The sequence below is a fragment of the Bradyrhizobium sp. CW1 genome, assembly GCF_023100665.1.
GTDB lineage: Bacteria > Pseudomonadota > Alphaproteobacteria > Rhizobiales > Xanthobacteraceae > Bradyrhizobium > Bradyrhizobium canariense_D.
On sequence record NZ_CP064684.1, the window covers coordinates 4,310,373 to 4,367,718 of the forward strand.

At 63.9% G+C, this 57,346-nt stretch carries 51 protein-coding genes and 1 pseudogene (1 of these 52 running past the window's edge); 30 read left to right on the forward strand and 22 right to left on the reverse strand.

Annotation, left to right across the window (positions count from 1 at the left end):
• Positions 1–134 precede the first annotated feature (134 nt).
• The 3 genes from IVB54_RS21210 (at position 135) to IVB54_RS21220 (ending at position 2,881) form a co-directional block, all read left to right on the forward strand.
• Entirely contained in the window at positions 135–827 is a 693-nt protein-coding gene (locus tag IVB54_RS21210) for a peroxiredoxin (protein ID WP_083926366.1), read from the forward strand.
• A gap of 110 nt (positions 828–937) precedes the next feature.
• Entirely contained in the window at positions 938–2,296 is a 1,359-nt protein-coding gene (locus tag IVB54_RS21215; protein ID WP_198957644.1) for a M23 family metallopeptidase, read from the forward strand.
• 99 nt (positions 2,297–2,395) lie between these two features.
• A complete protein-coding gene (locus IVB54_RS21220) occupies positions 2,396–2,881 on the forward strand; it encodes a low affinity iron permease family protein (RefSeq protein ID WP_026232740.1) in 486 nt (161 codons plus the stop codon).
• 117 nt (positions 2,882–2,998) lie between these two features.
• Here IVB54_RS21220 and IVB54_RS21225 read toward each other — a convergent pair whose 3' ends face one another.
• The 8 genes from IVB54_RS21225 to IVB54_RS41680 form a co-directional block, all read right to left on the reverse strand.
• On the reverse strand, positions 2,999–4,234 hold the full coding sequence (locus IVB54_RS21225; RefSeq protein ID WP_018454467.1) for an ABC transporter substrate-binding protein: 1,236 nt from the start codon (positions 4,232–4,234) through the stop codon (positions 2,999–3,001).
• 106 nt (positions 4,235–4,340) lie between these two features.
• Positions 4,341–5,252 (reverse strand): DMT family transporter, encoded by a 912-nt coding sequence (locus tag IVB54_RS21230; protein WP_018454468.1) that lies wholly within the window; start codon positions 5,250–5,252, stop codon positions 4,341–4,343.
• Positions 5,253–5,332: 80 nt separating this feature from the next.
• Complete coding sequence (locus tag IVB54_RS21235) at positions 5,333–6,208, reverse strand: DMT family transporter (protein WP_247338035.1); 876 nt, start codon at positions 6,206–6,208, stop codon at positions 5,333–5,335.
• A 13-nt stretch (positions 6,209–6,221) separates the two neighbouring features.
• Complete coding sequence (locus IVB54_RS21240) at positions 6,222–7,103, reverse strand: NAD(P)-dependent oxidoreductase (protein WP_247338036.1); 882 nt, start codon at positions 7,101–7,103, stop codon at positions 6,222–6,224.
• Positions 7,103–8,234, reverse strand: a protein-coding gene (prfB, locus tag IVB54_RS21245; protein ID WP_157642912.1) for a peptide chain release factor 2 whose coding sequence is annotated in 2 segments (ribosomal slippage) — positions 7,103–8,164 and positions 8,166–8,234 — 1,131 coding nt in all. Because the reading frame shifts where the segments join, the coding sequence is not laid out codon by codon here. The genes IVB54_RS21240 and prfB overlap by 1 nt, the downstream gene beginning before the upstream one ends.
• Before the next feature lie 111 nt (positions 8,235–8,345).
• The gene (locus IVB54_RS21250; RefSeq protein ID WP_018454472.1) at positions 8,346–10,853 is read right to left on the reverse strand and encodes a penicillin-binding protein 1A; all 2,508 of its coding nucleotides are present in this window, start codon (positions 10,851–10,853) and stop codon (positions 8,346–8,348) included.
• Between the two features lie 273 nt (positions 10,854–11,126).
• Positions 11,127–12,419, reverse strand: coding sequence for an N-acetylmuramoyl-L-alanine amidase (locus tag IVB54_RS21255; protein ID WP_204511084.1), 1,293 nt, complete (start codon positions 12,417–12,419; stop codon positions 11,127–11,129).
• Positions 12,420–13,035: 616 nt separating this feature from the next.
• A complete protein-coding gene (locus IVB54_RS41680) occupies positions 13,036–13,884 on the reverse strand; it encodes a hypothetical protein (RefSeq protein ID WP_345947065.1) in 849 nt (282 codons plus the stop codon).
• A 15-nt stretch (positions 13,885–13,899) separates the two neighbouring features.
• Between IVB54_RS41680 and IVB54_RS21260 the strand changes: the two genes are divergently transcribed.
• Both IVB54_RS21260 and IVB54_RS21265 read left to right on the forward strand, forming a co-directional pair.
• Positions 13,900–16,197: a ribonuclease E/G gene (locus tag IVB54_RS21260; protein WP_345947064.1), complete on the forward strand. Its 2,298-nt coding sequence runs from the start codon at positions 13,900–13,902 to the stop codon at positions 16,195–16,197.
• Positions 16,198–16,261: 64 nt separating this feature from the next.
• Positions 16,262–17,494 carry an FAD-binding oxidoreductase gene (locus IVB54_RS21265; protein WP_018454475.1) on the forward strand — a complete coding sequence of 411 codons (1,233 nt, stop codon included), beginning with the start codon at positions 16,262–16,264 and terminating at the stop codon, positions 17,492–17,494.
• Positions 17,495–17,586: 92 nt separating this feature from the next.
• Here IVB54_RS21265 and IVB54_RS21270 read toward each other — a convergent pair whose 3' ends face one another.
• The 3 genes from IVB54_RS21270 to IVB54_RS21280 all read right to left on the reverse strand — a co-directional run bounded on the left by IVB54_RS21270 (position 17,587) and on the right by IVB54_RS21280 (position 20,835).
• Complete coding sequence (locus IVB54_RS21270; protein ID WP_018454476.1) at positions 17,587–18,921, reverse strand: dicarboxylate/amino acid:cation symporter; 1,335 nt, start codon at positions 18,919–18,921, stop codon at positions 17,587–17,589.
• An 84-nt stretch (positions 18,922–19,005) separates the two neighbouring features.
• Positions 19,006–19,560: a biotin transporter BioY gene (locus tag IVB54_RS21275; RefSeq protein ID WP_018454477.1), complete on the reverse strand. Its 555-nt coding sequence runs from the start codon at positions 19,558–19,560 to the stop codon at positions 19,006–19,008.
• Between the two features lie 87 nt (positions 19,561–19,647).
• A complete protein-coding gene (locus tag IVB54_RS21280; protein WP_018454478.1) occupies positions 19,648–20,835 on the reverse strand; it encodes an aminotransferase class I/II-fold pyridoxal phosphate-dependent enzyme in 1,188 nt (395 codons plus the stop codon).
• Between the two features lie 234 nt (positions 20,836–21,069).
• Here IVB54_RS21280 and IVB54_RS21285 point away from each other — a divergent pair, with 234 nt between their 5' ends.
• The 10 genes from IVB54_RS21285 (at position 21,070) to aat (ending at position 31,027) form a co-directional block, all read left to right on the forward strand.
• The gene (locus IVB54_RS21285; RefSeq protein ID WP_018454479.1) at positions 21,070–22,473 is read left to right on the forward strand and encodes a M48 family metalloprotease; all 1,404 of its coding nucleotides are present in this window, start codon (positions 21,070–21,072) and stop codon (positions 22,471–22,473) included.
• Between the two features lie 126 nt (positions 22,474–22,599).
• Positions 22,600–23,367, forward strand: a complete 768-nt coding sequence (locus IVB54_RS21290) for a DsbA family protein (protein ID WP_018454480.1) — start codon at positions 22,600–22,602, stop codon at positions 23,365–23,367.
• Positions 23,368–23,632: 265 nt separating this feature from the next.
• The gene (locus IVB54_RS21295; protein WP_026232742.1) at positions 23,633–24,496 is read left to right on the forward strand and encodes a DUF1236 domain-containing protein; all 864 of its coding nucleotides are present in this window, start codon (positions 23,633–23,635) and stop codon (positions 24,494–24,496) included.
• A gap of 228 nt (positions 24,497–24,724) precedes the next feature.
• A complete protein-coding gene (gene aroQ / locus IVB54_RS21300; RefSeq protein WP_018454482.1) occupies positions 24,725–25,192 on the forward strand; it encodes a type II 3-dehydroquinate dehydratase in 468 nt (155 codons plus the stop codon).
• 36 nt (positions 25,193–25,228) lie between these two features.
• Entirely contained in the window at positions 25,229–25,717 is a 489-nt protein-coding gene (gene accB / locus IVB54_RS21305) for an acetyl-CoA carboxylase biotin carboxyl carrier protein (protein ID WP_007591611.1), read from the forward strand.
• A 60-nt stretch (positions 25,718–25,777) separates the two neighbouring features.
• Entirely contained in the window at positions 25,778–27,136 is a 1,359-nt protein-coding gene (gene accC / locus IVB54_RS21310; RefSeq protein ID WP_018454483.1) for an acetyl-CoA carboxylase biotin carboxylase subunit, read from the forward strand.
• A 105-nt stretch (positions 27,137–27,241) separates the two neighbouring features.
• Positions 27,242–28,759, forward strand: a complete 1,518-nt coding sequence (locus tag IVB54_RS21315) for a CHASE3 domain-containing protein (RefSeq protein WP_018454484.1) — start codon at positions 27,242–27,244, stop codon at positions 28,757–28,759.
• Entirely contained in the window at positions 28,756–29,196 is a 441-nt protein-coding gene (locus tag IVB54_RS21320) for a response regulator (protein ID WP_018454485.1), read from the forward strand. Before IVB54_RS21315 ends, IVB54_RS21320 begins: the two co-directional genes overlap by 4 nt.
• The gene (locus IVB54_RS21325; protein WP_018454486.1) at positions 29,193–30,296 is read left to right on the forward strand and encodes a histidine kinase dimerization/phosphoacceptor domain -containing protein; all 1,104 of its coding nucleotides are present in this window, start codon (positions 29,193–29,195) and stop codon (positions 30,294–30,296) included. Before IVB54_RS21320 ends, IVB54_RS21325 begins: the two co-directional genes overlap by 4 nt.
• Positions 30,297–30,346: 50 nt before the next feature.
• Entirely contained in the window at positions 30,347–31,027 is a 681-nt protein-coding gene (aat, locus tag IVB54_RS21330; protein WP_026232743.1) for a leucyl/phenylalanyl-tRNA--protein transferase, read from the forward strand.
• Between the two features lie 7 nt (positions 31,028–31,034).
• Here aat and IVB54_RS41560 read toward each other — a convergent pair.
• Positions 31,035–32,083 (reverse strand): annotated as a pseudogene (locus tag IVB54_RS41560) (DUF2155 domain-containing protein).
• Positions 32,084–32,285: 202 nt separating this feature from the next.
• Here IVB54_RS41560 and IVB54_RS21345 point away from each other — a divergent pair.
• The gene (locus tag IVB54_RS21345; RefSeq protein WP_018454489.1) at positions 32,286–33,233 is read left to right on the forward strand and encodes an alpha/beta hydrolase; all 948 of its coding nucleotides are present in this window, start codon (positions 32,286–32,288) and stop codon (positions 33,231–33,233) included.
• 12 nt (positions 33,234–33,245) lie between these two features.
• A complete protein-coding gene (locus IVB54_RS21350) occupies positions 33,246–34,262 on the forward strand; it encodes a hypothetical protein (RefSeq protein WP_018454490.1) in 1,017 nt (338 codons plus the stop codon).
• A 79-nt stretch (positions 34,263–34,341) separates the two neighbouring features.
• Here the strand turns inward: IVB54_RS21350 and IVB54_RS21355 are convergent, their stop codons facing one another.
• Both IVB54_RS21355 and IVB54_RS21360 read right to left on the reverse strand, forming a co-directional pair.
• The gene (locus IVB54_RS21355) at positions 34,342–34,518 is read right to left on the reverse strand and encodes a hypothetical protein (RefSeq protein WP_018454491.1); all 177 of its coding nucleotides are present in this window, start codon (positions 34,516–34,518) and stop codon (positions 34,342–34,344) included.
• Between the two features lie 182 nt (positions 34,519–34,700).
• On the reverse strand, positions 34,701–35,642 hold the full coding sequence (locus IVB54_RS21360) for a GlxA family transcriptional regulator (RefSeq protein ID WP_026232745.1): 942 nt from the start codon (positions 35,640–35,642) through the stop codon (positions 34,701–34,703).
• 91 nt (positions 35,643–35,733) lie between these two features.
• On the opposite strand from IVB54_RS21360, the gene IVB54_RS21365 reads away from it, so the two are divergent.
• Positions 35,734–36,420 carry a DJ-1/PfpI family protein gene (locus IVB54_RS21365; protein WP_018454493.1) on the forward strand — a complete coding sequence of 229 codons (687 nt, stop codon included), beginning with the start codon at positions 35,734–35,736 and terminating at the stop codon, positions 36,418–36,420.
• Positions 36,421–36,840: 420 nt separating this feature from the next.
• Here IVB54_RS21365 and IVB54_RS21370 read toward each other — a convergent pair whose 3' ends face one another.
• Positions 36,841–37,248, reverse strand: coding sequence for an NADH:ubiquinone oxidoreductase subunit NDUFA12 (locus tag IVB54_RS21370; protein ID WP_026232746.1), 408 nt, complete (start codon positions 37,246–37,248; stop codon positions 36,841–36,843).
• A gap of 246 nt (positions 37,249–37,494) precedes the next feature.
• On the opposite strand from IVB54_RS21370, the gene IVB54_RS21375 reads away from it, so the two are divergent.
• From IVB54_RS21375 to IVB54_RS21385, 3 genes are all read left to right on the forward strand, one after another.
• A complete protein-coding gene (locus IVB54_RS21375; protein ID WP_039799071.1) occupies positions 37,495–38,196 on the forward strand; it encodes a BA14K family protein in 702 nt (233 codons plus the stop codon).
• 240 nt (positions 38,197–38,436) lie between these two features.
• Positions 38,437–38,859: a response regulator gene (locus IVB54_RS21380; RefSeq protein WP_085353532.1), complete on the forward strand. Its 423-nt coding sequence runs from the start codon at positions 38,437–38,439 to the stop codon at positions 38,857–38,859.
• Positions 38,856–41,108: a CHASE3 domain-containing protein gene (locus IVB54_RS21385; protein ID WP_247776436.1), complete on the forward strand. Its 2,253-nt coding sequence runs from the start codon at positions 38,856–38,858 to the stop codon at positions 41,106–41,108. The genes IVB54_RS21380 and IVB54_RS21385 overlap by 4 nt, the downstream gene beginning before the upstream one ends.
• Here the strand turns inward: IVB54_RS21385 and IVB54_RS21390 are convergent.
• Positions 41,105–42,028 carry an arginase family protein gene (locus IVB54_RS21390; protein ID WP_018454498.1) on the reverse strand — a complete coding sequence of 308 codons (924 nt, stop codon included), beginning with the start codon at positions 42,026–42,028 and terminating at the stop codon, positions 41,105–41,107. The genes IVB54_RS21385 and IVB54_RS21390 overlap by 4 nt on opposite strands.
• Positions 42,029–42,352: 324 nt before the next feature.
• Between IVB54_RS21390 and IVB54_RS21395 the strand changes: the two genes are divergently transcribed.
• On the forward strand, positions 42,353–42,580 hold the full coding sequence (locus IVB54_RS21395) for a hypothetical protein (RefSeq protein WP_039799060.1): 228 nt from the start codon (positions 42,353–42,355) through the stop codon (positions 42,578–42,580).
• A 436-nt stretch (positions 42,581–43,016) separates the two neighbouring features.
• Complete coding sequence (locus IVB54_RS21400; RefSeq protein ID WP_018454499.1) at positions 43,017–43,211, forward strand: hypothetical protein; 195 nt, start codon at positions 43,017–43,019, stop codon at positions 43,209–43,211.
• Between the two features lie 178 nt (positions 43,212–43,389).
• Here IVB54_RS21400 and IVB54_RS21405 read toward each other — a convergent pair whose 3' ends face one another.
• Entirely contained in the window at positions 43,390–43,854 is a 465-nt protein-coding gene (locus tag IVB54_RS21405) for a GrpB family protein (protein ID WP_245288385.1), read from the reverse strand.
• Between the two features lie 301 nt (positions 43,855–44,155).
• Between IVB54_RS21405 and IVB54_RS21410 the strand changes: the two genes are divergently transcribed.
• Together IVB54_RS21410 and IVB54_RS21415 are read left to right on the forward strand one after the other, a co-directional pair.
• On the forward strand, positions 44,156–44,614 hold the full coding sequence (locus IVB54_RS21410; RefSeq protein ID WP_157642913.1) for a hypothetical protein: 459 nt from the start codon (positions 44,156–44,158) through the stop codon (positions 44,612–44,614).
• Positions 44,615–45,416: 802 nt separating this feature from the next.
• A complete protein-coding gene (locus tag IVB54_RS21415; protein ID WP_157642914.1) occupies positions 45,417–45,968 on the forward strand; it encodes a hypothetical protein in 552 nt (183 codons plus the stop codon).
• Positions 45,969–45,977: 9 nt separating this feature from the next.
• Here IVB54_RS21415 and IVB54_RS21420 read toward each other — a convergent pair whose 3' ends face one another.
• Complete coding sequence (locus IVB54_RS21420) at positions 45,978–46,874, reverse strand: DMT family transporter (RefSeq protein ID WP_018454504.1); 897 nt, start codon at positions 46,872–46,874, stop codon at positions 45,978–45,980.
• 504 nt (positions 46,875–47,378) lie between these two features.
• Here IVB54_RS21420 and IVB54_RS21425 point away from each other — a divergent pair.
• From IVB54_RS21425 to IVB54_RS21440, 4 genes are all read left to right on the forward strand, one after another.
• Positions 47,379–47,573, forward strand: coding sequence for a hypothetical protein (locus IVB54_RS21425; protein ID WP_026232747.1), 195 nt, complete (start codon positions 47,379–47,381; stop codon positions 47,571–47,573).
• 61 nt (positions 47,574–47,634) lie between these two features.
• Positions 47,635–51,399 carry a vitamin B12-dependent ribonucleotide reductase gene (locus tag IVB54_RS21430; RefSeq protein WP_018454506.1) on the forward strand — a complete coding sequence of 1,255 codons (3,765 nt, stop codon included), beginning with the start codon at positions 47,635–47,637 and terminating at the stop codon, positions 51,397–51,399.
• Between the two features lie 194 nt (positions 51,400–51,593).
• Complete coding sequence (locus IVB54_RS21435; RefSeq protein WP_157642915.1) at positions 51,594–52,376, forward strand: NYN domain-containing protein; 783 nt, start codon at positions 51,594–51,596, stop codon at positions 52,374–52,376.
• 228 nt (positions 52,377–52,604) lie between these two features.
• On the forward strand, positions 52,605–53,120 hold the full coding sequence (locus IVB54_RS21440; RefSeq protein ID WP_018454508.1) for a ParB N-terminal domain-containing protein: 516 nt from the start codon (positions 52,605–52,607) through the stop codon (positions 53,118–53,120).
• A gap of 142 nt (positions 53,121–53,262) precedes the next feature.
• Here the strand turns inward: IVB54_RS21440 and IVB54_RS21445 are convergent, their stop codons facing one another.
• Together IVB54_RS21445 and IVB54_RS21450 are read right to left on the reverse strand one after the other, a co-directional pair.
• Positions 53,263–53,769, reverse strand: coding sequence for a hypothetical protein (locus IVB54_RS21445; RefSeq protein WP_026232748.1), 507 nt, complete (start codon positions 53,767–53,769; stop codon positions 53,263–53,265).
• A 1,001-nt stretch (positions 53,770–54,770) separates the two neighbouring features.
• The gene (locus tag IVB54_RS21450) at positions 54,771–55,067 is read right to left on the reverse strand and encodes an HdeA/HdeB family chaperone (RefSeq protein WP_245313402.1); all 297 of its coding nucleotides are present in this window, start codon (positions 55,065–55,067) and stop codon (positions 54,771–54,773) included.
• Between the two features lie 219 nt (positions 55,068–55,286).
• On the opposite strand from IVB54_RS21450, the gene IVB54_RS21455 reads away from it, so the two are divergent.
• On the forward strand, positions 55,287–56,315 hold the full coding sequence (locus IVB54_RS21455; RefSeq protein ID WP_026232749.1) for a hypothetical protein: 1,029 nt from the start codon (positions 55,287–55,289) through the stop codon (positions 56,313–56,315).
• A 428-nt stretch (positions 56,316–56,743) separates the two neighbouring features.
• On the opposite strand, the gene IVB54_RS21460 is transcribed toward IVB54_RS21455, so the two are convergent.
• Entirely contained in the window at positions 56,744–56,962 is a 219-nt protein-coding gene (locus tag IVB54_RS21460; protein ID WP_007609614.1) for a hypothetical protein, read from the reverse strand.
• 82 nt (positions 56,963–57,044) lie between these two features.
• Positions 57,045–57,346, reverse strand: partial view of a GlsB/YeaQ/YmgE family stress response membrane protein gene (locus tag IVB54_RS21465; RefSeq protein ID WP_026232750.1) — the 3' portion only. 4 nt of this gene lie beyond the right edge of the window; 302 of the gene's 306 nt are visible here — the last part of the coding sequence; the start codon falls outside the window, past its right edge; its stop codon occupies positions 57,045–57,047.

The following is a 57,346-nucleotide window of genomic DNA, read 5'->3' on the forward strand; positions in this document are numbered from 1 at the left end:
TGGTGCGTGGAATTCCTTGTAACCAGACTCCGGCGTCGTCAGACTCGCCCCGCCGAGGGCACGATTCCGGCATAGCGGAAAAGGGCTGCAATACCGCTTTGGTTGACCCGCCGAAAGCGACGAAAGGAAGGCGTATGTCCAAGAAATCCCGAAAGAAATCGTCCAAAACGCCCTCCGTCACTCCGACGGCTAAAAAGACGCCCGTGAAAGCGCGGGCTGCGACTCAAACCAAGCTCGCGAAAACACAGCGGACACCGGCGAGCAAATCAACTGGGACCATAGCAAAGACAACATCGCATAAGGCCGCATCGAAACGGTTAAATTCTTCCAAATCGGCATCCGCGCCTGAAACGGCGGCGAAGGCCGGCTTGGCTGAGGGGCAGAAGGCTCCCGCCTTCCGCCTGCCCCGCGACGGCGGCGGCGTCGTCGCGCTGTCGGATTATGCCGGCCAGAAGCTGGTCCTGTTCTTCTATCCCCGCGCCGACACGCCAGGCTGCACCAGGGAGGCCATCGATTTCACCCGGCTCACCGGCGCCTTCGCCAAGGCTGGCACCGCCGCGCTCGGCATTTCCGCCGATCCGGTCAAGGCTCAGGACAAGTTCCGGGACAAGCACGGTCTCGGCGTGCCCCTCGTCTCGGATGAGACGCACGAGATGCTGGAGGCCTACGGCGCCTGGGGCGAAAAGTCCATGTATGGCAAGAGCTTCCTGGGAATTCTTCGCACCACGATGCTGCTTGGCGCCGACGGCAAGATCGCCCGGATCTGGCGCAATGTCCGGGTCGACGGCCACGCCGACGAGGTGCTGGAAGCCGCAAGGAGCCTTTAACCAATCATTTAAATTCAAGGGGTTCCGTTTCCGGAAAATTAACCATGACCGGCCCAGATTGCCGCGGCAATTAGGCCGCACGGACTCATCCGATCGGCGCGGGAGTGCCGATGTCGAAAAGTTCTGCCCAACTCTCGCAGTACCCCCAACATCACCCGCACGACCATGGACGGGCCTTTCATCGCCGTGCCGCCGCAGTGGCAACCGCGCTTCCCCTTCCCGACACCGACGACGCCTACACCATCGTGCATCACGGCAAGCAGGTTCGCCTGGGACCTGTGGTGTTCTGGATCGTGGTCGGCACTGTCGTGTTGCTCGGGCTCTGGTCGGCCGCAACCGCGACCTATTTCGCCTTCCGCGACGACGTCCTCACCCGGCTGATCGCCCGGCAGGCCGAGATGCAATACGCCTATGAGGACCGCATCGCCGAGCTCCGCGCCAAGGTCGACCGCACCACCAGCCGGCAGCTGCTCGACCAGGAGCAGTTCGACCAGAAGCTCGACCAGATCATGAAGCGCCAGACGGCGCTGGAGTCCCGTGCCACGGCGCTCGGGTCCATGCCGGACGTGACCGGATCGATTCCACGTTCCACCCCGCAGCGTGGCGATGCCAGCCAGACGACGCAGGGCACGCCAAAGCCCTCGCCGATCAGCGACACCGTGATCTTCGTGGCGCCGCCGGATCGCGAAGCGCGGCTCGAATCGCGCGCGCCGACCCTCGCAGCTCCGCCCGTCAATCAATTCGCCAAGAACCAGGGGTTCGACAACGTCGTCGTTCGGCTCACGACCTCGCTGGACCAGGTCGAGCGTCGCCAGATGGCGGCGCTCAACGCCGTCGAGGAAGGCATGGATTCGCGCATGCGCCGGATGCGCGGCGTCGTCAGCGATCTCGGCCTGAACCTCGCAAATCTCGAAGCCGCCGTGCCGCGCACCGCGATGGGCGGGCCGTTCGTGCCTGTTAAAATCACCGCCAGTTCGGGGCCGTTCGAGAAGCAGCTCTATCGCATCAACAACACCCGAGCCGAGATGGACCGGCTCAATCGCACGCTCGCGCTCGTGCCCTATCGCAAGCCCGTCATCGGCGAGGTCGAGTTCACCTCCGGCTTCGGCGTGCGCAGCGATCCGTTCCTCGGCCGGCCTGCGATGCATACCGGGCTCGACTTCCGCGCCGCGAGCGGCGATCCCGTTCGCGTCACCGCCAACGGCAAGGTCGTCTCGGCCGGCTGGTCCGGCGGCTACGGCCGCATGATCGAGGTCGATCACGGCAATGGCCTTGCGACGCGCTATGGCCATCTCTCCGAGATCAATGTCCGGGTCGGCGAGATCGTGAGAATCGGCCAGGTCGTTGGTCTCGTCGGGTCGACCGGCCGTTCCACCGGGCCGCATCTGCACTATGAAACCCGGATCGACGGCGAAGCGGTCGATCCGCAGAAGTTCTTGCGCGCCGGCGTGCGACTCAGCGCGGGCTAGGCTCGTTGAGAGCGCGCTCGTCTCGTCCCAGGTTTACATGGCGGAACTTCGGAGTTCCCTTCGCGTTAGGTCGCAGGTCCTCAATGGCGCGATCTTCTGATGCAACAGATCCATACGAAAGCTCGTCCGGCCAAGGGCAAAGCGGACCAGCCACGTAACAACGCGGCTCAACTCTTCAGCGATATTGCTAACCGAACATCTCAAGCGGCCGGGCGAGCGCTGACATTCATGATTGCAGCCGGCATCATCCTGGTTTGGGCGGTCACCGGTCCCATCTTCCATTACTCCGACACATGGCAGTTGGTGATCAACACCGGCACCACCATCGTGACATTCCTGATGGTCTTCCTGATTCAGAATTCCCAGAATCGCGATAGCGCGGCCATTCAGGTGAAGCTCGACGAACTGATCCGGGTGAGCGCGGTGCAAAATTCCTTCGTGGGAATTGAGCATTTGACCGACGACGAGCTCGACGAGATCCGCACCAAATGTGAGCTTCGCGCCAAGGCCGAAAAGGTCGGAGACGAGACAGTCAAGAATACCGGCAAGAAGGCGAAACGCGCCGCCGATCTCGTCACCGAATAAGCGGACGGATGCCGGGAACGACGAGGTGCGCAGCTTCGTTCGCAATCGCAACGCTTCGGCAGGCTCGCCCCGTCTTCATCACACCAGGCAACTGGCCCGCCGCGGAGCCAGCCCTGACTATTGGCCGCGCTCGTGGCCGACCTCACCGGTGATGACGTCGCCGAACAACTCCCAAGCCTGGCCGTTGAAGCGCATCAGCTGCATCTGCTCGATCGGAAAATAATCGTCGGCCGAAGTGTTGACCATGATCCCGGGCAGCATCAGGTCGGTGTGAAAATCCTTCAGGCTGGTGGCCTGCTTCATCACGTTGTCACGGGTGAGATTGTCGCCGCACTGCCTCAGCACCTGCGCCATCGCCTCCGCCTGGACGTAGCCATAAAGGTTGTTGGCGTTGGTCTTGTCCCCTTCGGGATAGTACTTATCCATGAAGGTGCGCCACGCGACGACCGCCGGATCCTTGTCCCAGGTCGGGTCGGTCGGATCCTTCAAATATGCTGTCGAGATGATATCCTTGGCATAGTCGAGCCCGGCGGGCTTGAGCACCGAGGCGATCGAGGTAGCCGTATTGGCGAGGAAGAATTTTGGCTTCCAGCCGAGCTCGCCGACCTTCCGGATCGCCTGTGCCGAGCCTTTCGGCGCGGCCCATGAGAAGAAGATGTCGGCGCCGGAATCGTGAAGCGCAACGATCTGCGAGTCGATCGAGGGATCGCTGACCTCATAGGATTTGTCGGCGATGATCATATCGGCCTTGTCACCGAGTCCGTCCTTCAGGCCCTTGAACTGGTCCTTGCCAGCATCGTCGTTTTGCCAAAGAACTGCGATCTTGCTGTTGGGGAAGTTGTCGCGGATATACTTCGCGTAGATCCGCCCCTCGCTCTGGTAGTTCGGCTGGAAGCCCATGGTCCAAGGGAAATTCTTGGGGTCGCCGAATTTGGTGCCGCCGGAGGCGACGAAGAGCTGCGGCACCTTCTTGGCGTTCATGTATTTCATGATGGCGGAGTTCGAAGGCGTGCCGAGCGGCTGGAAGATCAGCAACACCTCGTCGCTCTCGACCAGCTTGCGCGCCTGCTCGATCGCCTTTGGCGGCGAATAGGCGTCGTCATAGCTGATGAAATTGATCTTGCGACCGTTGATGCCGCCCTGGTCGTTGATCATCTTGAAGAACGCGGCCTCGGTCTTGCCGATCACGCCATAGGACGACGCCGGCCCGCTATAGGGCATGATGTTGCCGAGCTTGATTTCGGTGTCGGTGGCGCCGGGATCGTATTTCTTCTGCGCCAGGGCCGGCGTCGTGACGAGCACGCCGGCAGCAAGAATGGCGAGGGCAGCAAGGTTATTGCGACGACCCAGCATCGTTCTCTCCCCTGTTTTGTAGTCTTGTTTTGCCGAGAGTGTCGCAAGCTCGCTTACGGCTGGCAAGCGCCGCGATTTTCCGTGAGATGAAACGAGCGCTCCAGAACTATGTGCCGCGCCGCAGCAGCTCCAGAACGCGCCCGTCGATCACCAGCAATGCGCTGCCGATCACGATCGCGCCCGCGATCTCTCGCATCCAGATCGGCTCGCCCAGCACAAGCCATCCCAGAAGAATGGCGGTGACGGGAATGAGCAGTGTCACCAGCATCACATTGGTCGCGCCCGACCGCCGCAGGATCTGGAAGAAGACGATATAGGCGAGCGCCGTCGACAACCCGGCAAGGCCGAGCACCGCGAGCCAAATCGTCACGCCCGGCAGCGGGAGACGCCACGGCTGCTCCGCTGCGCCGGCCACGATCGCCATCATCACCGTGGAAGCCATCAGTTGAAACGCGGCCGTCCCCAGCGGCGGGGAGTCCTTCAACAACCGGCGCGCCGCCGGCGCGGCGAAGCCATAGCTGAAGGCGCCGCCGAGGCAGAGCAGGATGCCCAGCCCCTGCCCCGCCCGTGTCTCGACACCCCATCCGTGCAGGATGATCACGCCGGCGAGGCCCAGTGCCACGCCGGCGACGCGGCGGAGCCGCAAGGCCTCTTCGCCCGCCGCGGCCATCACGATGACCGTGAACAGCGGCGTGGTGGCATTCAGGACCGACGCCAGCCCGCTCGGAATGAAGGTCTGGCCGACCACGATCAGCGAGAACGGAATGACGTTGTTGAGGAGCCCAATCGCGACGAACGGCTTCCAGCCGGCGATGCCCTTGGGAAAGCCAATACCCTGGATACGGAGCAGCGGTAGCAGAATGGCGGCGCCAAGTGCAACGCGCAAAAGCACCAGCGTGAGCGGCGGCAATTCCCGCAGCGCCGCGCCGTCGAAAAAGAACGAGCCGCCCCAGAGCACCGAGAGCACCGTGAGCAGCGACCAGTCGCGCGCGTCGATACGGTTGTCGTTCGGGGACATGGGCGTCTCACAGCGATGGTCCGATCTGCTAGGACTGCGCGACCAGAATTGCCACCCGATTTCCGGGTAAAGGGCGAGATTCAGGATCGATCGCGACTTCGCGCGTCAACCGCGATATCCGCAACCACCGCCCCAATGACCAGGGCACCGCCAACAAGGGCGTGGACAGCAGGTATCTCGCGAAAGGCAATCCAGATCCAGAACGGCATCAGCGGCGTTTCCAGCGTCGCAATCAGGGAAGCCTGGCTCGACGGCAGGAGGCGCGAGCCGAGCATGTAGAATGTCAGCCCCAGCGCCACCTGAAAGCAGCCGAACATCGCGAGGATCGCGAGGTTGGCGCTGTCGATATGGACGAGGTCGTGCGCAAACGGAAGGCTGACGAGGCTTCCCAGGAAATTCGACAACGCCGCAGCTGCCACCATCGATGTCTCCTGGTAGCGTCGGATCACAACCGTCATCGCCGAGATGGCGAGTACCATGAAGCAACTCAGCGCCACGCCTCCAACATCAGCCCCGGCTTCGATGCCTCCGACCGTGATGGCGACGCCGCCAAAGGCAACGAGGCTCGCGATCAGGGTACGCCATGTTACGGCTTCGCCAAGCCACAGCCACGCCAGCGCCGCGGCCACGAACGGCTGCGTGGAGATCAGCACAGCCACATTCATCACCTTGGTCATCTGGAGCGCGGGGATGAAGGAAACCATGCCGAGCGTGGACAATGAGGCGACGAGCAAGCCGCCGCGTCCCGGCGCCACCAATTGCCGCAGCGCGCCGCGTCCCTGCATCAGGACGAGAAACACCGAGATCAGACTGCCGCCGAACACGCCGCGCCAGAACAGAATGGTCCAGGGATCGAACGGCAACAGACGTGTGAAGAACGGCGCCGTGCTCCAGGCAATCGCAGCTGATATGACGAGGGCAATGCCGAGACCGCGTTCCGAACGAGGCTGCCCCATGTCGATGCGACCGCTAGGACGGTTTCTTCGGCCGCGACACCAGTTCGATCATCTTGCCTTCGTCGTCGTCAGGCATCGCGGCCTTCGCTTGCGCGTAGGCTTCCACCGCGGCGCGCGCGACCAGCGGCTTGTCGGCCAGCAGGCTCTCGGCGAGCTTCACCGCGTAGGCGGCATCCTTGTGCCGCAGCGCTGCCGTGAATGTCGCGCCGGAGAAATCGCGGGAGACCATGCGCTTGGAATGACGCTGCACCTGCGGGCTCGCGGCCACGCCAGCCTGAATCGACTCCAGCACGAGGTTCATGTCGAGCCCGGCCTGCTCGGCAATGGCAAGCCCCTCGGCGAGGCCGGCGATCTGGATCGCGCCCATCAGATTGTTGATCAGCTTGTAGACCGTGCCGAAGCCGACCGCGCCGAAATGGCGGATGGTCGAGCCGATCGGCGTCAGATAAGGCCGCGCGCGTTCGAGATCGGCGGCATCGGCACCAACGAGCAAGGTCAGCTTTCCGCTCGCGGCCGCATCCGGCAATCCCGTCACGGGGCAATCGATATAGATCAGCCCGCGAGCGTTCATCTCGCGGCCCATCTCGCGCGCATGGTCATAGGAGACGGTGGAGCATTCGATCGCAATGGTGCCGGCCTTCGCGGTCTTGGCTGCGCCCTCGGGCCCGAGCCAGACCGCACGCGAGGCCTCATCATCGGCGACCATGGTCACGACGGCGTCGGCGTCGATCGCCGCGTCCTCAGGCGAGGTCGCCCAGAGCGCGCCGCGCGCGATCAGGTCTTCCGCTTTTGTTTTACTGCGATTCCACAGCGTCACCGTGAAGCCAGCATCGAGATAGCGGCCGGCCATGCCATGGCCCATCCGCCCAAGCCCGATGAAGGCGATCCGGGGCATCAGTCGACGTCCTCGATGTCGGCGCCGGGAGTGCCGAAGGCGCGCTGCGCCAGGGTCGCGGCCATGAAGTCGTCGAGATCGCCACCGAGCACGCCTGATGTGTCGGAGGTCTGCACACCCGTGCGCAGGTCCTTCACCATCTGGTAGGGCTGGAGCACGTAGGAGCGGATCTGGTGGCCCCAGCCGATGTCGGTTTTGGCGGCCTGGTCGGCGGCGGCCTTCTCTTCGCGCCGCTTCAGCTCGATCTGGTAAAGCCGCGCGCGGAGCATGTCCCAGGCCTGCGCCTTGTTCTTGTGCTGCGAGCGGCCGGCCTGGCAGACCACGGCGACACCGGTCGGGATATGCGTCAGCCGCACCGCGGACTCGGTCTTGTTGACATGCTGGCCGCCGGCACCACCGGAGCGCATGGTGTCGACGCGGACGTCGGATTCCTTGATGTCGATCTTGATGGTGTCGTCGATCACCGGAAACACAGCGACGGACGAGAACGAGGTGTGCCGCCGCGCGTTGGAATCGAACGGCGAGATCCGCACCAGGCGATGCACGCCCGCCTCGGTCTTCAGCCAGCCATAGGCATTGTGGCCGGAGACCTGGATGGTCGCGGACTTGATGCCGGCCTCTTCGCCCTCGGACTCTTCCAGCACCTCGACCTTGAAGCCGTGGGTTTCGGCCCAGCGCGAGTACATGCGAAGCAGCATCTGGGCCCAGTCCTGGCTTTCGGTGCCACCGGCGCCGGCATGCACTTCGAGATAGGAATCGAAACTATCCGCCTCGCCCGACAGCAACGCATCGAGCTCGCGCCGGGCGACTTCCTTCTTGAGGGTCTTGAGCGCGGCTTCGGCTTCCTTGACAACGCCCTCATCGCCCTCGGCTTCGCCGAGCTCGATCATGCCGATGTCGTCTTCGAGCTCCTGCTCGACCTTGCCGATGCCGGAGAGCGCATCCTCAAGCGAGGTGCGCTCCTGCATCAATTTCTGGGCTTTCTGGGGATCGTTCCAGAGATTGGGATCTTCTGCGAGCTTGTTCAGCTCAGCGAGGCGCGCCGTCGATTTCTCGACGTCAAAGATGCCTCCTCAGCAGCCCGACAGACTGCTTGATCTCTTCTACCAACCGTTCGATTTCGGCGCGCATGTGGTTCTCTGGTCTCGCGGAATTTTTCCGCGTCTAATGACAACGGGATGTAGCGGCGGCGGCTGCAAAGCGCAACCGCCGCGGCGACGAACGTTTGTCTTGTCCTAGGCCTTAGTACAGCCCGCCGGTGCCCGGCCGCATGAAGAAACCGGAATCCGGCTGCTGCTGCTGCGACGCCGGCACGCCGCCTCGCCCATCGGCATCGGCAACGCCGATGACGGAGTAGTTATCCGGCGGCGCCGTGCCCGGCTTGAAGGCTTCGAGAATGGTTCCGCCGGTCTCGCCCGGACCGGCGCGCATGCCGGACTTGGCGACGACCCGCACCAGCTTGATGCCGGCCGGCACCTTGAACGGGACCGCGGGCTTGTCGGCGAGCGCGAGCTGGAGGAAGTCGCGTGCGATGGGAGCTGCGAGATGGCCGCCGGTCGCGGCGTTGCCCTTGCCGAGCGGACGCGGTTTGTCATAGCCCATATAGATGGCAACGGCGACGTCGGGCGAGAAGCCGACGAACCAGGCGTCCTTGGCCTCGTTGGTGGTGCCGGTCTTGCCGGCGATCGGCTTGCCGACCTGCTTGACCACGGTCGCGGTACCGGCCTGGACCACGCCTTCCATCAGCTCGGTGATCTGATAGGCGGTCATGGAATCCAGCACCTGCTCGCGGCGGTCGATCAGCTGCGGCTCGTTCTGGTTCTTCCAGCCGCCGGGCGCGTCACAGCCACGGCATTCGCGCTGGTCGTGCTTGAAGATGGTGTGGCCGTAGCGATCCTGGATGCGGTCGATCAGGGTCGGCTTCACCCGGCGGCCGCCATTGGCGAGCATCGAATAGGCCGTGACCATGCGCATCGCCGTGGTCTCGCCGGCGCCGAGCGCGTAGGACAGATAGTTCGGCAGTTCGTCATAGACACCGAAGCGGCGGGCATATTCGCCGATCAAGGGCATGCCGATGTCCTGGGCGAGGCGCACCGTCACCGTGTTGAGCGACTGCCGCAATGCGTTGCGCAGCGTCACCGGCCCCTGGAATTTGCCCGAGGAGAAGTTTTCAGGCCGCCACACGCCCGCGCCCTGGCCTTGATCGATTTCGATCGGGGCGTCGAGCACGACAGTCGAAGGCGTATAGCCGTTGTCGAGCGCAGCCGAATAGACGATCGGCTTGAACGACGAACCGGGCTGCCGATAGGCCTGCGTGGCGCGGTTGAACTGGCTCTGGTCGAACGAGAAGCCGCCGACCATCGCCAGCACGCGGCCGGTCCAGGGGTCCATCACCACCATCGCGCCGGACACTTCGGGGATCTGGCGCAGGCGGTACTGGCCCTCGACAGGCTGGGCGTCCTTGTAGAGCGGATCGGCGTAGATCACGTCACCGGGCTGGAGCACCTGCGACACCGCGCTCGCCGCCCTGCCCTTCGCAGCCCCAGAGGCCGCTCTTGCCCATTTGATGCCGTCGAGCGTGATGAGGCCGGTCTCGCGCTGCTTGCTGATGGCGCCGCCGAGTTCGCGGCTCGGCTGGAAGCCGATGCGCGCCGACTGGTCGCTGGTCTCCAGCACCACGGCCATGCGCCATGGCGAGATATCGGACAGAGACTTGATCTCGGCGAGCTTCACGCCCCAGTCGCCAGAAATGTCGAGCTTGCTGATGGCGCCGCGATAGCCCTGCTGCTCGTCATAGTTGACGAGACCGGCGACCATGGTCTTGCGCGCCATGACCTGAATCTTGGGATCGAGTGTGGTGCGGACCGAGAGACCGCCCTCGTATAACTTCTTCTCGCCATAACGCTCGAAGATGTCGCGGCGCACTTCCTCGGCGAAATATTCGCCGGCGAAGGTGTGGGCGCCGTTGGAACGGCTGGTAACGGCCAGCGGCTCCTTGCGCGCCTTGTCGGCATCGGCCTGCTTGACCCAGCCGTTCTCAACCAGACGATCGATCACGTAATTGCGGCGCTCGATGGCGCGGTCGCGGTTGCGGACAGGATGCAGCGTCGCGGGCATCTTCGGCAGCGCCGCGAGATAGGACGCTTCCGCCACGGTCAGCTCGTTCACCGACTTGTCGAAATAAACCAGCGACGCGGCTGCGATGCCGTAGGCGCCAAGGCCCAGATAGATTTCATTCAGATAAAGCTCGAGGATCTTGTCCTTCGAGTAGGTCTTCTCGATCCGCATCGCCAGCAACGCTTCCTTGATCTTGCGGGCGAAGGAGACCTCGTTGGTCAGAAGGAAGTTCTTGGCGACCTGCTGGGTGATCGTGGAAGCGCCCTGCGGACGGCGGTTGGAGCCGTAGTTCTGGATGTAGACCACGCCGGCGCGCGCCATGCCGGTGTAGTCGATGCCGCCATGCTCGTAGAAATTCTTGTCCTCGGCCGCAAGGAAGGCGTTGATCACGAGTTTCGGCACCGCCTGGATCGGCAGGTACAGCCGCCGCTCCTTGGCGTATTCGCCGAGCAGCGAGCCGTCGGTCGCGTGCACGCGGGTCATCACCGGCGGCTCGTAATCCTGAAGCTGAGAGTAGTCCGGCAAGTCCTTGGAGAAATGCCAGATCAGGCCTGCGACGGCACCGACCCCGACAAGGAACAACACCGTTCCCGCGGCGAACAGGAAGCCCATGAACCGCACCAGCAAGCGCATTATCTGTTTATCCGTTCAAACTCTGGATCAGCCCAAAGATCAGCCCTGGCACCAGAAACAGGCACCAAACCATCGCGAATTCACCGGCTTTACTCAATACTATTAGTGCCGGACTCAAGGCGCTTGCCGAGCGGGATTCTCGCCGATTCCGGAACCCCCTGCGGCGTTTTTATAAAGCGCCCGCTGTGGCCAAACTAGGGCTTTTGCGGCGGGACGGAAAATCACTCTCAATTCGACGATCCCCGGGTCGTCAATATGACGATCCCCCGGTCGTCAATTCGACGATCCGGCCGTGGCCATCCGTTTGGCCAAAAATCCATCGATCGCCTGCGCCATCGAGCCCACGGCACGCGACCGCCATCCCTCGGAGACCAGATGCTCGAGGTCGCCCTTGTTGGAGACATAGCCGATCTCCACCAGGACCGACGGCACGTCGGGGGCCTTCAGCACCCGGAAGCCGGCTGACTTCAGGGGATGCTTGTGCATCCGCACCGTCGACTTCATTTCGCCCATCAACAGGCGGGCAAAACGGCTTGAAAAGGTACGGGTTTCCCGCTGGGTGAGATCGATCAGGATGTCGGCGACATCGGTCGGCTCCTCGGCGAGGTTGAAGCCAGCGATGGCGTCCGCCCGGTTCTCCGCATCCGCCAGCCGCTGCGCCTCGGCGTCGGAGGCCTTGTCGGACAACGTGTAGATGGTCGCGCCCTGCGCATCGCCCTCGGCGCGCGGCAGCGCGTCGGCATGGATCGAGACGAACAACGCCGCCTTGAGGTTGCGGGCGACTTTGACCCGGTCGTTGAGCGGGATGAAGGTGTCGTCGTCTCGGGTCATCACCACGCGATATTTGCCGGTCTTTTCCAGCCGTTCGCGTAGCGCCAGGCCAAAGGCCAGCACCAGATTCTTCTCGCTCTCGCCGCTCGACTGCGTGCCGTTGTCGATGCCGCCATGGCCGGGATCAATGACGACGACCGCGCGGCCATCGGCCTTCTGCCCGGCTTCAGGGTGGGCAGATGCGGGAACCGTCGCGGGCGGCGGATCGGCAATAGCCGGCCGCAGCTCAGGACGGTTTTCCGGAGCCAGCGACGGCACGAAGGCGGTGCGCTCGACCTCCTCCATTTCGAGCACCAGCCGCGCCGGCTGGCCGTTGGCAGCCTCCACCACGTAGGAATTGGCGATCTTGGCGGGGCCCGTCAGGTCGAACACGATTCGGGAGCCTCCGGGCATCACCAGCCCATAGCGGAAGGCCTTGACCAGTCCGCGTCCGCCGGACCCGGTGCCGGCGGGAAGTTGAAAATTGACCTGGGGAACGTCGACCACCACCCGATACGGGTCGGCCAGAGTGACTGCGCGGAAGCTAACGGTCTGATCGATGTCGAGGACAAAGCGAGTCTGCCTGCCGTCCCCGGCCAGTCGGGCGGCCGAGGCCGTTGGGAAATTCGCTGATGCAACAGGGAGTTGAGGCTGACTTTCCGCGGCCTTCAGGCGCGAGGAATCAGCACACGGCAATGCCGCCGCGCAGAGCAGCACGCATCCCAGCAGGATCCTTTGATTTGCGCGGCTCGCCACCGATTCCGTGCCTCCGAGCAGCCTCTTTAACGCAATAGAACCACAGGGTTAAACGATCCTTAATGACAGACACGCGAAACTCGCTGACTGTGACCGCCGTGCGACGCTCCTTGCACGGATGGCCCAATCCACGTATGTACGGAATGCTGACGGCCGATATTTCCGGTTGTGTCGCATTCAGCCTCCCGGTGCAGCGCCGGAACTCTCAAGGTTTGGGAATTCCAGCGTTTTTCCGTTCCCCTCTAAGTCCAGCGCGGTGCGCGGCAGCAAGGTGGAGCGGGGCAAGCCCCGGCGGCGGAACGGTCCTCGGTTACCAACACGTTTCCGGGACGGTTCTGACAGCGGCGCAACCCGTTACCCGGTCCCTTAATCCCAAGGGAGCGGTTCGTAATACCCCAAGGCGAGCGCGCTCGCGCCATGCCTGGCCAACAGCAACTGATTGAGGGGCGGCCCCGCCGCCCAATGTTTCATACGGGCCGACGCTTGATGCGCCAGACTGTGCCGACCAATTCTGAAGGACCATTCGCGACGCTGCGGAGTGACAATTCCGCGCGCCGCTTCGGTCCTCCGGCTTTCGGTTCGGCAAGGCGCGAGAGACGGTGTTTCGGCCTTCCCCTCACCCCCGAATCAGGTGGACCGTCGCGTCACCCGGCAGCGCTGATGGCGCCCACGGTGAATCGCGCCCGCCGCCGCCAAGAGTTAAGACATGCCCAACAAGATGTTGATCGATGCCACCCACCCGGAAGAGACCCGGGTCGTCGTGGTCCGCGGCAATCGCGTCGAAGAGTTTGATTTCGAGACCGCGCAACGCAAGCAACTGCGCGGGAATATCTACCTCGCCAAGGTCACAAGGGTCGAACCCTCGCTCCAGGCCGCTTTCGTCGAATATGGCGGCAACCGCCACGGCTTCCTCGCCTTCAGCGAAATCCATCCCGACTACTACCAGATTCCGGTTGCCGACCGGCAGGCGCTGATCGAAGCCGAGGAGCAGGCCCATCGCGAGGCCGAGGAAGAGAGCGAGAACCGCTCCCAGGGCCGCCGCCGCTCCCGCCACCGCAATTCCCGCCGCCGTAGCCATGGCGAGCGCGTCCGCAGCGAGGTCGTCGAAGGCGATCCCGCGGCCCGGCAGGTCCAGGGCGAGGCCCTGCCTGAGGGCGCTTCGCACGAGGGCGCGCACCTGCACGCCGACGCAGAGCATCACGGCGAGCACGAAGGCCACGATCATCACGGCCACGAAGCACATGACCACGAAGGGCATGACCACGACGACCATCATCATGCCCATGGTGACGATCATCACGCGCACGATCATCACGACCACGATCATCATGGCGAGCACGATCATCACGACCATGATCATGCCGACGAGACACCGGCGCCTGTCGCGGCGATCGGCGCCGAGCCCGCGGTCGCCACCGAGGCCGTTGCCGAGCCGGAGGAGTTTGCCTCCGACGCGCACGCTCACGATCTTGCCGAGGCCGTGACATCGGCTACTGAGCCTGCCGACGCCGTGTACGCCGCAGGTGAGAGTGCGCAGGCTCCGCATCACGACTCCGAAGCGACGGCCGAGGATGACGACGAAGACGAGGACGACGAGGAAGCCGAAGAGGACGTCGTTGAATCCGTCGGCGGCGACGATGTGCTGGAGGAAGTGCCGGAGCGCACCTTCCGTCCCCGCCGCCAGTACAAGATCCAGGAAGTCATCAAGCGTCGCCAGGTGATGCTGGTGCAGGTCGTCAAGGAAGAGCGCGGCAACAAGGGCGCGGCGCTGACGACCTACCTCTCACTCGCCGGCCGTTATGCCGTTTTGATGCCGAACACCGCGCGCGGCGGCGGCATCAGCCGCAAGATCACGAGCGCGCAGGACCGTTCGCGCCTGAAGGAAGTGGTGCAGGATCTCGACGTGCCCGAGGGCATGGGGATCATTCTGCGCACGGCGGGTGCCGCCCGCACCAAGCCCGAGATCAAGCGCGATTTCGAGTACCTGATCCGCATGTGGGAGACGGTGCGCGACATGACGCTGAAGTCGCAGGCCCCGACCCTCGTCTACGAGGAAGGCTCGCTGATCAAGCGCTCGCTGCGCGACCTCTACAACAAGGAGATCGACGAGATCCAGGTGGCGGGCGATGCCGGCTACCGCGAAGCGCGCGACTTCATGAAGATGCTGATGCCCGCCAATGTGAGCGCGGTGAGACAGTATCGCGACGGCCAGCCGCTGTTCTCGCGGATGGGCGTCGAAAGCCAGCTGGATGCGATGTTCTCGCCGACCGTACAGTTGCGCTCCGGCGGCTACATCGTGATCAACCAGACCGAAGCGCTGGTCTCGATCGACGTCAACTCCGGCCGTTCGACGCGCGAGCATCATATCGAAGATACCGCGCTCAAGACCAATCTCGAGGCCTCCGAGGAGGTTGCGCGTCAGCTTCGGTTGCGCGACCTCGCCGGCCTGATCGTCATCGACTTCATCGACATGGACGAGAAGCGCAACAACCGCGCGGTCGAACGCAAGCTGTCCGATTGCCTCCGGCAGGACCGCGCGCGGATCCAGGTCGGACGCATCTCGCATTTCGGCCTGCTCGAGATGTCACGCCAGCGCATCCGCGCTAGCGTGCTGGAATCCTCGACCGATCCCTGCACGCATTGCGGTGGCACCGGCCATGTCCGCTCGGTGTCCTCGGTTGCGCTCCAATTGCTGCGCGGCCTCGAAGAGATCCTGATGAAGGGCGCAACCCACAACCTCGTGGTCCGCACCCGCACCGACGTCGCGCTCTATGTGCTGAACCACAAGCGCGGCCATCTGCGCGACCTTGAGAACGGCTTCAAGGTCACGCTGTCGGTCATCGCCGACCCGAGCGTCAGCGGACCGCAGGCCTATGTCATCGACCGCGGCGAGCAGGTGCATACGCTGGAAGCCGCCAAGGCTCTGCTGGCGGCGCAGGCGGCCGCAAGCCCGCCGCCCCTGGTCGAAGAGGCCTATGACGACGAGGAGTTCGATCCGGAGACCGAATCCGAGGTCGAGACCGAGGAGACTGAAGGTCTCGCCGAGGAGCAGACCGCAGGCGACGCCGTTACCGAGCAGGACGGCCAGCGCCGCAAGCGTCGCCGTCGCCGCCGCGGTCGCGGTGGCCCGCGCGACGAGGAGACGCGCGAGGATGGCGCTCCCGTTATTGCCGAGACGGCCATGGCAGCCGGCGAAGGCGAAGAGGATGCCGAGGCCGAGCCGGACGGCGAGGAAGGCGAGGAACAGGCAGCCCGTGGCGAGCAGCAGGGCAGCGCCGACCGCCGTCGCCGGCGTGGTCGCCGTGGCGGACGCCGCCGTCGCGGTCCTGGAGAGGAAGGTCTCGCCGGCTCCATCAGCGACGAGCTCGCTGCCAATGCACCGTCGGAAGCGACCGACGCAGTCGCCGATTTCGACGGTTTTGGCAGCGAGGCTGCGCCCTCGATCGCGCAGGCCGAGCACACCTCTGAACCCCAGGTCAACCAGCCTGAGCCGCGCGCCGAGGCAAAGATCGAGGCAGCGGCCCAGCCTGAGCCGCCTCCTGCTGCCGCGGACGAAGAGCACGCCGACGACAAGGCCGCACGACGCCGCTCGACGGTTCGGGAAAAGGTGAGCTTCCTGTCGAGCAGCCAGAGTGAACCGACACCGATTGCACAGGCGGCCGAGCCGGTTGCCCCGCCCGCCCCCGCTCCGGAGCCCGCGCCCGCAGCGGCAAGCGAAACCTCGCCCGCACCGCGTCGTGCCGGCTGGTGGTCCCGCCGCTTCGGCGGCGGCGAATAGAGCAACAAGATAGTTGAAACCGCCCGGCCAAACCGGGCGGTTTTGATTTGGCGAGGTCAGTTCAATGCAAAGCGCGATCGTCCTCGGCGGCGGCATGATCGGCGTCAGCGCGGCGCTGCACCTGCAGCAGCGTGGCTGGTCCGTCACGCTGATCGACCGCAGAGAGCCGGGCCGAGAGACCAGCTACGGCAATGCCGGCATGATCCAGGCGGAAGCGGTGCGCCCCTACCCGATGCCGCGCGACCTCGCCACGCTCCTGAAGATCGCGACCGGCCGCACCAACGACGTGCGTTACAGCCTGTCTTCGCTTCATCTCCATATCGAGCCCCTGCTTCGCTATTGGTGGCATTCGGCGCCGAAGCGGCATCGTGAGGCGATCGACGCCTGGGCGCGGCTGATCGCCTACGCGACGGCGGAGCACGACATCCTCATTCGCGAAGCCCACGCCGACAATCTGATCCGCCGCGCGGGATACCGGCACCTGCATCGCGACGCAGCTTCGTTCGATCTCGCCGTCAAGGCGGCGGAAGAAGACCAGCGCGAATTCGGCGTGAGGTTTCGTGCGCTCTCGGGCGCCGAGCTCGCCAAGGCCGAACCTGTCCTGCGCGACGACCTGCCCGGCGCGATCCATTGGCTCGACACCTGGACCGTGTCCGATCCCGGCGCGCTGGTCACGGCCTATGCCGATCTGTTCGAGCGCCTCGGCGGCACCATCGTGCTCGGTGATGCCCAAAGCCTTCATCAGACCGCCACCGGCTGGTCGGTCAAGACAGACCATGGGCGCGTCGACGCCGCCCACGCCGTCGTGACGCTCGGGCCGTGGTCGCCCGATCTCCTGCTCAAATTCGGCTATCGCATCCCGCTGGTGCGCAAGCGCGGCTACCACATGCATTACAGCGGCGGCGCCTCGCTCGATCTGCCGCTGGTCGACAAGGCCGGTGGCTACGCCATGGGTCCGATGGCGAAGGGTATCCGCATCACCACCGGCGCGGAGCTGACCGGCCTGGACGCGCTCGCAACGCCCCTGCAGCTCGCCAGCGCGGAAGCTTCCGCGCGCGAGCTGATCGACCTCGGCAAGCGGGTCGAGCCCGACCCATGGTTCGGCACCCGCCCCTGCACGCCCGACATGCTGCCGGTGCTCGGCCCTGCCCCACGCCATGCCGGCCTCTGGATGAACTTCGGCCACGGCCACCAGGGCTTTACGCTTGGACCCGCGACCGGCCGCCTGCTCGCGGAGATGATGAGCGGCAAAACGCCCGCGATCGATCCCACGCCGTACCGGCCGGAGCGGTTCTAAGCCCTCGCAGCGAAAGAAAAAGGGCTGATCGAGGATCTCGACCAGCCCTATTATTTCAACATCTGACGGCGCTCGGCACCGTCACATGCAGATCAATCCGTCGTGACCGCCGTTTCCATGTCGGTCGGATCGATCTGCCGGGCGAGGTTGGCGTTGAGCTTGTCGCGATCGAGCTCGCCCTCCCACCAGGCGACGATCACGCAGGCAACGCCATTGCCGCACAGATTGGTCAGCGCGCGGCACTCGCTCATGAACTTGTCGATGCCGAGCACGATCGCCATGCCCGGCACGAGGCGCGGATCGACCACGGCGAGCGTCGCCGCCAGCGTGATGAAGCCCGCGCCCGTGATGCCGGAGGCGCCCTTCGAGGTCAGCATCGCCACCACCAGGATGGTGAGCTGCTGGCCGAAGGTGAGATCGAAGCCCAGCGCCTGCGCGATGAACAGCGTCGCCAGCGTCATGTAGATGTTGGTGCCGTCAAGATTGAACGAATAGCCCGTGGGCACCACGAGGCCGACCACCGACTTGGAGCAGCCGAGGCGCTCGAGCTTTTCCATCAAGGACGGCAACGCGCTTTCCGAGGACGAGGTGCCGAGCACAATCAGCAGCTCGTCCTTGATGTAGGCGAGGAACTTGAAGATGGAGAAGCCGGCGAAGCGCGCGATGATTCCGAGCACGACGAATACGAACAGCGCCGCGGTCAGGTAGAACGTCGCGATCAGGCCGACCAGGTTGAGGATCGCCCCGGTGCCGAACTTGCCGATGGTGTAGGCCATCGCGCCGAAGGCACCGATCGGGGCTGCGCGCATCACGATGGAGATGACGCCGAACACCGCATGCGCGGCGTCGTCGATGAACGAGCGGATGGTGTGGCCGCGTTCACCGAGCCCCATGATGGCGAAGCCGAACAGCACCGAAAACAGCAGCACCTGCAGGATCTCGCCTTGCGCGAAGGCGCCGACGACGGTGTCCGGAATTATGTGCAGCACGAAGTCGACCGACTTCTGGCCTTCGGCCTGCTTGGCGTAGTTGGCGACGGCCTGCGCATTGGCGGCGGCACCGCCGAAGCCCGCACCCGGCTTCACCAGATTGCCGATGACTAGGCCGATCACCAGTGCGAAGGTCGAGACGATCTCGAAATAGACCAGCGCCTTGACGCCGATGCGGCCGACCTTCTTGGCGTCCTGGATATGGGCGATGCCCGAGACAACGGTGCAGAAGATGATCGGCGCGATCACCATCTTGATCAGCTTGATGAAGCCGTCGCCGAGTGCCTTGATCCACTCATTGGTGGCGACCGACGGCCAGAGCCAGCCGACGATGGCGCCGAGCACGATCGCGATCAGCACCTGGATATAAAGTACCTTGTACCACGGCTTGGCGGCGGGCGGCGCGACCGGCGCCCCCACCATCGTTGTCGTCGTCATTGTTTCACTCCCCCTCAAAACGCCAGGCCAGCCAAGATCAACTTGGCCGGCCCTGTCAATCGGAACTGCTCGATATTGCGCGCTTTACCCGCGATCGACCACCCGGCGTATCGCCGGCATCAACGTCGCGCCCAGCGCGTTCTTGACCAGCGACGCCGCAACGAACGGCATCAGGCCGACCTGCCACGCCTTTGCGGCGCCCAGGCCGAGACCGAAGGCCAGCCAGCCAAAGCCCGCGGCCAGAATGAGGATGTGGCCGGCCGCCATGGCCGCAAACAGCAGCGTTACGCTGCGATCCCAGCCGCGCTCGGCGAGCCAGCCGGTGACGAAGGCGGCGCCAATGAAGCCGAACAGATAGCCCGCGGTCGGGCCCACCAGCGGTGCAATTCCACCGACAGGGCCGGCGAACACCGGCAGGCCCATTGCACCCTCGGCGAGGTAGGCGATCATGGTTGCGCTGCCAAGCCGCCAGCCATAGGCGGCGCCGATCATCAACACGACCAGCGTCTGCAATGTCATGGGCACGTAAGGCAGCGGCAGGTTCACCTTGGCTGACAGCGCCATTAAGGCGGTGCCGAGCGCAATCAGCACGACAGCGCGCAAGGCGCCGACGGTTTCACCCGGCCGGATCGGCCACATCAATGCGGCGAGAGGAGAATGCGTGGCGGTAGAGGGGACGGAACGGTCAGACAAGTTGCACTCCAGAAGGCGGGCGAAAACTGGCGGCTATTTAAGCCAGTGAGCGATCCGGTCAACTGCTTCCCGCATCTCCGCAGCCGAACGCGCATAAGAGAGCCGTATGAATGAACGACCATGGATGGGATCGAAGTCGAGGCCCGGCGTGACCGCGACATGGGCCTGTTCGAGCATCTGCTTGGCGAACTCGAAACTGTCGGAGGTGAAATCCGAGACGTCCGCATAGAGATAGAACGCGCCGTCGGCCGGCAGAAATCTGGTCAGGCCGGCCTTGGGCAATCCCTCGATCAGGATGCGCCGGTTTTCCTGATAGCCGTGCTTGATCTCCTCCATCTCGGCCGCGCCGTCGAAGGCCGCTTCGGCCGCGATCTGCGACAGCGACGGCACCGAGATCGACAGGTTCTGCTGCAGCCGCTCGATCGGCCGCACCAGAATCTCGGGCACGACCATCCAGCCGACGCGCCAGCCCGTCATGCAGAAATACTTCGAGAACGAGTTGATCACGAGCGCGTGGTCCGACAGCGCCGCAGCCGTCACGGCGGGAAACGCGTAGTCGAGCCCGTGATAGATCTCGTCCGAGATGAAACGGATGCCGGCGTCTTCCGCCGCAGCGATCAGGCCGGCGAGCGCCTCGCGGGACATCATCGTCCCGGTCGGATTGGCGGGACTGCCGACCAGCACGCCCTTCAGCGGCGCCTTGCGATGGGCGGCCAGCAGCGCCTCGCCCGTCAGCGCATGGCGGGTCTCGTTCGTGGTCTCGATCAGCACCGGCTCGCAGCCGAGCGCGGTAAGGATATGACGGTACGGCGGATAACCCGGCACCGTCACGGCAACGCGGTCGCCCGGCTCAAACATCGCCAGGAAAGCCAGAATGAACCCGCCGGAGGAGCCGGTGGTCACTACGACCCGCTCGGGGCTGACGTCACAGCCATAGGCATCGCGATAATGCCGCGCGATGCGCTCGCGCAAGGAGGGGATGCCGAGCGCTGAGGTATAGTCGATCCGCCCGGCCTCGAGCGCCACATGGGCGGCTGCAATCGCGGTCTTAGGCGCGCCGGCGGCGGGCTGGCCAACCTCCATGTGGATGACATGGCCCCCGGCCGCCTCGATTCGGGCCGCCGCGGCCATCACGTCCATCACCATGAACGGGGGAACATCGCTGCGGCGGGAGGCCGCGAGCCACTGCCCCAACCGGTTCCTCAAGGTCGCATCGTGCATCGATTTCTGATATTCGCTGGCGGGGCCGATCCGTCCGACCCGGGAAAAACGGGGTGCTTGCGCCCCAGACTGGCCGCATTGTACGGCTCATAAGGGGAACGGCTCAAAAGGGCATATCGCGTATCCGGTCCGCCGCCAATCGCCAAAACCAATCACGAAACTGCTCGACCAAGACTGCTCGACCAAGAATGCTTGACCAGCCTGCTGATAAGACCGTTTGACCCAGACCGCTTGATGTTGTTCCAGATCGCATTGCGCAAGAAGGCCACCGCCCTCATCTCCCTCCTCGCGGCGGCTGCGATCGCGCTGACGCCGTTCTCGGCCGCGCATGCGCAGGCCAAGGGGCCGCCGGTCCTGCGCGACACCGAAACCGAGCAGCTGCTGCGCGAATACACCCGCCCGATCCTGCGGGTCGCCGGCCTGGAGAAGCAGAACATCCAGATGGTGATCGTCAACGAGGGCTCGTTCAACGCGTTCGTCGCCGATGGCCGCCGCATCTTCGTCAATTACGGCGCGATCCTCCAGTCGGAAACGCCAAACCAGATCATCGGCGTGCTCGCGCACGAGACCGGGCATCTGGCCGGCGGCCATTTGTCCAAGCTGCGCGAGCAGCTCGCCAACGCCCAGACCCAGATGATCATCGCCATGCTGCTCGGTGCTGGCGCGATGGCGGTCGGCAGCACCCGCGGCAGCGGCAGCGCCGGCAACAATGGCCTTGCCAATGCAGGAGCCGCCGCCCTTGCCGGCCCGCAGGAGATGATCCGCCGGACCTTGCTGTCCTATCAGCGCCAGCAGGAGGAGAACGCCGACCGCGCCGGCGTGAAATTCCTGACTGCGACCCAGCAGTCGCCGAAGGGCATGTACGAGACCTTCAAGCGCTTCACCAGCGAGAGCCTGTTCGCGGCTCGCGGCGCCGATCCCTATCTCCAGTCGCACCCGATGCCCGCCGAGCGCGTCGCTTCACTGCAGGAGTTCGCCAGCGCCAGCCCTTATTGGGACAAAAAGGACGATCCCGCGCTCCAGCTGCGCCACGACATGGTGCGCGCCAAGATCTCCGCCTTCATGGAGCGGCCGGAAACGGTGTACCGCCGCTATCCCCTGACCAACGACAGCATGCCGGCGCGCTATGCCCGCGCCATCAGCACCTATCTGCACGGGGATTTGCGCAGCGCGCTCACCCAGATCGACGCGCTGATCCAGGTCCAGCCCAACAACGCGTATTTTTACGAGGTGCGCGGCCAGGCCCTGCTGGAGGGCGGCAAGCCGGCGGAGGCGATCCCGGCCCTGCGCAAGGCTGTCGCACTTTCGAACAACGCGCCCCTCATCGAGATGTTACTTGGGCAGGCTCTGGTTGGGTCCGATAATAAGGCCTACACCGATGACGCCGTTCGGATTCTCCGGGCCGCGGTCGCACGGGAACCGGAGGCCGTGCTCGGCTACATGCAGCTCGCGATGGCGTATGGCCGGAAAGGCGACTATGCCGAGGCGGATCTGGCGTCGGCGCAGGCCGCCTATCTGCGCGGCGACAACAAGACCGCCCGCGAGCTTGCGACGCGCGCGAAAACCCGTTTCGCCGTCGGCACGCCCGGATGGGTCAAGGCCGACGACATCGTGGCGTCGAAACCGCCGCGCAACTGACAAGACCAAGACGATCTTACAAGACGACGCCTTACGCCACGACGCCTTACGAAACGACGTCACGACACCGAGCTTAAGTCCGCCGGGACGTTTTCCGAAACCTGCTTTGGATAAGAGGATTTGCCTATGCCTTCGCTGCGCCTGCTTGCTCCCGCGCTGTTTGCGCTCGCCATGTTCGGCGCAGCCGCGCCCGCGTCGGCCGACAGCTTCTCCGATGCCCAGCGCACGGACATCGAGGCGATCATCAAGAACTATCTCGTCACCCATCCCGAGGTGCTCGAGGAAGCGATGACCGAGCTCACCAAGCGCCAGGCCGCGGCGGAGACGCAGAAACACGAGGCCAGCGTCGCTCAGAATTCCGATGCGATCTTCAACTCACCGCGCCAGGTCGTGCTCGGCAACAAGGACGGCGACGTCACCTTCGTCGAGTTCTTCGACTACAATTGCGGCTACTGCAAGCGCGCGATGGACGACATGCTCACCCTCATGAAGGCCGATCCGAAGCTGAAGGTGGTGCTGAAGGAGTTTCCGGTACTGAGCCAGGGCTCGGTCGAAGCGGCCCAGGTCGCCGTCGCGGTGCGCATGCAGGATCCCTCCGGCAAGAAGTACCTCGACTTCCACCAGAAGCTGCTCGGCGGTCGTGGCGCGGCCGACAAGGCGCGCGCACTTCAGGCGGCCAAGGAAGCTGGCCTCGACACCGCTCGAATCGAGAAGGACATCGGCAGCGCCGAGGTGCGCAGCACCATCGAGGAGAACTTCAAGCTCGCCGAAGCAATGGGCATGAACGGCACGCCGAGCTACGTGATCGGCAAGCAGATCGTTGTCGGCGCCGTCGGCGTCGATAGCCTGAAGGAAAAGATCGCTGTGGCCCGCTGCGGCAAGGCGACCTGTTAAAAAGGCGACCTGCTAACAAGGCGACCTGCTAACAAGGCGACTTGCTGATCAGCGATCTGACTGATCAGCGATCTGCTCTACAACTTCACGCATGCAAAAGGCCGGCTGAAAAGCCGGCCTTTTCATTGCGCCGAAATTTGGCGCACGCATTCATCTGGCATTCAACAAACAAAAGCCTCGGAACCACCGAAGTTCCGGAACAACTCAAATCTCCTTTCGTTGTCGGCGCGGGCAATGACGCAAATGAACCCGTGAGGAGAATTCCATGTCTAACCGCTTTATGATCTCGGTTGCCACACTCGCGCTCGTCGCGGGCACCGGTCTGGCGAACGCACAGGGCACCATGAACCGCGACAGCGGTGGCGGCGCCGGTGGTGCGCAGACGCAGCATTCGCAGCCCTCCGGCGGCGCCGCCGAACGCGGCGGCTCGATGGGTAAGGAATCCGCCCATGAGAAGGGCACCGTCGGCCAGGCCGGCGGCTCCAGCAGCATGAAGTCCGGCACGTCCGCCGAGGACAAATCCTCCGGCGCAACAAAGGACGAGCACTCCGGCCGCGAGATGAACAAGAACGCGGCTGAGGACAAGTCCGGCGCCACCAAGGGCCAGCACACCGACGAACGCGCGCAGGGTCAGCAGGACAAGTCCAAGAGCATGAGTCAGGACACGAGCAAGTCCGGCGCCAAGGACCAGAAGGACATGAAGGCTGAGGGCGCCAAGAGCGGCACCAGCAGCACCAACAATGCCGAGAACCAGAAGGGTACCGAGACGCGCACCAACCAGAACGCTCAGGGCCAGACCGGCACCAGCACCAACCAGAACACGCAGGGTCAGAGCAGCACCAACACGACGGTCGGTCAGGCCGGCGCGGGCGCCAAGCTCTCGACCGAGCAACGCACGCAGATCACCTCGGTGATCCGCGAGGAGCACGTGCGTCCGGTGACCAACGTGAACTTCTCGATCTCGGTCGGCACCCGCATTCCGCGCGAGGGTATTGAGCTGCACACCCTGCCGTCCCGCGTCGTGACGATCTATCCGGAATGGCGGACCTATCGCTACGTCCTGGTCAAGGATGAGATCGTGATCGTGAATCCGGACACCTATGAGATCGTGGCTGTCCTGAACACGTAAGACGATACCCGGCAACCATCGGGGGCGGGCAGCAATGCCCGCCCCTTTGCCGTTCGGCCGGCAGCCATGCTTCGGACTGGTTAACAAGCAATTTCCGTAGCTTCCACACAGATTTTTGCACCCCGGATGAGGTATCTGAAGCCACCTCGGAGGTCCTTCAAGGCTTCCCCTCACGCGCTTTGTTACCTATAACCCCCGCCACGCTGAAGCAGCTCTTGCGGGATTGGAATGGCCGAACCAGCAACCGACACGATCCTTGTCCTGAACGGGCCGAACCTCAACATGTTGGGGACGCGCGAGCCCGAGAAGTACGGGCATGCGTCGCTGGCCGACGTCGAGGCGCTGTGCCGGGAGACGGCGGCGACGTTCGGCCTCAAGGCCGACTGCCGGCAGTCCAACCGCGAAGGCGAGCTGATCGACTTCATCCACGAGGCACACGCCCGCAAGATGAAGGGCATCATCATCAATGCCGGCGGCTATTCGCACACGTCGATCGCGCTGCACGACGCGCTGCTCGCGGTGCAGATCCCGACGGTCGAAGTGCACGTCACCAACATTCACGCCCGCGAGAATTTCCGACATCACTCCTACACCGCGCGCGCGGCCTTCGCCTCCCTCTGCGGTTTCGGCATCGAGGGCTACCGCCTCGCCATCCAGGGCCTTGCCGCCAAGCCCGGCATCAAGCCCAAAGCCTGACGCTCCCCTTCACACAGAACATTCGGATCAAACAACATGGCGCGCCAGCCAGACGACAAAGCAGCCGCAAAGTTTTCCAGCGAGGATTCTGCCCTCGTCCGCGAGCTCGCCTTGCTGCTCGATGAGACCAGCCTCACCGAAATCGAGATCGAGCGTGCCGGCCTGCGCCTGCGCGTCGCCCGCAATATCAGCGTCGCCGCGACCATGCCGATGCAGATGGCAGCTGCCCCCGCCGCGCTCCCGGCGGCCGCAGCTGCCGCCGCGCCTGCCGCTGCCGACCTGTCGAAGCATCCCGGCGCCGTGACCTCGCCGATGGTCGGCACCGCCTATTGGGCGCCGGAGCCCGGCGCCAAGCCGTTCATCGAGGTCGGCAGCAAGGTCTCGGTCGGCCAGACGCTGCTGATCATCGAAGCCATGAAGACCATGAACCAGATCCCCTCGCCGCGCGCCGGCACGGTGACGCAGATCGTGATCGAGGACGGCCAGCCGGTCGAGTACGGCGAGCCGCTCGTGATCATTGAGTGACGTTCGAGGGCGGTCTCATCGCCCTCGCCGCTTTCCGCGCGTCAGTCCAATAAGGACACCATGTTCGACAAGATCCTCATAGCCAATCGCGGCGAGATCGCCCTTCGCATCCTCAGGGCCTGCAAGGAGCTCGGGATCGCGACCGTCGCCGTGCATTCAACCGCCGACGCCGACGCCATGCATGTGCGCCTGTCGGACGAGAGCGTGTGCATCGGGCCGCCGGCCTCCAAGGACAGCTATCTCAACGTGCCCGCGCTGCTCGCGGCCTGCGAGATCACCGGGGCCGATGCCGTGCATCCCGGCTACGGCTTCCTGTCGGAAAACGCGCGCTTCGCCGAAATCCTCGCTGAGCATAATCTGCATTTCATCGGCCCGAAGGCCGAGCACATCCGCCTGATGGGCGACAAAATCGAGGCCAAGAGGACCGCCAAGAAGCTCGGCATTCCCGTGGTGCCCGGCTCCGACGGAGGGGTCGGCCCCAACGACGACGCGATGGCGATCGCCAGGAAGATCGGCTTCCCCGTGCTGGTCAAAGCCGCGGCGGGCGGCGGCGGCCGCGGCATGAAGGTGGCCGAGAGCGAGGCCGATCTTCAGGTCGCGCTGTCGACGGCCGCCAACGAGGCCAAATCCGCCTTCGGCGATGCTTCCGTCTACCTCGAGAAATATCTGCAGAAGCCGCGTCACATCGAGATCCAGATCCTCGGCGACGGCCGCGGCGGCGCGATTCATCTTGGCGAACGCGACTGCTCGCTGCAGCGACGCCACCAGAAGGTCTGGGAGGAAGGCCCCTCGCCCGTGCTGACCGCGGCTGCGCGCGCCAAGATCGGCGAGACCTGCGCCAAGGCGATGCGCGAGATGAAATATCTCGGCGTCGGAACGATCGAGTTCCTGTTCGAGGACGGCGAGTTCTACTTCATCGAGATGAACACCCGCATCCAGGTCGAGCATCCCGTCACCGAGAGCATCACCGACATCGACCTCGTGCTGGAGCAGATCCGCATCGCCGCCGGCGGCGACCTGCCGGCGAGGCAGGACGAGGTCCAGGTCATCGGCCACGCGATCGAGTGCCGCATCAACGCCGAGAATCCGCAGACCTTTCGTCCTTCGCCCGGCCGCATCACGCAATATCACCCGCCCGGGGGGCTCGGCGTGCGGATCGATTCCGCAGTCTATCAGGGCTATACGATCCCGCCTTATTACGACTCGCTGGTCGGCAAGCTGATCGTGCACGGCAAGACCCGCGGCGAGTGCCTGATGCGGCTGCGCCGGGCGCTGGACGAGATGGTGGTCGAGGGCATCGAGACCACCCTGCCGCTGTTCCGCGCTCTGGTGCGCGAAGACGACATCATCAACGGCGACTATCACATCCACTGGCTGGAACAATATCTCGCCAACAAGGCGGAACCCGCCCCGAAGTAGCCGTCCTTTCCCGTGGAACCCTTTGGCCCCAATCGCGTTTGGCACGATGGGGACAGTTCCGAGGGGCGTTTTGAAGTCCGGCAAGCCTGATCGAGCGAGACCGTCGTGATCGCTGACGCGCAGCGGCGGCGTAGATTCTGGCAGATCCTGCTGTTCGCAGCCGGTCTCATGGTGCTGACCGTGATCAGCGCCGGCTCCGTCTACCTCGTCAACAAGGCGAGAGACGACAGCAAATGGGTGATTCACACCATCGAGGCGGAGAACCAGATCAACGCCCTCCTGCTGGAAATCCGCCGCGCCGAGAGCACCGCCCGGGGTTACCTTCTGACACAAGGCGAGGATTTCAAGGTCGACCATGACAAGGCCGTGGCGGCCATCGTCCCGGCTCTCGACAGGCTCACGCGCCTGATCGGCGACAATCCGGAGCAACGCCAAAGCATCGAGAAGCTGAGCGCGGCGATCGAGACTAGGCTCGGCCAGTTCGTGCAGGAGATGGACTTCATCCGGCGCGGCGAGCCGGAGAAGGCCGCAGCGCTGGTCCGCGAGATCGCCTCCACGGACACCACGGCCGCGATCGCCAATGTCGCGACCGGGATGATTCAGGAGGAGGAACGGCTGTTCCGGCTGCGAACGGTCAATTCGGACCGCAGCCAGACCCTGGCCGCGTCGATGACCGGCATCGGCTCCGGCCTCGTCGTGCTGCTGGCCCTGATCTCGATCTGGCTGGTGCGGCGCTCGGCCCTTGCCCGCGACGATGCCGAGGCGCGCCTGCGCGATGCCAATGTCAATCTGGAGGGCGTGGTCGACGAACGCACGGCCGATCTGCGCGAAGCCAACAACGAGATCCAGCGCTTTGCCTATATCGTCAGCCACGATCTGCGCTCGCCACTCGTCAACATCATGGGCTTCACCAGCGAGCTCGAAGAGCTCGGCGGCGACATTTTCCGCCGTATCGGCAGCCTCACCCATGTCCCGGCCGACGGGCCGCCGTTGCCGGACGGCGAGATCGCGCTCGAAGGTCCGGACAAGCAGCTGTCAGAGGATTTTTCCGAAGCGCTGGGCTTCATCAAGTCGTCGATCGCCAAGATGGACCGCCTGATCTCGGCGATCCTCAATCTCACCCGCGAGGGCCGGCGCGAGTTCCAGCCGGAAAAGATCGACACGCGCGAGCTGATCGAAGCGATCGTATCGACGCTGGCGCATCAGGCCGCCGAAGCGCAGGCCGAGATCCACGTCGCGCCGCTGCCGGATCTCGTCAGCGACCGCCTGGCGCTGGAGCAGATCTTCTCCAATCTGATCGACAACGCCATCAAATATCTCAAGCCCGGCGTCCCCGGCGAGATCAGAATCCGCGGGCGCACCAAGCTCGGCTACGCTATCTTCGAGATCAGCGATAACGGCCGCGGCATCGACGCCAAGGACCACCAGCGGATCTTCGACCTGTTTCGCCGCGCCGGAACCCAGGACAAGCCCGGTCAGGGCATCGGTCTTGCGCATGTGCGTGCACTTGTGCGTCGCCTCGGCGGCACCATGTCGGTATCATCGGAACTGAATACGGGCAGCACGTTCACCATCACGCTGCCCATCACCTGGAACGCCAGCAACCGGAACGCGGATCAATGACTCAACCCGTCACCATCATCATGATCGAGGACGACGAGGGCCACGCGCGGCTGATCGAGCGGAACATCCGGAGGTCCGGCGTCAACAACGAGATCATTTCCTTTGCCAACGGCACTGAGGCGATGAAGCACCTGTTCGGGCCCGACGGCAGCGGGCTCGTGCAAAAAGGCAATGCGCTCCTGATCCTGCTCGATCTCAACCTCCCCGACATGACCGGGATCGACATTTTAAAGCAGATCAAGGAGAACAAATACCTGAAGGCCTCGCCCGTGGTGGTGCTGACCACCACCGACGATTCCCAGGAAATCAAACGCTGCTACGAACTCGGCTGCAACGTCTACATCACCAAGCCCGTGAACTACGAGAATTTCGCCAATGCCATCCGGCAGCTCGGCTTGTTCTTCTCGGTCATCCAGGTCCCACCCGCCGCCCCATGAATCAACGTACGCCCACACTGCTCTACATCGACGATGACGGGGCGCTGGCGCGCTTGGTCGATCGCGGCCTGACACGGCGCGGCTACAAGGTCGTTCACGCCGCAAGCGGCGAGGAAGGCCTCGAGCACATCCGCCGCGCGGCCACGACCGGCGGTATCGACGTGGTGGCGCTCGACCAATACATGCCCGGCCTCGACGGACTGGAAACGCTGGAGCAGATCATGGCGATCCCGGGCGCGCCGCCGGTGGTCTTCGTCACGGCCTCACAGGATTCCAGCATCGCGGTGACGGCGCTGAAGGCGGGCGCGGCCGATTATCTCGTCAAGGACGTCAAGGGCGACTTCATTCCCCTGCTTCACGTCGCGGCCGATGGCGCGCTGCGCCAGGCCGAATTGCAGAAGGCGCGCGAGGAAGCCGAAGCCGAGATCCATGCCTCGCGCGACCGCTACGCTGCTCTTGCAGCCGAACGCGAGCTGCTATTGCGCGAGGTCAACCACCGCGTCGGCAACTCGCTGCAGATCATCGCCTCCCTCCTGCACCTGCAGGCCAGCTCCGCCGCGCAGGACGAGGTCAAGGCTGCGTTGACCAATGCGATGGGCCGCGTGGCCGCAGTCGCGCAAGTGCACCGCCGCCTCTACACCTCGCAAGACCTGAAGAGCGTGGTCCTGAACCAGTATCTGGACTCGCTGCTCGAGGATCTGCGCCGCTCGGCCGAGGGCAACCGGATGTCGCGCCTGACGCTGAAGGCCGAACCGATCGAGATCGATCCGGACCGTGCAGTCGCCGTCGGCATCATCGTCAACGAGCTGGTGATGAACGCGGTAAAATACGCCTACCCTGACGGCGCCGGCCCGATCCATGTGGAGCTGACCTCGCAGGGCGACGATCTCCTGCTGTCGATCAGCGACGATGGCGTCGGCGACAACGTCAAGGCCGATCCGCGCTCCACCGGCATGGGCCAGCGTATCGTCGCAGCCATGGCCAGCAAGCTCGACGCTTCGGTCGAGCGCGACCCCAACCATTCCGGAACCCGCGTCATGTTGATGTTCCGCCGTGTCCCGGCTGCCGCCGGCAAGCCGGCTGCTGCCGCAGCGAACTGATCCGCACCGCCCATCGCAACCGCCTTGCGATCCTGCTATTATGGCGCGCCATGACTTCGCGCGACTCTGCCCCGTCTGAAATCACACCAGCCGTGCTGCTGCGCGCCTATGCCTGCGGCATCTTTCCGATGGCCGAAAGTGCCGATGATCCCACCCTGTTCTGGGTCGAGCCGGAGTTGCGCGGCGTCATCCCACTCGATGGTTTTCGCGTGGCCTCGCGGCTCGCGCGCACCGTGCGTTCGGATTCATTCCGCGTCACCGTCAATACCGCCTTCAAGGCCACGATCGCCGGCTGCGCCGCACCCCAAGCCGGGCGCGAGGACACCTGGATCAACAAGCGCATCCGCGACCTCTATGGCGGGCTGTACGAGCTCGGCCATTGCCACAGCGTCGAGGCCTGGCAGGGCGAGGACCTCGTCGGCGGCCTTTACGGCGTCAGTCTGGGCCGGGCTTTTTTCGGCGAAAGCATGTTCCACACCGCACGCGATGCCTCCAAGGTCGCATTGGTGCATCTGGTCGCGCGGCTCATCCATGGCGGCTTCGAGCTGCTCGACACCCAATATGTCACCGAACACCTGAAGAGTTTTGGCGCGGCCGAGATTTCGCGGCGGCGCTACACCGCGCTGCTCGACAAGGCGCTCGCGGGCGAGCCTGGCGATTTCCTGAGGCTCTCGGCCGGCGAAGCGATCCCGGGCGCGCGCGCGCTCGAGATCATCGCTGCGCGGCAATAATCAGCAATTACCGGCCAAACCCGGGGAAACCGAACAGACCAGGCCGCTGCTCGGGCGGCGGAGGTGGTGGCGGCGGTGCCGGCTGCTGCTGCTGGATCGGCGGTAACGGCTGCGGCGGACGCTGCTGCACCTGCTTGGGCGCGGCCTTCTTCTGCGCGGGCGGCGGCGGTGCCGGCTTGGTGCCGGGATCCGGTGCCGCGGTCGCAATCGTTTGCTGCGGATCTTTGCAGTCGGTGAGCCAGATATCGTAGATCGGGTGCTCGACGCCGTGCAGGCCCGGACTTGCCGCGTACATCCAGCCCGAGAAGATGCGCTTCACCTCACCCTGCAAGGTGATCTCGTCGACCTCGACGAAGGCGTCGGTGTTGGCGGCCTCGGTCGCCGGCCGCGTGTAGCAGGCGTCGGTTTTGACGCGCAGCGCCCCGAATTGCACGGTCTCGCCGATCTCCTCGTCGAAGTTGATGATGCGCCCGGTGATCTTGTCGAGGCCGGAGAAGGTCGCTTTCTTGTTCACGATCTTCTGGGCCGGCGGCTCGGTGACGACTTCGTCGCCCGGCTGAAGGCTCGCCGGCGTCTGCGGGACAGCGCCGCCCGGTCCGCCCTTCTGCTGTGGCTGGCGCTGACCGGGCGCACCCGGGGCGCCTTGCGGATTGGGCGGAGCGACCGCGACGGGCGGCGGCTGGTTTGGCGGAGCGGCGCTAGAACCGGGCGGCGGCGCCAGAGGTTGGGTCTCGACCGGCCCCGGCATCACATTGCCCTGCCGGCCCGGCGGTGGCGCCATCGGACGTGACGGCAGCACACGGCCCTGCGGCGGCAGCTCCGGCACCTCTTCGTCGTCATCGGGGATCTGCGGCTGCGGCTGGGGCTGGCCACGCGGAATGGTGCCGGGCGGCCGCAGCGGCGGCGGATCGGAGAAGATCGTGCCGATCTGCGCCTGCGCCGGCGTCGCAGCCGTCAGTGCGGTGGCGGCCAGAAGCGCCGCAAGACCTGTCAGGGTAAATGTTCGAAACATATCTCGCGCGGCTTCAACAGCGAATCGGGCTTGCTGGAGGACATTCTACAGGGGCTACCGCCGCTCGCAGGCCATCCGGTTAACACGGCGAATACGGCGGGGGAAGGGCGGCATCCCTGCCCTTCCCGGCCCGGTCTGGCCAGATCGGCCCCCGGATGGAATAGTCGAGCACGCTTCCCGGCGGCCGAGGCGGCCCGCCCCCGAAAAGAACTCCAACGATAACTGGAAACCCAGAGGTCGCTCCCCATGCCCGTTGTGCTCGATCCCGATGCCGCCGCCGTCTACAAGGCCTTCCAGGAGGCCGGCCGGCCCGCCTACGAGACCCTGACCGCGCCGGAAGCGCGGGCCTATTACGCGCAGGCGCGCTTTGCGACCAATCCCGAGCCACCTGACCTCGCGCGCGTCACGCCGCTGTCGATCCCGGCACCGCACGGCGCCATTCCCGCGCGCCTCTATGTTCCGAAAGAGCCGCGCCGGTATGATGGCTTGTCCCCGGCGCTGGTGTTCTTCCACGGCGGCGGCTGGGTGATCGGCGATCTCGACTCCCATGACGTCGTCTGCCGCCAGCTCGCCGACGCCGGCGCGCTGATCGTGATCTCGGTGGACTACCGCCTCGCGCCCGAGCACAAATTTCCCGCCGCCATCGATGACGCGATCGCCGCGACCAAATGGGTCGCCGCCAACGCGCGCGAACTCGGCATCGACGCCTCCCGGCTTTCGATCGGCGGCGACAGCGCCGGCGGCAATCTCGCCGCAGTCGTCGCGCTCGCCGCGCGCGACGGCGACGGTCCGGCCATCGCGGGCCAGTTGCTGATCTACCCGGCAACCGATTTCGCCATGACGCACGGCTCTCACCGCGAACCCGAGACGAGCGTGCTGCTGACGCATTCGGTGATCCGCTGGTTCTGCGACCATTATCTCAACGGCGCCGCCGATATCCACGACTGGCGCGCCTCGCCGGCACGGGCGACAAACCTGGCCGGCCTGCCGCCGGCCTATGTGCTGACCGCCGGTGCCGATCCCCTGCGCGACGAAGGCGACGAATATGCCGAGCGGCTGAGGCAGGCCGGCGTGGCCGTGGCCTACAAGCACTATCCCGGCCAGTTCCACGGCTTTCTCACGATGGGGAAATTGCTGCGAGAGGCCAATGTCGCCGTAAGCGAGATCGGCGCGTGGCTGAAAGGATTGGCCTGAACGCCATTCCCGATGCCGCCCGTTCTTCAAAGCATATTCGCCCTCCCGCTGCGCGGTCTGACATGGCTTGGCGGCCAGGGCACCCGCGCGGTGGCCGCCGTCGTGTTCATCGCGCTCGCGGTGCCGCCGCTCGGGGCGTTGCTGCGCCCCTACGTCACCGAGGCGATCTTCGTTCTGCTCTGCATCTCCTTCATGCGGGTCGACCTTGCCGCGCTCACCGGCCATCTGCGCCGGCCGGCGCTGGTCGCGACCGCGACCGTCTGGACCATGATCGGCGTGCCTGTGATCATCGGGCTGATCGTCCATGTCACCGGGCTCACGGCGCGCGCGCCCGACCTTGCCCTGGCGTTGATGCTGCAGAGCATGGCCTCGCCGATGATGGCCGCACCGGCGCTGGCCGCGCTGATGGGCCTCGAGGCCACGCTGGTGCTGGTCACGCTGGTGAGCGCGACTGCGCTGGTACCGTTCACGGCATCGCTGTTCGCAAGCCTGTTCCTCGACGGCATGCTCAGCATCTCGCCGCCTGCGCTGGGCTTGAAGCTGCTCGGCATCCTCGCCGCATCGCTCCTCGCCGCCACCGTGGTCCGATATATCTTCGGCGCGGCCGCGATCCAGCGCCACAGGCAGCCGATCGACGGCTTCAACATCGTCATCCTGCTGGTCTTCGCGACCGCGATCATGGGCGACGTCGCGAGCGATCTCGTCGCCCGGCCGGTCTCCACCCTCGGCTTCGCGGCTCTCGCCTTCGCGATCTATTTCACGCTGCTCGCCGTCACGACGCTGCTGTTCCGCCGCATCGGCTATGAGCGCGCGCTGGCGCTCGGGCTGATGGTGTCACAGCGCAATCTGGGCCTGATGCTCGCCGCGACCGCCGGCGCGCTGCCGCCCACCACCTGGCTCTATTTCGCGATGACGCAGTTTCCCATTCACCTGGCGCCCTACATGCTGATGCCGATCGCGCGGCGCTTGACGGCGCGCGCGCAGGCCTCGGGCGCTGCGGCGACCGGCGGCAAGGCCGCATCGGGCTGAACCAATCCGCAAGCCTTGCCAACACGCAAGTCATGACCGCTCTGCCATCGCGAGGCCGCTGGTGACCCAGCGAATGTCGTCACGCAGCGCGCCAATGTCCCTTGTGAATATCAAACTTCACGGCGCCTTCGTCACGCATCTTCAACAGGAGCGATTGGCAGTCGTCCTGATTCTTGATGTTCACGCGCTTCATGACTTCGAAGGTCTTCAGAGGTTTTTCGCGAAGGGCAATCAGAATCTTTTCTCGATCGGTCATTGGGGTTCCTTGCATCGGATCGGCGACGGTACGTGTTGTACACATCGTCTACAACGGGTGCATTCGCTTGACGAGGTCCGTTCCGGCTCCAAAAGGGGAAATGCCGCGCAATATGCAAGTCTGCTCAAATATCCAAGTGTGCTCACCTGCTCAAGCGGGCTCTCCAACTCGATCAATTCTCCCTACCCGGCCCTTGCCGCGCGCCGCAGCGCTTGCGGCGGCTGGCCGAAGGCGCGGATGAAGGCGCGCCGCATGCGCTCGGGATCGCGGAAACCGGTTGTCTCCGCGACGAGTTCGATCGCCTCGCGCGAGGACTGCACGCGCTCGCGCGCGACCTCGATGCGCAAGCGCTCGATGGCCTTCGAGGGCGTCGTGCCGGTCTCGGCGGCAAAGGCGCGGGCAAAATGCCGCGCGCTCATGCCGGCACGGTCGGCGAGATCTTCGACAGTCAAGCGAGCGTCGAGGTTCTCGCGCGCCCAGGACAGCAGCGCACCGAAGCGGCCGTTCGGCGTCTTCAATTCCAGAAGTGACGAGAACTGCGACTGGCCGCCGCTGCGGCGATGATACAGCACGAGCTGCCGCGCCGTGTCCTGCGCGATCTGCTCGCCGTGATCCTCCGTTACCATCGCGAGCGCAAGGTCGATGCCGGCCGTGATGCCGGCCGACGTCCACACATTGCCGTCGCGGGTGAAAATCTGGTCCGGCTCGAACTTCACCTTGGGATAGCGCGCGACGAAATCCCGCGTGCGTCCCCAATGCGTGGTGGCGCGGCGGCCGTCGAGCAGGCCTGCTTCGGCGAGCACATAGGCGCCCGAGCAGACGCTCGCGACCCGCACGCCGCGCCGCGCCAGCCGCTGCACGAAGGCGCGCGTGACCTCGCAGCGCGCGGCATCCGTCACGCCCGCGCCTCCCGCCACGACCAGCGTCGTGATCGCATTGGCCGACTTGAAGTCGCGCGCCATCATCTCCACGCCCGACGAGCTGCGCACCGGCCCCGCGCTCACCGCCAGCACGCGGATCCCGGTCGTCGTCTTGCCCGTGCAGCGCGCCGCGATCTCGAACACGGAGATCGGGCCGGCCGCATCGAGCAACTGGAAGTCCGGGAAGATCAGGATGCCGATCATGGTCATGTCCGAAAGCGAGGGAAATACGCCATTCTGGACGGAAAGGCATCATGAGAGGCTGCTTCCGTCAAGCTCATAATTGGAGGCTCTCATGTCGTCCCCGCTCCAGATCGGTCTCTTGGTGTTTCCGCGCGTCACCCAGCTCGATTTCACGGGCCCCTTGCAGGTGTTCTCCTCCGTGCCCGGCGCAAAACTGCATTTGATCTGGAAACGGATCGAGCCCGTGCCGAGCGATTCCGTGCTGACGCTGACGCCGACCACGACATTCGCCGACTGCCCGCAGCTCGACGTGATCTGCGTGCCCGGCGGCGGCGGCACCAACGATCTGCTCAATGACGAGGAGGTGCTCGGTTTCCTGCGCCGGCAGGCCGAGGGTGCCAAATACGTCACCTCGGTCTGCACGGGATCGCTGGCGCTCGGCGCCGCCGGCCTCTTGAAGGGCTATCGCGCCGCCACGCATTGGAGCGCGATGGAGATGCTCGCTCAGTTCGGCGCGACGCCGACCAAGACGCGCGTCTGCGTCGACCGCAACCGCATCACCGGCGGCGGCGTCACCGCGGGAATCGATTTCGCGCTGACCCTGGTGTCGATCATGGTCGATCGCACCACCGCGGAGGCGATCCAGCTTCAGCTCGAATACAATCCGGCCCCGCCGTTCAATGCAGGCTCGCCGGATACCGCGCCGGCGGAGGTGCTGGCATTACTCAGGGAGCGCGGCGCAGCGAACCAGGCTCGCCGCCTCGAAGCGGTGAAGCGTGCGGCCGAGCGGATGACCTAGTCTCCACTCTCGTGTCCCGGACGCGCTGCAGCGCGTAGCGGTGCTGCGCAGCGTCCGGGGCACGCGAAATCCAGTCGCCCGTCTACCAAAGAAAAAGGCCGCCCGGTTTCCCGAGCGGCCTTTCCTGTCTTACGGCGGCTGCACATTTCATCGGGCGATTTCGGAGCTTCCAGACCGGGGGCCTATCTCCCGATCGAGTCCTGGTCGGCGGCCGCTGCATTTCGGGACAGTCGCGAACTGTTGCCCGAACCGAACGCGATGGTCTCCCATCTCCGTAAGATGCGACCATTGAGCCGCATCGCCCGCGTGGCTGCAACCCCCGCGCAGGACTCATCCCCGCTGTTCCCGTTGTCCACAGTAAAGCGAGGCGGATGCGGCTGCATCCACTCCCACGACAAGGGTGAGACGGGAATCGGAAGGCTAGCTCGGCGTCCAGGGCTGATAGTCGCCGGTCGCCTTCGGCCGCTTGCCGCTGGCGAGCGTCGAGCCCGCGGGACGGTAGGCGTTGGCCGTGCCGGTGAGATTGGGCTGGTGCGGCTTTTCCCATTCGCGCGGCTGGTAGTTGTCCTGCGTCGGCGGCACGTCGACGGTGTGATGCATCCAGCCGTGCCAGGACGGCGGGATACGGCTGGCCTCGGCGTAGCCGTTATAGACCACCCAGCGGCGCTCGAAGCCGAGCACCGGGTCGATCGCCCCGCCGCGGGTGCGATAATAGAGGTTGCCCTGCTCGTCCTGGCCGACCAGCTCGCCGTAGCGCTTGGTCCAGAGTTGGGTGCCAAACGTCTGGCCATTCCACCAGGTGAAAAACTTGAGGAAGAACTGTTTCATGCGGCAAGGGCCCTGCTTCGTCGGGTCCTGATGCCATCCGGACGGCGAAATGTCCAGTTCGGCGCGGGCGGCAATGCCCCGCTGCAGATGCGGTCCCCGGCACGGAACGCTGCCGCAAATCGGACGCGATCCGTTCATGCCGGATACAGCGTCGCCATGAGAACTTTTCGTCGCACGCAAACCCCCGTGATCCCAGGAACTCCGGCCCTTTCATGGGGTTTGCTTCCGGGAAAAGGAGTTTTGATCATGAAAAGTCTGAAAGTCTTGAGCACGGCTGCGGCAGTGACATTGGTTATCCCGTTGGCGACGCCGAGCTTTGCCCAAAGTCGGGCCGCAGCGGTCGGCGGCGGCGGAGCACACTTTGGTGGCGGCGGCGGCGGAGCACACTTCGGTGGCGGCGGCGGCGGAGCACGCTTCGGTGGCGGCGGCGGCGGCGGGGCACATTTCGGTGGCGGCGGCGCCCGCATGGGCGGCGGCAACTTCGGCGGCAACTTCGGCGGCGCGCGGATCGGCGGCGGCGGCGGCAATTTCGCGGCCGGCGCAGCAGTACGTCCGGGCGGTGGCAGCTTCGCAGCCGGCACGGTGAGCCGACAGGCCTTCTCGCCGTCCTACAGCGGTACACGCAGCGTCGCGACTGCGGGCAACTGGCAGGGCGGTGGCGGCAATTGGAGTGGTCGTCACTGGCATCATCGTCACGGCGGCGGCTTTTGGCCCGGGTTCGCGGCCGGCGCTGCGATCGGCGGCCTCGGCTCGTACGCCTATTACGGCGGCGGATATTACGACGACCCCTACTATTACGGCGACAGCTACTATGATGAACCGACAGTGGCCGTGGTCCCCGATGGCGGCGGCGACTCCGCGGCCTACTGCGCGCAGCGCTACAAGTCCTACGATCCGGCGTCCGGCACCTATCTGGGCTATGACGGCCAGCGTCATCCCTGCCCGTAACAGGACCTGAAACACTTGAAGAAGAAGGCGTCGCAGCGATGCGGCGCCTTTTTCATTCAGGCGCCTCACCTGTTTCGCTCGCCTCGTATTCGTCATCGGCAAGTGTCGCGTACAATCGATGCGAGCGGACCTTTATTCACCGCACCGTGCATATCTACCCTTATCCAATCCCAAATTGACCCGACGCGCGATTCACCTGTATCAACTTGGCTGTGGGGACTTCGATGACTGGGAAGTGTCATGCCGCGCATTCTCGTGGTTGATGACGATCCGATGGTCGGCGCGACCATCGAGGTCCTCCTCCAACGTCAGGGCTTCGACGTCACGTTGACTGACGGCGGAGAAACGGGTTTGGCTGCGCTCGAAACACAGAATTTCGACGTGATGCTGGTTGACATCTTCATGCCGCATATGCGCGGCTTCGAGTCCATTCGCATCTTTCACGAGCGCGCGCCGGCGGTTCCGCTAATCGCGATGTCCGGCTACGCCTTCGCATCATCCGCCTCGCCCTCTCCCGACTTCCTCCGGATGGCGCTGGAGCTTGGCGCGACCCGCTGCCTGCGCAAGCCGTTCACGCCGGACACGCTGCTGACCACGATCCGGGAATGCATCGCCGTGCCGGGCGATGGCTCGCAGCCGAAGGACAAGAAAGAAGTCCCTTGATCCCAACGCAGCGCGTCATTCTCGGTGCTGGACTTGCCATCCTCCTGATCATCACCGCGGCCTCGATCGGCCTCGACGTCAAGTCACGGTCCGATGCGGCCTGGGTCAATCACACCGTCGAGGTGCTGAAGAAGATCTCCGACCTGCGCGTGCTGATGCGCAGTGCCGAGAGCGCCGCACGTGGCTACGAGATCTATCGCAACCCGAGCTTCAGCGAAGAATTCCAGGCGGTGCACGCCCGGATCGCACCGGCACTCGCCGATCTCAAGCGCAGCGTGCGCGACACTCCCGAACATGTCGCGCTGCTCGAGGGCACCGAGCCGCTGGCGCTGCGCCGGATCGAGATCGCCGCCGAAGTGATGCGCCTGCGCGCCGGAAACGATCAGGCCGGCATTGCCGCAGTCCAGGGCAAGGGCGAGGGCCGTGGCCTCATGGACACGGTGATGGGCAATTTCGATCATTTGAGCGCAGAGGAAGAACGATTGCTCGCGGCGCGCTCCCAGGATTCGCGCCGCACCGGCATCGTGCTGCTCGGCATCGACGTCGCCGGCGCGTTGGTGATCCTGCTGCTGGTCGTGATGATGATGCGCGAGAGCCGGCGCAGTGAGGGCGCACTCAAGAGCACGCTAATGAAGACCACGGCCGCCAAGCAGCAGCTCGAGGCCGCGGTGGCCGAGCGCACCGAGCATCTGGTCACCGCGCATGACGAGCTGCGCCTCTCGGTCAACGTGCTCCAGAGCACCTTTCACAGCATGGCGGAGGCGGTGCTGGTCATCGATGCCGAGGGCAATGTCCTTCTGTCCAATCCCGCCGCCGAGCGCATGCTGCTGCACCGGACCGGCATGAACCTGCGCAATCTGCGCGCGATGTCCATCGTGCTTCACGGCGACGCCGTCACCCCGCTCAAGGCCGACGAGTTACCGTCGGCACGCGTGCTGCGTGGCGAGCCGTTCGAGAACATGGAGATGATCGTCCGCCCGCACAGCGGCAATGCTCCCCGTCATCTCATGATCAGCGGCCGGCCGATGCTGGACGGGAAAGGCAACGTCTCCGGCGCGGTGCTGGTCTATCACGACGCGACCACCTCGCGCGAGACCGAGCGGCAATTGTACCAGTCGCAGAAGCTGGATGCCATCGGCAAGCTCACCGGCGGCGTCGCGCACGACTTCAACAACATGCTGACCGTGATCTCCGGCAATACCGAGACTCTGGTGGCGAGCCTGAAGCAGCAGCCCGAGCTCCAGCGCGTGGCACGCCTGATCGACGAGGCCGCCGAGCGCTGCGCCGAGCTGATTCAGCATCTGCTCGCCTTCGCGCGCAGGCAGCCGCTGCAGCCGCGCAACGTCGAGATCAACGCCGCGGTCGCGGATATCGCGAAACTGCTGCGCCCCACCCTCGGCGAGCAGATCGAGATCGAGACCGTGCTCGAACAGGGGCAGATGACCGCGCACATCGATCCGTCCCGCCTCACCAATGCCCTGCTCAACATGGCCATCAACGCCCGCGACGCCATGCCGAACGGCGGCAAGCTGCTGCTCGAGGCCCACCGCGTCGTGCTCGATCAGGCCTATGCGCAAAGCAATCCCGACGTGCGGCCCGGCCCTTACGTGATGCTCGCCGTCAGCGACACCGGCACCGGCATGCCGGCCGAGGTGCAGCAGCAGGCGTTCGAGCCGTTCTTCACCACCAAGGAGGTCGGCAAGGGAAGCGGCCTCGGCCTTTCCATGGTCTACGGCTTCGTCAAGCAATCCGGCGGCCACATCAAGATCTACAGCGAGGAAGGCCACGGCACCACGATCAAGCTCTATCTGCCGCCGGGCGAAGGCATGACCGAGCCAGTCACCTCTGCCGCACCGCCGGCCGAGGGTGGCGCCGAGACCATTTTTGTGGTCGAGGATGATCCGCTGGTGCGCAACTTCGTCACCGTGCAGCTCCAGAGCCTCGGCTACCAGACTGTCGCCGCACCCGACGGCAAGGCCGCGCTGGAGTTGATCCGGGCCGGCCAGCCGTTCGATCTGCTGTTCACCGACGTCGTCATCCCCGGCGGCATGAGCGGACGCGACCTCGCCGACAAGGTGGCGACGATCCGCCCCGGCGTGAAGGTGCTCTACACTTCCGGCTATACCGACAACGCCATCGTCCACCACGGCAAGCTCGACGACGGCGTCATGCTGCTGACAAAACCCTACCGCCGCAACCAGCTCGCCGCGATGATCCGCAAGGCGCTCGGACACATGCCCACCGGCTAGCGTTTCTGCTTGGCGATATGTCCAATGGCGTTGCAGATGATCCGCGCTGCGCAGATCGCCCCAATATTCTGCGGATCACGCTCCGGCACCAATTCGACCAGATCAAGACCGACAATTCTGGCCTTCGAGGCGACGCCCGCGATCAGGTCTATGACGTCGAAATAGGACAAGCCGCCAGGCTGCGGCAGCAGCACGCCGGGAATGACGGACGGATCCAGGCCGTCGCAATCGATCGTGATCAGGCAGTTCGCGCTGTCCTCGATTGCACTCAGGACGGCTTGAACGCCCCGGCTTTTGACGTCTCGTGCCGTAAAAATCCTGGAGCCCCAGTTCCGCGCGCAACTGAGCTCCTGCAGGCCCGAGCCACCGATACCCCTTAAACCGACCTGCACAATGCGTTCGACCCAAGGCAACTCGCTGGCGCGCCGCATCGTGCTGGAAAACGTATGTGCTGAGCCGTCGCGCTGGTCCTTCCAATCCAGATGCGCGTCGATCTGCAGGATCGTCAGCTTGCCCATGTCTTCGAACGCCTCGAAGAACGGTATGGGGACAGAATCATCTCCGCCGAGCAGCATGGGTACCGCGCCGGACTTCAGGATCTTCCTGGTGGCGGACCTGATTGCATTCCGGTTTTGCTCGGGGGCCTCGGGTGACGTGGCAAGATCGCCGCCATCGACGACCCGGATTTGCTCCGGGTCGAGCAGGATTCCGTCTTGGTCGAAATCCCACCTGGCAAGGTCGGTCTGATAAACGCGCAAAGCATTGCGAATGGCCGCTGGGCCATTCGCGGCATGGCTGGTCCTGCCCTTCAAATGCGGCGTGGCGTCGGCAGCTCCGAAGATGACGACGTCGGCTTCGCCAAGAGGCAGGGCAAGGTCGCACGCCGCGACGCCGAGGAATGTGTTGCGGTCGCTCGCCATAGCCGTCTCGCTGGAGGCACTCAGTCCGGCCGACAGAGCCAATCCGCAACGCCTCCGCGAGTTCCTGACCTGCTCTTGGCCTGCCGCCGAGCCGAGCGGTCGAAGCCGCTCTCGCGGAGGACGTGACCTCATAAACGTCGGCTTACCAAGGCAAAGCGGAAGCTCCCACCTTCGGCGTGGTCGGCGGCTTGTGACCACAGCGGACTCCAGCGCGTCGAGCTTCCCCTGAGGGAGTGGACGAGCCGCTTTCTTCTGGAACGAATTAAATTGATTTAATTCAGTTATTGTGATTTAATTTGGGCTTATCTCTGGACGGAGAAACGCATGCCAGATCAGGACGACCGTCGCGAGTTCTTAAGAACCTGCGGAAAGTTCGCGGCGGTGACACCTCCAGCCGTCACCCTACTCCTGTCGACATCCCTTACATCGGATGCGATCGCGAAGTCGGGCGCAGGCGCGGTCCACGACGACCATCACCATCACGGCAACAACGGCTGGGGCAACGGCGGCGGAGACGGCAGCCCCAACGGCAAGGACGATAGAGGCCGCTGAGACGACGACACACGGCCTCCGGAAGGAGACACAATGCAGCCCAGGCGCCGCGACGTAGATTGGCATTTCGCCAGCTTCGTTGTTTCGATGATCTGGCTCGCGATTGTTGCTGCCGCTCTTCTTGCAGTGCTCTTCCGAGGGCACCCTTGAGGAGTTATGAAGTACATTTTCATCGCGGTCGGCTGCTGGCTGCTGCTGAACCTGCTCTTCGTTGTGCTAGTCACGCCGCCGCGTAGTCGCCGGCCGCGACAGCTTGCTCGCACGATTCATGCGGTCAAGAAATTCATTATGAGCAGACGGCAGCCCCCTACCTGATGAGGGCAGTGACGCGCTGCAAAAAAAACGACAGTAAGGCTGGCTGTTTATTTCCAGCGACGCCGCACCGCAGTTCGCTGTATCGTGGCGTTCCGTTTTTCCAACAGCGGATTTGATTGCCATGCACCACATCCAGAGTACGCATATTGCCGCGATATTGAAACTGACCGCCCAGCAGCTTGAAGCACTTCGCACCCGCCCAGAGATCCAAAAGGAATATTCCGAAATCCTCGTTTTGAGAGAGAAAATAAAACTGGCGACCGATCTGAAGAAGGCTCGCCGGCAGCTCCTTACTCGGTCCCTGCCAAGCGCCTGAAGGGAGAGAACTCCACCCGTGCCTTGCGCTGTGAGGCTCGAGCAAGGAGCTGCTCGTTGGCATTCCCGCTTGTGGACCCGAAGCGGACATCTTAGCAGCGCCGCACGGCATATCCCGTCGCTGTGGCAGCGCAAACAATACTTCCCGAATGCTGATAGCGCCTTGTCGGTTATCTCCCTCACAACCGATGTTTTGTTTTGCGAAAGCCCTCGATGTTCTTGCCAAATTCATCCGCGAGCGATTTCTTTTGGCTTCCGTACGCGGCAGCGATTTCCGGGTGTAAGCGCAAGTAGTCGCGAAACAGCAGGAAATCTCTCCAGCGTGGATTGCATTGCTCCATGATGTGAAGATGGTGTGTCCAGGGTCCAGGCATCCTCTTCCGAAAAAACAGTTCACCAGGTAACCATGCTTCGTACTCGGGGATGTAGGTGTATCCGAGTTGCGCGAATGGCCTCACAAACGTGGACTTCGCGCGCAACAAGTTCGGGAGGCCGACCAAGATGTCGATAATCGGTTTGGCCGAGAGGCCGGACACAGACGTACTGCCCATGTGTTCGATCTTGAGCGCCGGACCGACCACAAATCGCAAGCGACGGCACTCCTGCTGGAAACGAACTGGCCAGTCGGGGTCATAGTCACGCACCTCGATGGCGCCCCTCCATACTTCTCCATTCTGTCCCCTCGCTGGAAGCTACCCTTCTCAAACGGCCATGTTGGAACAGACCACCGTTCCTGCATGTGATCGGAGTCACTGCAATGCGCGGCATCTCCCGATATACGGGTCAGCTTTTGGCGCTTCAGCGACGTCGTCGGCGCACCATATTGAGGTCCATCTAGCGAGGCATGGCGGAGTAGATTTGCTCAGGTTGAGTTCTTCCCACTTTGACCCGTAGCGGACATCTCACGTTCCGCTATCATGTGAACTTCAGATGCATGGAGGCAGCTTGTTCCCTGATCCCACTCTCAAATGGCGGCAATATGCGTCGATTATCGATGGTATCGAACGCCCGCCTTATGTTTTCGATCAAGGCCTTTGGCGTGGCGTGCTCTACCTCATTGTCGTGGCACCAAATCCCAGTCCTCGCGCTTATGGCATCGAAGTGTCCTGCGAGATTTACGCGGGTTTCGATGAAATGATCTACTCGGTAGCCGATCATGGGGATAGCGCGGGAATGTACGACGGCGGTGTTTATGTCAAGGAGGCTGTAAATTCCGCACTGTTGAAAGCATACGCGGCGACCGATCCAGTCGGCCGGAAGCCACGACATTTCTCCTTCGTCGGTAGCGAGTACTGCTATGAGGTGCTCGGCTTCTCGGAGCCGATGATCCGACCGTTCGACAGCCGCGAGGAGGCGTATGCGTGGGGACCCTCCAGACAGGGCTCACCGTGGGATTTCCACTAGCTTTGTTCCCATGAGGCGTGACGCCGATGCTCGCCCAAAATGACTCCGACCAAAACAGCATGTCTGTCGCCTTGTGGACCCATTGCGGACTAACTGGTCTCGCGCGGTTGTGTTGAAGCTGCTAGACACGTGAAGTGTCGCTGTTCTTACTCTTTTTTGGACTTTCACTGCTGGGCATTGCCGGATGGGGATTTCAATCCATCGTGGCAGAGCTAGATAGGTCGTGCCTCCCCCGGACGGACGCAATTTCTCGCAAGTTTCAGGTTGAGGCGTTTATCTGGGGGGACCGCGCGCCATTGGCGCTGAGGCGTCGGTATATCGCAACACAAGCCTGCGCGGTCCCGGCGCTCCTTTGCCTGGCGGCTCTCGTGTGGCTCAACGAGCCGCGCCGCGATGTCCGCGCTTTGGGGGTGATCGCGTTCTGTTTTGTGTCGTTTGTCGTGGCCGCTTCCTTGGCCTGGAAGACTGCCCGAAGCAGCGGCTCAAAATTATCCTGACGGAGGCAACAATGCGTGGCCTGAGCTACATTTGGGGCGCGGGAATACCGCTTCTGGTCGGGCTTGAGATATATCTCGCTAGAACGCTCTCCGAAACCTCGCTCCCGGGGTAGAAAGAAAAGACGTAGTATTTCTGAGAAGGTTTGCAGATGGCGGCAGCCCTCCAGGAGGTCGCTCCCCGAAGCATGGCGGACCAGATTTGCTCAGTTGAGTTCGTATGCTGACCCGAAGCGGATGTTGTACTGTTTGCCAATGGCGAGTTGCTTTTGTCCCCCCATCGGACCACGTACGATGGCGCCCGACCCATGAATGATCACCGAAAGATCAAAGTCTTTTTCGAAGTGTTGGGACGGCTCCTGTCGCGAGTTGGGTCTCAAGCGCTGGCCCGTATTGGCGCCGAGCTGGGACCTGAGGAAAAAGTCACGCTGACCAATGGGCTGTACTTCCGCGTCGAACGGTCTGGTTTGACCCTTGTGTCGGTCGGCGCTGGTGAGTGTCAATCGATGAAGCTTTCGGTCGATGAAGCAAAGCAGATATTCTCATCGATCGAGTCCGCGTGCACCAGTCGCGATGTTGTCAAGGTCCGGGCCGGAGAGCTATCTTGGACGACCGATGCTCGGCCGAAATCCAATCCTGAAAAGGTGGTTATCAGGTTCACAGGACCGCTGGGATTCACACGCACGGACGCCAGGCGTAAAGATGTTGCAGCAGCGGTCGTAGAGTTCGCCAACCGATTTGGTAGAGACAATCCCCCGCAAGGCAGGTCGGCTCTTGGCCCATCTGCGAGCTCGGAGACCTTCCGCTCTCCGGCCGATGTTGACGATGAACCGGAAGTCCAGGCGGCCAGCCGCTCATGAATATACGCCCTACCGCGTCGCCAGCACCACGGCCGCCAGCGTGAAGATCAGCGCGGCGATCTGCCCTGCCCCCAGCGGCTCGTGGAGCGCGATCGCGGACGCCACGACGCCGATGACGGGCACCGCCATGGTGCCGATCGCGGCGACGGAGGCCGGCAGGCGCGCAAGGGCAGCGAACCAGCTGACATAGGCGATGCAGAACTGCACCACGGTCGAATAGACCAGGAGCCACCAGCCGACGGGCGTCACCAGCTCCAGATGCGTGGTCTCGATGGCGAGGCCGATGATCGTGATGGGCAGGCAGCCGATCCCGATCTGCCAGGCCGCGGCCGTGATCGGCGGCAGTCGGATCGGGTACTTCTTCGAAAACACCGTGCCGGCGGCGAAGCCGAGCGCGCCGCACAGCGCCATAACGATGCCCGGCAGCTTGTCCGCAGTGGCGGCAAAGCCGTTGCCGCCCATGATCGAGGCCAGGCCGGCAAAGGCCATCACCAGCGCGATGGTGCGCAACAAGGTCGGCCGCTCGCCGAGCACCGGCCAGGCGATCAGCGAGGCCCAGACCGGCATGGTGTAGGCGATCAGCGCCGCTTCGCTCGCCGGCAGCCACAGCAGTGCCAGACCCATCAGCACCATCCAGCCGGTGACGTTGAGGATCGCGGCGGTCACGAGGCGCGGCCAGATCGCGCGCGGGACGCTGAGGCTGTCAGCGCGGATCAGTGCCAGCGCCGCCAGCAGCACCGCGCCGAGCACGCCCGTCGCCCCGCGCAAGGTCAGCGGCGGCAGCTCGGAGAGCAGGAATTTCGTCACCGGCCAATTGAAACCCCAGCCCACCGAGGTGATGGCGAGGAATATCAGGCCGGCCGGGGCGATGCGCGCTCGCAGCACCGGCCGAGTCGAATCAAGCATATGGGTAGTCCGGCAAAATCGAGGGCAGCTTGGCGCGGATTCGCGCCTCCCACCACCACCCCGGCGGGCATGCCTGCCCTCACCTTCCGTAGCCCTACGTGAGTCCCCCCGAGGCAAGCCCGCGATTCAAAAATATACCTGCCCTGTGAACAGCGGGGTGAAGCCTCAGCGGCCCCCCAAGATGCAAATTTTTTCGGTTGGGAATCCCTGAGGACTCACTGATACTTGGCTCAACAACAGGCGCGGGCCTGCCCCCTGTTATCCCCCACAATCCACCATATTTAGTATTTGATTCAGGAACTCGCACTAGTTCTTGACGGGCGTAACGGAGAGTCCTAGTTTTCGATCCGTTCGGCGCGAGTGTGTTTGCGTCCCGCCGGCACTCCCCCAAAGGGTCTGCAAAACAGCACTCCGCCAAGCCAGACAAGGGCAGCGGGATACGGGCTTGTCTGCCCGGCGAGAGCGGACTTTTCGGGCGCCTGAACGGGCTGGAAACAGGCCCGGATGGCAATGGTTGAAGACGTGACGTTGTGGGGCGTTGAACGCATGTCGGGCTCATCCCTTTGGGGCGGATGGGTCTGGACGTGCCGGCGGATGATCGGTGCGCGCATCGAGCAATCGCGTCGGGAGAAAACGGGCCGGGTCTACCGGCTGAGCTGCGATGCCAAGGGCCAGGCGGCCTCGAGCACCGCGAAATGAAATGATGACCCGGCACGCCTGAACGGAGGCGGTCCGGTCAAAGATAGGACGGGGCAAGACCATGCGGATTGAGCGGCGCCACACCACTTCGGGACAGTCACCTTACGCCGGCATCGATTTCCGGCTGACCACGTCGGAGATCAGGAATCCCGACGGCTCGGTCGTGTTCAAGCTCGACAATGTCGAGGTGCCGACCGCGTGGTCGCAGGTCGCCTCCGACGTCCTCGCCCAGAAGTACTTCCGCAAGGCCGGCGTTGCCGCGCGCCTGAAGAAGGTCGAGGAAGAGTCCGTCCCCTCCTTCCTGTGGCGCTCCGTTCCCGACACCGAGGCGCTCGCCCTCCTGCCCGAGAAAGAGCGCTATGTCAGCGAGCTCTCGGCCAAGCAGGTGTTCGACCGTCTCGCCGGCTGCTGGACCTATTGGGGCTGGAAGGGCAAGTACTTCTCCTCCGACGAGGACGCCCAGACCTTCTACGACGAGCTCCGCTACATGCTGACCATGCAGATGGTCGCGCCGAACTCGCCGCAATGGTTCAACACCGGTCTGCACTGGGCCTACGGCATCGACGGTCCCGGCCAGGGCCATTATTACGTCGACCCCTTCACCGGCAAGCTGACCCGGTCGAAATCCTCCTACGAGCATCCGCAGCCGCACGCCTGCTTCATCCAGGGCGTCGGTGACGACCTCGTCAACGAGGGCGGCATCATGGACCTCTGGGTCCGCGAAGCGCGCCTGTTCAAATACGGCTCCGGCACCGGCTCCAACTTCTCGCGCCTGCGCGGCGAAGGCGAACGCCTCTCCGGCGGCGGCCGCTCGTCCGGCCTGATGAGCTTCCTCAAGATCGGCGACCGCGCCGCGGGCGCGATCAAGTCGGGCGGCACCACGCGCCGCGCCGCCAAGATGGTCGTCGTCGACGTCGATCACCCCGACATCGAGACCTATATCGACTGGAAGGTGAAGGAGGAGCAGAAGGTCGCCGCTCTCGTCACCGGATCCAAGATCAACCAGAAGCACCTCAAGGCGGTGCTGAAGGCCTGCGTCAATTGCGAAGGCTCGGGCGACGATTGCTTCGATCCCGAGAAGAACCCGGCGCTGCGCCGCGAGATCAAGCTGGCGCGCCGCAGCCTCGTACCCGACAACTACATCAAGCGGGTCATCCAATTTGCAAAACAGGGCTACAAGGACATCCAGTTCGACGTCTATGACACCGACTGGGATTCGGAAGCCTATCTCACGGTTTCGGGGCAGAACTCCAACAATTCGGTGTCGCTGAAGGACGACTTCCTGCGCGCGGTCGAGACCGACGGCGACTGGAATCTCGTGGGACGCACCACGAAGAAGATCACCAAGACGCTGAAGGCGCGCGACCTCTGGGAAAAAATCGGCTACGCCGCCTGGGCGTCGGCCGACCCGGGCCTGCACTTCAACACCACCATGAATGACTGGCACACCTGCAAGGCGTCCGGCGACATCCGCGCCTCCAATCCGTGCTCGGAATACATGTTCCTGGACGACACGGCGTGCAACCTCGCCTCCGCCAATCTGCTGACGTTCTACGACATCCCCTCCAAGCGTTTCGACGTCGAAGGCTACGAGCATCTCTGCCGGCTCTGGACCATCGTGCTCGAAATCTCGGTGATGATGGCGCAGTTCCCGTCGAAGTCGATTGCCGAGCTCTCCTACGAGTTCCGCACGCTCGGCCTCGGCTACGCCAATATCGGCGGCCTCTTGATGACCATGGGTCTGTCCTATGACAGCAAGGAAGGCCGCGCCATCGCCGGCGCGCTGACCGCGATCATGACCGGCATCACCTACAAGACCTCGGCCGAGATGGCGGCCGAGCTCGGCACCTTTCCCGGCTACAAGAAGAACGCCGCGCACATGCTGCGCGTGATCCGCAACCACCGCCGCGCCGCCCATGGCCAGTCCAACGGCTACGAGGGGCTCAGCGTCAACCCGGTGCCGATGGACCTGGTGTCGTGCCCGCAGACCGACCTCGTCACCCATGCGCAAGCGGCCTGGGATGCGGCGCTCGAGCTCGGCGAGAAGCACGGCTATCGCAACGCCCAGACCACGGTGATCGCGCCGACCGGCACGATCGGCCTCGTCATGGATTGCGACACCACCGGCATCGAGCCCGACTTCGCCCTGGTGAAGTTCAAGAAGCTCGCCGGCGGCGGCTACTTCAAGATCATCAACCGTGCGGTCCCCGCAGCACTGCGCGCGCTGGGCTATCGCGAGAGCGAGATCGCGGAGATCGAAGCCTACGCCGTCGGCCACGGCTCGCTCTCCAACGCGCCCGGCATCAACGCCTCGACCTTGAAGGCCAAGGGCTTCACCGACGAAGCCATCGCCAAGGTCGAGAAGGCGCTGCCGACCGCGTTCGACATCAAGTTCGCCTTCAACAAATGGACCTTTGGCGAGGACTTCATCCGCGACCAGCTCGGCATCGGTGCCGAGGCCATCGCGGCCCCCGGCTTCGACCTGCTCCAGGCCGTCGGCTTCACCAAGCGCGAGATCGAGGCGGCCAACGTCCACATCTGCGGCGCGATGACGGTGGAAGGTGCCCCGCACCTCAAGGCCGAGCACTATCCGGTGTTCGACTGCGCCAACCCTTGCGGCAAGGTCGGCAAGCGCTATCTCTCGGTCGAGAGCCACATCCGCATGATGTCGGCGGCGCAGCCCTTCATCTCGGGTGCGATCTCCAAGACCATCAACATGCCGAACGACGCCACCGTGGAGGACTGCAAGTCCGCCTACATGCTGTCGTGGAAGCTGGCGCTCAAGGCCAACGCGCTCTATCGCGACGGCTCCAAGCTCAGCCAGCCGCTCAACTCGCAGCTCATCGCCGACGATGAGGACGAGGACGATGCGGTCGAGAGCCTCTACGACAAGCCGATGGCGGCACGCACCGCCCAGGTCTCGGAAAAGATCGTCGAGAAGCTGGTCGAGCGCATCATCGTGATGCGCGAGCGCGAGAAGATGCCGGATCGCCGCAAGGGCTACACCCAGAAGGCGGTCGTCGGCGGCCACAAGGTCTATTTGCGCACCGGCGAGTATGACGACGGCCGCATCGGCGAGATCTTCATCGACATGCACAAGGAAGGCGCGGCACTCCGCTCCTTCATCAACAACTTCGCGATCGCAGTGTCGCTGGGCCTCCAGTACGGCGTGCCGCTCGACGAATATGTCGATGCCTTCACCTTCACCCGCTTCGAGCCGGCGGGCCCGGTGCAGGGCAACGACAGCATCAAATACGCGACCTCGATCCTCGACTACGTCTTCCGCGAGCTGGCGGTGAGCTATCTCAGCCGCTTCGACCTCGCCCATGTCGATCCCAGCGAGACCGGGTTCGACGTGCTCGGCAAGGGCGTCGAGGAGGGCAAGGAGCCTGATGATCACGGCCAGCGCGCCTCCAAGCTGGTGTCGCGCGGCCTCACCCGCTCCCGCACCGACAACCTCGTGGTGATGCGCGGCGGTTCGACCGCGGTCGCCCAAGGCAACGACAGCGCACCGGCCGGCGGAAGCAAGGTCACCTCGCTCGCCTCCCACGGCGCAGGCCGTGCCGGCGACGTCCTGGAAGGCGCGGTCGCGCTGAAGCAGGAAGTGACCCACGACCTCTCGCCCACCGAGAAGCTCGAAGCCCTGCAGTGGAGCAAGGCCGGCAGCGCGCAAGTCGCGGTGCCCAGCAAGGCCGAGCGCCGCGCGGAAGCCAAAGCCAAGGGCTATGAGGGCGAGATGTGCAGCGAGTGCGGCAACTTCACGCTGGTGCGGAATGGTACTTGTATGAAGTGCGATACGTGTGGAAGCACGACGGGGTGTTCGTGAGGGGCTAGACAGCTAGGATTGCTGAGCCCGGATTTGCCTCGAGCATCTACGAAGGGCGGCCAGAAGGCCGCCCTTTTTTCATTGTCGCCTTGCAACTTATGGTTTTCTATCGATAACTACTTCTGAACCTGGTTGAAATGAGCTTTGGGACACTTGGAGCCCGCGGAGGCGGCAGATCGAGGGATACAGCAGCCGTGACAAAATATGCATTTGTTGATGGTGGCTTTATCGACGCAATGGTGCGGAAGACATCCGAATATTTCGCGATCGACCTCAGTCGTAACAAAATCGATTACCGGGCAATCGCTGGCGGGCATCAAAGAACCTTTTACTACGATGCTTTGCCCGCCCAAAAGGACAATGAATCTGGCGAGGAATACGAACGACGAGTGAAACGCAAGCGAGAACAATTCGAGCTGGTTAATCGCACGCCTTTTATGCACGTTCGAGAGGGGCTGACGCGGGGACAAAACAAGACGCTGCGTCAAAAAGGCGTCGACATCTTACTCGCAATCGACGTTTTCAAACATGCAACGTCTGGCCACATGTCCGAAGCCCACATCATGACGAAGGACCTAGACTTCTTTCCACTTTTTGAAGCATTGCGGGACACCCCTGTAGCAGTGCATTTGCACTGCTATCCGGCCGAGACTTCCAGTGAATTAATGGCGTTGGCTGATGTCGTGGTGCCAGTCAATCCATTCAAGATATTGCAGTGGATGCACCACCAATCGAAGGATAGCTACGTCGAGTGGAACATCGCTTTGGGCGACGTGAATCCTCAGAAGCTATGCATGATCGGCAATTACGAAGGGCTAGACTTCTATATTTACCAGGACGACGACATGCCGTTCGTTGGTCGCGCCATGGCGTATAATCCTTCGAGCCTGATGCGCTCTAACCGATGGGAGCATATTGTCGATGCCTTTGAGGCCCGCGTCGGCAAGCGTGTCCACCTGGATCAATTGAACCGCTAACTGTAGCTCGCAGGATGGCTGGAGTGCAGCCCGTAGGATGGGTGGAGCGAAGCGATACCCATCGCCGCCAGATCGACAGAAGGGATGGGTTTCGTAAGGGCTCAACCCATCCTACGAGCTCATCAACACCCTGCCGCCGAATTGCCTTTGCGGTCGAGCCCTTCCCTCCTAAACTCTCGTCCTCACCGGCATCGGTTCCGGCGGGCCCGGTAGAAGCGGAGTCAGATTATGCCCAAACCGGAAAGCTTCCCGATCGAGAAGATCTTCGTTCCCACGAAGCAGAAGAAAGCCATCAAGCCCGAGATCGTCGGGGAGATCGCTGAAAGTATGCTGGACATCGGACAACAGGAACCCATTTCCGTCCGGCTCGACGGAGACCGCCTCGTTCTGGTCGAGGGACTGCATCGGCTCGAAGCCTGCAAGGCGCTCGGCGAGACAACCATTATCGGTGTCATCGTCCCGGCGGAGGTCGCTCAACACAAGCCGCAGCTTGCCGAACGGCCCGAAGTCGAGGCAGAGCGCCTCAAGATGGCGCGATTGAAACAGTTGCGCCTGGAGAAGGAAGCCGCGGAGGCATCGATCGCTGGCCGGAAGGGCGTCAACGGAACGGAAGCGCCGCGCACCCGTACGACGAAAGGCGTTCGCGACAATCCGAAGGCATCACCGGGCCGGACTGCGAAATCGACACCGAAAACATTGTCGGACTGGATCACGCAGCAAAAGGGCCACGGCGGTCGCTATTGATTGTTGGCTCCAGCTCGTAGGATGGGTGGAGCGAAGCGATACCCATCACCGCTCGATCGGCGAGAGATGAAGGGTTTCGTAAGGGCTCAACCCATCCTACGACCTAGAGCTCAACCCAGCCTACGCGCTATCTACGCCCGCCTCACCGTATCTCGCTCATCGACACCTTGGCGGCGATCCCGCTCAACTCGGGCTGTTGCGGTGCGAACTCCTCGTTGGACGATGAGCCTAGCGAGACGTCGACCATCCTGCGCTTGACCTGTTCGCATGTCTTGCGGACGTCTTCGGTGAACAGCGCGCATTCTTCGATGCGCTTGAAGATCTTCCGACCCTCTTCACGATACTCCGCCGCCGTTTCTCGCATGAAGGCGATCGCATCATGGACCTGGGCAGTCAGCGCCTCGCATTTTTGCGCGGCGTCGATCAACTCGGTGCCCATGGCCTCGATCTCTTTTGCAGCGGACTCATAGTCCCGAACGACCGCCTCTGCACTGAGCGCGCCGACGCGCGTCACGCCCGCGGTGTGCTCGACGTAATCAGGCAGAGCAATGGAAGCAAGAGAGCTTCCCGAGCGTATCGATGCAATGTCCTCCTCGAGCTGGACCAAGTTTACTCCGTCCCGCCTGCGCAATTGTTCGACATTTGCCATTATTGATCTCCCATACGCACCCCGAACCCTTAACAGCATCGGGTTTATTACGGGGATAAGCTCCGTTCTACTCTGATGTATCCTTGACAGCCGCAGTTTTGCCGCTTTTTCCCGATTGCCCAATTGCACGCATGGATAGATTTGTCGGCGTTCAACGTCTCTTGGTCGCGGCCGGCGAAGATGGCACGTGCGCCTCGCTAGAAGTCGACCTGTCGAGCAACAGACGCGCCAATACGCACGGTGAAGCGAGCACAGCTCGGATCGCGTGTGTGCGGGCCCGGAACTCGGATCACCTCTCCCCACTCGGAGAGAGGTGCTCCGCGCACAGCCGACCGACGGTGCTCTGGCCGCTGCGCAAAGACCGGCTACAAGACCGGCTAGTAGCAGGGCGGGTAAGGTTCGTAGCCGCAGCGGCGATAGCCGCCGTAGGCTCCGTAGCTCCGTAAGCTGCCGCACCAACCGCAGCAGCTCCGACGCCTACGGCAACTCCGCGGCGCACGGCTGCACCACGATAGACGCCACCGCGATAGACACCGCCGTGATGAACACCAACCCGACCAACCCCGACGCCTCTTCGATAGGCGAAGGCGTCAGTCGAAACAGTCACGATGCAGGCGATGCCAATGATTGCGGATGCGGTAAGTGAAACGATGGTTCGGCGCGACATGTCCACTCTCCTTCCTGGATTGGGACGGTGCGTCAGCGCAATTCGCTAATGAGCGGGTTTGTTGATTTAGAACAATGCGGGCCCTTGCGATCTGGCGGCCGGTTCATAACGAGACAGCGAAAGTGTCACGCTTTACCTACATAGGGCATGAGCGGGAGCCACACCGCTTTCGGTCATGTACCTGACGCTCGCGACGCATGCCGGTTCGGCAATGCCACGCCCCACCCCCGTGCCCGCGATAATTTCTCGTTCGCACGCGCGTTGGGGGGACCGCGGCGCAACCTCTCCTTCCGGCGATAGGACTGCCGCACTCCGAGGCTGGGCGGCCCCGCCCCTACTTCGTATTGGCCTCGACCGCCTCCAGCAGCGGCATCTCGCGATGCGACTCGCAGAAGCGCGAGAGCTTGTTGCCGTTCTTGTTCAGCGCTTGCGTGTCCACGACGGGATTGTTGCGGCGACCGGCGTAGAACCCGGCGAGCCAGACGTTCACGGTCTGCATGTGGGTAATGCGCTGGGTGATGTACTGGTCGCAGCTGATTTTGGAAACGTCGACCAGCACCTGGGCCTTGGCAGGGACGGCCAACAGCAGGGCCGCGAAGGCACCAAGGATGATCGCTCTTGTCTGAACCATGTTTTCCTTCCGATGAATGTCTGCACGGTGGCGACGGTCGGGCGCCGCATGCTTGATCCAGATCAAGGGCGCCCGTTGCATACCCCGCGACCGCCCCACCCCGAGGCCTCGCCATAATTTCTCCTTCGGACGCGCGTTGTGTTGGATGACGGCGAGACCTATCGTTCCGATCGGACTGCCACACTTCCATTGACGCCCGACGGAAGCGAGAGCGCATCGGTGCCCGAGACGAACGACCCCAAACCTGACGACCACAAGCCAGACGCCCCCAAGCCGGACGAGGGGCGCGCCGATGGCGGGCTGGCGCGGGCCTACGATCGGATCAAGAGCGCGGAGCAAGACCTTGCGCGGCTGGACCGGCTGGTTTCCGGAATGGAACGCGGCAGCGAAATCCCAGCGGCCTCGCGAGCAAGCGCCGGTGCGGAGGCTGTCGAGACTCCCAAGGACAAGGCTCCCGAGGCCAAAACTCTCAAGAGCACGGCGCCGGCGCCGGATGGCAGGGTTCGCAGTCAAGGCCTGAGGGGAGATCGGCCCATGCTGCGCGCTTTGGTCGGCCTCGTGCTGGCGATCGGCATTCTCGGTGCCGCCTTCGCTTCGCAATACAGCGATCGGGCCAGGTCTATGACCAAATCGATCATGGCGCGATGGGCTCCGCCGGCCGCGACTGAGCCTCGCCAAACGTCCGCGGTTGAAACTCCGGCGCAACCGCCGGCGGTGCAACTGGCTGCCGCGGATGAGCCCGGCACGGTGCCCGCGCCGCCGGCCGGCAAGGACACGGAGAGCAATGCAGGGTTTGACGCTTCAAGACCCGACGCTCCAACAACGGGCGCCACGACGCCCGACCCCTCGTCGTCCGATCTCGCGCAATCGCTCAAGACCATCACCAGCGAGCTTGCGAACATCAACGGAAAGCTCGAGCAATTGAAAAGCCGCAACGAGCAGACGCTGCGCGAGCAGGCCGACACCATTCAGCAGCTCAAGGCGGCGCAGGAGAAGGATGCGGCGGCCAATGCGCGCCTCGCCGCACAGGTCCAGGCGCTGCAAAAGGAGCTGACGACGTCATCCGCATCGTCATCCGCACCTGCGTCCGCGAAACCCGCCGCGCGTAGCGTGATCACCAACGAGACCGCTGCGCCCGCACGGCCCCACGTGCAAGCGGCCGCACCTCGGCGACCCCGGCCGTCGCGAGGGCCCTGGATGCCCCCGCCCTATATGGTCGATCCCTACTATGGGGATCCGGATTGGTGAGCCCGCGGGGCGGATGAGCTGACGTTACGGAGCCGCCAATCGAAGGCGGCCCCGGATGTTGCGTTGGTGCGGCTAGCGCCAACCGCGATGACGGCCCCTGCTCCAGCCGTAGTGATGACCGCGACCGCCACGTCCCATGTGACCGTGGCCATGTCCTCCGCGCGCGAGAATCACCGGACTGTCGGAGCCAGCGACCAACGTCTCAGCCGCAACGCGGGGCATGGCAGAAGCGGAAAATGTCGACATTGCCGCGATTGCGCACGCGGCAACGCCGATCAACAAATGACGTATCATGTGGGGATTCTCCAGGAGCCGCGTGATAGCGGCAGAGATGAATGCTTCCGCCGCCCCAGAGTTCCATCGAAACATCAGGGAACGGCAATGAACGCGAGCCCTTCTGCGCCGGCACGCACGCTCGCGGACCGGCATCAATCACGCGGCGAGATCTGAAGCTCCATCAACGCCATGCGCTCCAGGACAGCGGGGTCTCGCTCGCCCTCCTTCGCTGTGCGAAGGATTGTTTCCGCGATCGACCGGACATGCGCGGAGCTGACCGGGGCCGGCAGTGACGCCACCGCCGTGTCCAGCGCAGTTTTCATGATGCCGATGGTTTCAGGCGTAAAAGATGCATTTGAAAAGTCTAACATGCTGGATCCGATCCGGAGGTCATCACGAGCGTCTTTGCCGCGGGCGTCTCACCGGCGCCTGATGCGGCTGCGTGAGCAAGGGTCACCAACGCCGGCCCCAGCTGCCGCGCCAGCTGCTTCCCCATCCACCACCACCGCGCACCAGCCGGACGACGAGGAGCAGCAGGACCGCGCCTACGGTCGCGTTGACGATCGCGCTGATCATGCCGCTGCCGAGATGCACGCCGAGCTGAGGCAACAACCAGCTGCCGACAAACGCGCCCAGGATTCCGATGATGATATCGCCGATGATCCCAAAGCCGGTCCCGCGGACGATCTGGCCCGCCAGCCAGCCGGCGACGAGACCGACAAACAAGACCACCAAAAGGCTTTCGCCGGACATTC

Excerpts from the sequence above, each read along its gene's own strand:
- IVB54_RS21220 (WP_026232740.1), top strand. The coding sequence starts at position 2,396 with ATGCAACAGATCCATACGAAAGCTCGTCCGGCCAAGGGCAAAGCGGAC.
- IVB54_RS21355 (WP_018454491.1), bottom strand. The coding sequence starts at position 34,518 with ATGACCGATCGAGAAAAGATTCTGATTGCCCTTCGCGAAAAACCTCTG.
- IVB54_RS21365 (WP_018454493.1), top strand. The coding sequence starts at position 35,734 with ATGTCGTCCCCGCTCCAGATCGGTCTCTTGGTGTTTCCGCGCGTCACC.
- IVB54_RS21295 (WP_026232742.1), top strand. The coding sequence starts at position 23,633 with ATGTCTAACCGCTTTATGATCTCGGTTGCCACACTCGCGCTCGTCGCG.
- IVB54_RS21380 (WP_085353532.1), top strand. The coding sequence starts at position 38,437 with ATGCCGCGCATTCTCGTGGTTGATGACGATCCGATGGTCGGCGCGACC.
- IVB54_RS21235 (WP_247338035.1), bottom strand. The coding sequence starts at position 6,208 with ATGGGGCAGCCTCGTTCGGAACGCGGTCTCGGCATTGCCCTCGTCATA.
- IVB54_RS21210 (WP_083926366.1), top strand. The coding sequence starts at position 135 with ATGTCCAAGAAATCCCGAAAGAAATCGTCCAAAACGCCCTCCGTCACT.
- IVB54_RS21400 (WP_018454499.1), top strand. The coding sequence starts at position 43,017 with ATGCACCACATCCAGAGTACGCATATTGCCGCGATATTGAAACTGACC.
- IVB54_RS21460 (WP_007609614.1), bottom strand. The coding sequence starts at position 56,962 with ATGTTAGACTTTTCAAATGCATCTTTTACGCCTGAAACCATCGGCATC.
- aat (WP_026232743.1), top strand. The coding sequence starts at position 30,347 with ATGACTTCGCGCGACTCTGCCCCGTCTGAAATCACACCAGCCGTGCTG.
- aroQ (WP_018454482.1), top strand. The coding sequence starts at position 24,725 with ATGGCCGAACCAGCAACCGACACGATCCTTGTCCTGAACGGGCCGAAC.
- IVB54_RS21325 (WP_018454486.1), top strand. The coding sequence starts at position 29,193 with ATGAATCAACGTACGCCCACACTGCTCTACATCGACGATGACGGGGCG.
- IVB54_RS21440 (WP_018454508.1), top strand. The coding sequence starts at position 52,605 with ATGCCCAAACCGGAAAGCTTCCCGATCGAGAAGATCTTCGTTCCCACG.
- IVB54_RS21375 (WP_039799071.1), top strand. The coding sequence starts at position 37,495 with ATGAAAAGTCTGAAAGTCTTGAGCACGGCTGCGGCAGTGACATTGGTT.
- accB (WP_007591611.1), top strand. The coding sequence starts at position 25,229 with ATGGCGCGCCAGCCAGACGACAAAGCAGCCGCAAAGTTTTCCAGCGAG.
- accC (WP_018454483.1), top strand. The coding sequence starts at position 25,778 with ATGTTCGACAAGATCCTCATAGCCAATCGCGGCGAGATCGCCCTTCGC.
- IVB54_RS21425 (WP_026232747.1), top strand. The coding sequence starts at position 47,379 with ATGGCAATGGTTGAAGACGTGACGTTGTGGGGCGTTGAACGCATGTCG.
- IVB54_RS21240 (WP_247338036.1), bottom strand. The coding sequence starts at position 7,103 with ATGCCCCGGATCGCCTTCATCGGGCTTGGGCGGATGGGCCATGGCATG.
- IVB54_RS21360 (WP_026232745.1), bottom strand. The coding sequence starts at position 35,642 with ATGATCGGCATCCTGATCTTCCCGGACTTCCAGTTGCTCGATGCGGCC.
- IVB54_RS21395 (WP_039799060.1), top strand. The coding sequence starts at position 42,353 with ATGCCAGATCAGGACGACCGTCGCGAGTTCTTAAGAACCTGCGGAAAG.
- IVB54_RS21215 (WP_198957644.1), top strand. The coding sequence starts at position 938 with ATGTCGAAAAGTTCTGCCCAACTCTCGCAGTACCCCCAACATCACCCG.
- IVB54_RS21350 (WP_018454490.1), top strand. The coding sequence starts at position 33,246 with ATGCCGCCCGTTCTTCAAAGCATATTCGCCCTCCCGCTGCGCGGTCTG.
- IVB54_RS21225 (WP_018454467.1), bottom strand. The coding sequence starts at position 4,234 with ATGCTGGGTCGTCGCAATAACCTTGCTGCCCTCGCCATTCTTGCTGCC.
- IVB54_RS21285 (WP_018454479.1), top strand. The coding sequence starts at position 21,070 with ATGTTGTTCCAGATCGCATTGCGCAAGAAGGCCACCGCCCTCATCTCC.
- IVB54_RS21290 (WP_018454480.1), top strand. The coding sequence starts at position 22,600 with ATGCCTTCGCTGCGCCTGCTTGCTCCCGCGCTGTTTGCGCTCGCCATG.
- IVB54_RS21345 (WP_018454489.1), top strand. The coding sequence starts at position 32,286 with ATGCCCGTTGTGCTCGATCCCGATGCCGCCGCCGTCTACAAGGCCTTC.
- IVB54_RS21415 (WP_157642914.1), top strand. The coding sequence starts at position 45,417 with ATGAATGATCACCGAAAGATCAAAGTCTTTTTCGAAGTGTTGGGACGG.
- IVB54_RS21250 (WP_018454472.1), bottom strand. The coding sequence starts at position 10,853 with ATGCGCTTGCTGGTGCGGTTCATGGGCTTCCTGTTCGCCGCGGGAACG.
- IVB54_RS21280 (WP_018454478.1), bottom strand. The coding sequence starts at position 20,835 with ATGCACGATGCGACCTTGAGGAACCGGTTGGGGCAGTGGCTCGCGGCC.
- IVB54_RS21430 (WP_018454506.1), top strand. The coding sequence starts at position 47,635 with ATGCGGATTGAGCGGCGCCACACCACTTCGGGACAGTCACCTTACGCC.
- IVB54_RS21265 (WP_018454475.1), top strand. The coding sequence starts at position 16,262 with ATGCAAAGCGCGATCGTCCTCGGCGGCGGCATGATCGGCGTCAGCGCG.
- IVB54_RS21420 (WP_018454504.1), bottom strand. The coding sequence starts at position 46,874 with ATGCTTGATTCGACTCGGCCGGTGCTGCGAGCGCGCATCGCCCCGGCC.
- IVB54_RS21450 (WP_245313402.1), bottom strand. The coding sequence starts at position 55,067 with ATGGTTCAGACAAGAGCGATCATCCTTGGTGCCTTCGCGGCCCTGCTG.
- IVB54_RS21270 (WP_018454476.1), bottom strand. The coding sequence starts at position 18,921 with ATGACGACGACAACGATGGTGGGGGCGCCGGTCGCGCCGCCCGCCGCC.
- IVB54_RS21390 (WP_018454498.1), bottom strand. The coding sequence starts at position 42,028 with ATGGCGAGCGACCGCAACACATTCCTCGGCGTCGCGGCGTGCGACCTT.
- IVB54_RS21445 (WP_026232748.1), bottom strand. The coding sequence starts at position 53,769 with ATGGCAAATGTCGAACAATTGCGCAGGCGGGACGGAGTAAACTTGGTC.
- IVB54_RS21370 (WP_026232746.1), bottom strand. The coding sequence starts at position 37,248 with ATGAAACAGTTCTTCCTCAAGTTTTTCACCTGGTGGAATGGCCAGACG.
- IVB54_RS21230 (WP_018454468.1), bottom strand. The coding sequence starts at position 5,252 with ATGTCCCCGAACGACAACCGTATCGACGCGCGCGACTGGTCGCTGCTC.
- IVB54_RS21275 (WP_018454477.1), bottom strand. The coding sequence starts at position 19,560 with ATGTGGCCGATCCGGCCGGGTGAAACCGTCGGCGCCTTGCGCGCTGTC.
- IVB54_RS21320 (WP_018454485.1), top strand. The coding sequence starts at position 28,756 with ATGACTCAACCCGTCACCATCATCATGATCGAGGACGACGAGGGCCAC.